The following is a 57671-nucleotide window of genomic DNA, read 5'->3' as shown; positions in this document are numbered from 1 at the left end:
TACCCAGGAACAAGCTTAGCGCGGACGGGGTGTTCCGCTATGAACGGACAGCCTTCCCGCCTCAAGGGAGGGCTGTTTCTCCATGCGGTTCTTGGGAAACCGCCCAAGAGCCTTCCCCTATGAGAGCACATTCACATGCAGCAGGTTCCATAATGAATCGGGCAGCGTTCCGTACGCTGCCATGCGCTGGCGGATATGTGATACAACTAGCCTCCCGTATATGCGGGTTCCAATCCCGTTCCCTCGGCTACACGAAAGGCTTTCCCGTCCGGTGCTCCGCTCTCTTTTTTCAAATCGCCTTCATTTGCGGCCCCCAACCCATGTTTGCCGCCTCGCGGTGTGCGGAAAGCTGTATTTCCGCGTACCCAAACGGATTAGAACTGGCAGGACCTGCTCGCGGGAGCACATGCCTTTTTATTCACAAAATATTTTCACTATAAATATCAATATAATATAAAATGATAATTCCAATCCCCATACAGTCGGCACGGCAGATCAAAAAAAATTTCCAATTCGTAAATGATTTTTGTCGAATGTATACAAAAAGTTACCTCATTTTATTCATATGATTTGATTGATAATCCATATGCCTTATACCCCTTATGGTGAAGCGCCGCTATTGCTTTTATACCTCTCAGAATGAGTACGTTAAAGCTCCTAACCTATGCATATGCCTGCCAAAGCCCATTGACACCCACTCGAAAAACGTGCTCTCTTGTTCTCACAGGAACAAAGTCCTTTGAGGCACAGGCGTCCATAGTCCCCATACAGCCCAACCGTTCAGGCGTCTTCTGAACAAGGGAATGATGTATGCGATACGCTTCCGAAAGACTCTCGCTTTTCCGCACGGTGTTCGTGCAGGTCGCCGCGTTGCTCCTGTTCGCGGCGGGCGGGATGTTGCTCGCGGGAGCGGAAAGGGAACTGAACGTACGCCCCACCCATCATGCGGAAATGGCTCCCGCCGCCGAGTTGCTGGACAACCGGCTGCCCGCTGTGCTCAAAGGCCAGCCGGACGAGCTCCCAGCGCCTGCCGAGAAATCGTTTCAGAAGAAGACCCGCGGTTCTCAGCCGCCCTTTGCCCTGAGCGGACTTTCCCCCATGCTTCAGCCGGAACCTCCTGTCCGGCTCAGTGAAGCCGTCTCGGCCCTCCTCCCCTCTTGGCGCGGCCTCGTCGCCTTTCCCCTGCCTCCCCCCGCGTCCGCCTAGCGGACCGGGAACGGCCTTTCGTCTCCTCTTGGGGGCCGTTCCCTCCACGCGCCTTGTTTTCCCATGTCGATTCCGGTCCGGATGTGCCGTTCCGCCCGACGGGCTTTTCCGCAAAGCCTCCGTCTCTCGGCGCTCGTCCCTTCGCCTCAGGCTGGCCGCCTGGCGGAAGAACGCGGTACGTCCCGGATGCCCCGCATCCACACTGTGACGCTTTACGACAGGAAACAGCCATGAAGATCAAGTCTCTTCTCGGAACGCTCGCGCTCTCCCTCGGTCTGCTCGCCTCCCCCGCCGCTGCGGAAAAGTTCGTCGTCGGCTTCCAGCCCTATGACACCATCTCCTATCAGGCCATCGTCAACGCCGAACTGGGGCTCTGGAAGAAGTATACCCCCGCCGGTACGGAAATCGAATTTCAGCCCGCCCTGCAAGGCACCGTCGTCGCCAACAACATGCTGGCGAACAAGGCGCAGGTCGGCTACATGAGCGTCATGCCCGCCACCATCCTCTGCTCCAAGCCGAAGCAGGCGGAAATCAAGATGGTCGCCACCCTCGGCATGTCCAAGGGCACCCGCTGCTCGCTCGTCGTGGTCCGCAAGGACGCCCCCGAATTCAAGAGCAACGAAGAAGTCGCCCGCTGGCTCGACGGCAAGATCATCGCCGCCCCCAAGGGCAGCGCGTCCGACCAGTACCTCCGCCGTTTCTTTGAAAAGTATAACGTGAAGCCGGGCGAATACCTGAACCAGTCCATCGAAGTCATCGCCACCAACTTCCGCATCGGCAAGATCGACGCCGCCTCCCTGTGGGAGCCCACCCTGTCCCGTATCGCCACTGACGTAGGCGAAGGCACCGCCCGCATCGTGGCCGACGGCAGCGCCTGCGACAACCCCGACCTCGGCATCCTGAACATGCGCGCCGACTTTGTGAAGAACCACCGCGACGTGGCCAAGGGCTACCTGCGCGCCGAACTCGAAGCACAGCGCTACATGCTCGATCCCGCCAACTGGGAAAACGTCATCAATATGGTTTCCAAGTACGCCACCGGCATCCCGAAGAACGTGCTGTGGTACTCCATCTACGGCCTCGTCCCCTCCGACAGTTCCGACCCCGTCCGCGAATGGAAGAACTTCTATTTCGGCGACCGTGAAAACGCCAACATCGTTGAAGTCGCGCCCTTCCTCTTCAAGTCCAAGATCATCAGCATGGAAAAGCTCCCCGACGGCACCGTCGACGACACGCTCGCCCGCGAAGTCTTCAAGGAAGCCGGATACGCTCCCGCCAGCCCCGACGCCGCCCTCGGCGTGATCAAGGGTGCCAAGGCGGCCGACTGCCCCTTCAAGAACTAACCGGTCCCAGCGGTTCCGTTCCCCGCCGGAGCGGAACCGCAACGAAAACCGTTTGCGGCGGGCCCTCCCCTGAGGGCGGCGTCTCAGCCCCTGCGCCTCAAACGGGCTTTTCACAAAGCTGAACCCACCCCAACCCCGAGGGGAACCCCATGAGCCAAGCCATCATGCAACGCCAGACGACCAAAGGCCCAAGCGCCTGGGAAGTGACGCTGGCGAATACGAAACTCTGGCTGAAGAGTCCGACCCCATACCTGAACGCGCTCGGTCTGGTGGCCTTCGTACTCTTCTGGTACCTGACGACGGAATATTTCCAGCTGCCCTATTTTGAAAAGCTCCCCGGCCCCGTGGCCAGCTTCCAGGAATGGGTCTCCAAAGACCCCATCTACGGGATCTCCATCTATACCAGCGACTATTACGCCCACATCGGCATCAGCGTCTGGCGCGTATTCCAGGCCTTCATGCTCGCCACGCTCCTCGGCGTGCCCACCGGCCTGTTCATGGGCTGGAACAAGACGTTCAAGGACTACTCCTTCCCGCTGCTCGAAACCCTGCGCCCCATCCCCATGCTGGCATGGGTCCCGCTGGCGATCCTGATGTGGCCCGGACGTGAGGCGTCCATCGTGTTCCTGACGTTCCTCGGTTCCTACTTCGCCACGGTGCTCAACACCCTGCTCGGCGTGGAGTCCATCGACGAATCCTATTTCCGCGCGGCCCGCTCACTCGGCGCACGGCCCCGCGACGTATTCTTCAAGGTCATCCTGCCGGGCGCCATGCCGTTCATCTTCACCGGCCTTCAGATCAGCATGGGGTACGCGTGGTTCTCGCTGGTCGCGGGCGAAATGCTCGCGGGCGAATACGGCCTCGGCTACCTCATCTGGAACTCGTTTATGCTGGTGCAATACCCCGTGATCATCATCGCCATGATCACGCTCGGCGTCATCGGCTCGTTGAGCAGCTTGCTCATCCGTATGATAGGCAACCGCCTCATGCAGTGGAAGGTCAGGGAGGAAGTACGATGAGCGGCAACGAAACGCCCACGCGCGGGCACATCCAGATCAACAACGTCAGCAAGATATACGATCCCGACGGCGCCAAGGTCCTTGCCGTGGACCGCTGCACCATGGACATCGCCCCCGGCGAGTTCTGCGTGGTCGTCGGCCCTTCGGGATGCGGCAAAACAACCCTCCTCAACGCCATCGCGGGCTTCCACAGCATCAGCAGCGGAGAAATCCTCCTCGACGGCGAAGTGCTCTGCTCCGCCGACAAGCAGGCGCAGCCCGGCTCCGACCGCATCGTGGTCTTCCAGAACGGCGCGCTGTTCCCATGGTTCACCGTGCTTGAGAACGTCACCTTCGGGCCCATCGTCCAGAAGGCCATGCGCAAGGAAGAGGCGGAGGACAAGGCCATGGAGATGCTCGGCCAAATGGGCCTCATGGGCATCGAGAACAACTACCCGAGCGAAATCTCCTCGGGTATGCGCCGCCGCGTGGAAATCGCCCGGGCCATGATGAACAACCCCCGCGTGCTCCTGCTCGACGAGCCGTTCCGGGCCATGGACGCCCTGACCAAGACCGTGGTGCACCAGTTCCTGCTTCAGGTGTACGATAGGAGCAAGACCACCGTCTTCTTCATCACGCACGACCTTGAAGAGGCCATCTTCCTCGGGAGCAAGGTCTACATCATGACCACCCGCCCCGCGACCATCAAAAAGATCCTCGACGTGGACATCCCCCGCCCCCGCGACTTCCGCGTGCTGTCCTCGCCGACCTACACGCGGCTGAAGGAAGAATGCATCTCCGCCGTCCATGAGGAAGCCCTCAAGGCATTCAAGGCCGGCGAACGGGAAATGTAACCGAAGGAGACACCATGTCGTCGATCAAAAAGAGCCTGTGCAGCGCAACCGCGCGGCGCGGCATCATATCCATCATCGTGTTCACCGTCGTTTGGGAAATCTGCACCCGCCTGCACGTGCCTATCATCGGCAACGTCCCCGCGCCCTCGTCCGTCATCGGCTCCATGGGCAAGCAGCTTACCGACGCCTTCTACTGGATCTCGTGGCGCGACAGCATGATGCGCATCGTGGGCGGCTTCGTCCTCGCGCAGGCCATCGGCATCCCGCTGGGCCTGCTCCTCGGGGCCAGCAAGACGGCGCACAGCCTCATCTATCCTGTGTTCGAAATCATGCGCCCGGTTCCGCCGCTGGCGTGGGTTCCGGTCGCGGTCATCTTCTGGCCCACCCCTGAAATGAGCATGGTCTTCGTTACCTTCCTCGGGGCGTTCTTCATCGTCGTGATCAACATCGTGGACGGCGTGCGCAGCATCGACGCCCGCTACCTGCGGGCCGCCCGCTCCCTCGGTTCCTCGCGTTCCGACATGTTCTGGCACATCCTGCTTCCCGGCAGCCTTCCGAGCATCGTCGTCGGCATGACCGTCGGCATGGGCGTGACGTGGGCCGTCGTGGTCGCCGCCGAAATGATCGCCAGCCGCACCGGCCTCGGCTACCTGACGTGGAGCGCCTACGTTGCGGGCGAATTCCCGGTCATCATCATCGGCATGATGAGCATCGGCATAGCCGGATACGTCTGTTCGGCCATCATCCGCTTCGCGGGCGCCCGCATGACCCCGTGGCTGCGTACATTCTAAAGAGAGGCGACCATGAGCGACATCGGTATGGGATACGGCGAAATGCAGATCGCCGACCTCTGCAAAGGCTACGGCATCGGCCCCCTGCATAAGGAAGTCATCAAGGATTGTTCCTTCACGCTGGAAAAAAGCAAGCTCACCGTCCTCATCGGGCCGTCGGGCTGCGGCAAGTCGGCGCTCATCAACATGCTGGCGGGCTATGAGACGCCCGACGCGGGCAGCATCCTCATTGACGGGGAAAAAGTCTCCGGCCCCGGACCCGACCGTCTGGTCGTGTTTCAGGAGACCGCGCTGTTCCCGTGGATGACCGTGTTCGAAAACGTCAGCTACGGCCCCCGCGTGCGCGGCGAGCTGAGCGGCAAGGACCTCGAAAACACAACCATGAAGCTGCTGGAAATGGTCGGCCTCGAGGATTTCCGCAGCAAGTACCCCTCGCAGCTCTCGGGCGGTATGCAGCGCCGCGCCGAACTGGTCCGCGCCATGATCAACCAGCCGAAGGTCATGATGATGGACGAGCCCTTCCGCGGTCTGGACGCCATGACCCGCGCCCTCATGCAGGAATACTACGTGCGCCTTTTTGAGGAGCACCGGGGGACCAACCTGTTCGTCACCTCCGAGCTGGAGGAAGGCATTTTCCTTGCCGACCGTCTGGTCGTGCTGACGAATCAGCCTTGCCAGGTCAAGAAGGTCATGGACGTCAACCTGCCCCGCCCGCGCACCTTCGACATGATGGCCATGCCCGAATACGTGGACATCAAGCGCGAAGTGCTGGAACTGCTGCACGACGAAGCCATGAAGTCCTTCGCCACGGGAGCGGTCAACGCGGCGGATTTTCTCGAAGCCTACTCCCAGCTCGGGCAGGATCAAGCCCAGCCCCGCATGGAAGGGCACAAATAACCCGTAGCGGCGGCCAAACCGGAAAAGGCGGGGAACTCCCGCCTTTTTCATTTCTGGAAGCCAGACACGACAAAACCCGTCCCACATGCTCGGGAACGGGCTGCTCCGTTGTCGGCGCACCCTCTGTAGCGCTATGCGCCTTTCGGCTGAATGGGGTATTTGGTCATAAACCCGGTGACGGTGGCGATGGCGACCAGCGTCCCGTCCGAATCGGTGATGCGGACGTCATAGGTCCCCAGATTCCGGCCTGAGCGGATCTTGCGGGCTTCGCCGCGCAGGGGGCCGATGCGCCCCGGCTCGAGGTAGGAAATGTTCGTCTGGGCGTTGACGCAATAGAGCCCGGCGGCATTGGAAACCGTGGCGAACGTCATGTCCACCAGCGCGAAAATGGCCCCGCCGTGCGCGTGGCCCATGCCGTTGCGGTGGCGCTCGTCCAGCGGCATGATCGCCACGCCATGCTCAGACCCGACTTCGAGGAGCTCGATGCCCATATGCCGGGCGAACGGATCATGATGGTTGAAATGGTAACGGACTTCTTCGTAAGACGGCATCCTGCCCTCCTGATGCGTGTGCGGCGGCCTTCGCGGGACGCCGGAAAGCGTTGTTCGTAGGGCTGCGGAGCGCCTCTCCGGGCGTACGCGCAACCGTCAGCATACGAACATTTTTTCCCTGAAAACGCCAGCCCCCGCGCGGTGCTGCCCAGCCTTCCCCTTTTCCTCCCTCCGTCCCCATATATCCAGCTCGATTTTACCGGATCACACCGCGGCCTTTCTCTTTTTCAGCGGATCAACATCCTCTTCGGGGGCCGCACACGCTCATGCCCTACATGCGGATTGCCCCGTATGTATGAGCACTATTTCAGGGACGTATGACGTCCTTGCCATTTTTTTATCATGTCGCTTGTAGACAACCTTATACGAATCTGATATATCTATGACAACAAAAATATTTTATTATACCGAATGCTTATATATTAATATTCATAATTATCTTAAAATACTATAAAAATATATGTAGTTTCCATAATTATGTATATTTTATATATAATTATGCTCAATTTTTTTATTTATATTTATATAAAAATATCAATTTTGACTCATATATATTATTTATTATTGAAATTACATGGAATATGTCAAAAAACCAACATTTTTTTCGTTCACAAACAACCCGTCGCCCATTATTTGCGGCGATTCCCCTGGGAGGTGATACATCAAGAAAATGATCCAACGGTGAGTCGCAAGCCTCTAACCCCTTACATCAAGGAAGAGAAACTCGATGAAATGCCCAAAGATCCTGTCCCTGCTGCTTATGATCCTGCTCTTGTCGACCGGCTATGCCTCCGCTGCCCCGAGCCAGACATTGAAAATCGCCGCTGGTGATCCTGAAGATTCCGAAATGGGCGTGGTCGGCAATGCCTTTAAGGAATACATCGAAGAAAAGACGAAAGGTGACGTCGAGATCCAGTGCTTCTACAGCGGCTCTCTCGGCGACGAAAGCGAATGCCTCCGCAACGTGCAGAAAGGCACGCTGCCCATGGCGATGGCCGGCATAGCCAACCTCGTGCCTTTCGAGAAAAAACTCGGCCTGCTGACCCTGCCCTACCTGTTCTCCAACATAGACGAAGTGGTAACGGGCACCAACAGCGCTCCTGCGGAATTGTTGAACAGCTATGCCACAAAATCAGGATTCCGTATCCTTACGTGGACCTATACGGACTTCCGCTACATCTCCAATGCCAAGCGCCCCATCACCAAGATGGCCGACATGCAGGGCCTGAAGTTCCGCGTGCCCCAGAGCGCCGTGCTGATCGCCGCTTATAAAGCCTTCGGCGGCAGCCCGACCCCTATCTCCTGGGCCGAAACCTTCACCGCGCTTCAGCAGGGCGTCGTGGACGGCCAGTGCTACGGCTACATCGGCTTCAAGGCCAATAAGTTCAATGAAGCCAACCAGAAATACCTCACCGAAGTCCATTACACCTATCAGCTCCAGCCTCTGGTCATCAGCGAGCGCGTCTTCAAGAAGATGACCCCCGAAATGCAGAAACTGCTGATAGATGCGGGTAAATACGCGCAGGAAAAAGTGCTCAAGTACCAGATCGAGCAAGCTGACGCGGCCAAGAAATACCTCATCGACAACGGCCTCCAAGTCTCGCAGCTGGAAGACGAAGACGTGTGGAAAAAGGCCGCGATGGAAAAGGTCTGGCCTGAAATGGCCGACTTCGTAGGCGGCAAGGAAACCATCAACGCCTACCTGAAGGCCTGCGGCAAGCCCCTCTGGAAGTAACCCCTTCCATCCGGACCTGCCGAGCCCGGAATGCCCCTCCGGGCTCTTTCCCTCTCCGGATGGGGAAACGGGGGCATCCTCCCTATACGGGAAAAGTTTTTCCATTGAGCCCCACACATGAAAACGCCTCCCGCCCCTGGACCAGGGTGGGAGGCGTTTTCACGCTGGTGTAGCGGGAAAGAGGCAGTCCCCATTGCGTTTCTGTTGCCGTTTCACACGGTTCCGGGTAAAAACGCCGGAAAGCCGGGTGAAACGGAATCGCCGCATCCGAAAGCCCTCTGCGGAAACGCCGCAAAAGCCTTCTTCCCATGTCTTCGGAGGATTACTTGAGCGCCTTGAGGAAGCGGTCCGAGACGGCTTCGGGCGTGGCGTGCCGATGCGCCGTGTCGGGATTCATCTTCTCGGAAAAGGCCGCAATCTCGGCCAGCCATGCCTTCAGCGGGCTTTCCCCATCTTCCCCGAACAGGGCAAGCTGCTCCTCCAGCGAAAAGACGGGATGTTCCCGCAGTTCGGCAATGGCGTCGGCCTCGGAAAACTTTTTGCCCATCCACGCCTCCGCGAAGCGGACATAGGCTGGAGCCAATGTTTCCGGGCCCTGCGCCTTGATCTCATCCACAACCCGCAGGTAGACTTTCAAAAACGCACGCACGGCGTCCGGATTCTTTTCCGTGAACGCGCGATCCGCGACAAGGAGCACGGGCTGCGTTGCACCGCAATCCTGCGAATGCGCCGCGACTTTGAACCCGAGCGTTTCGGCCTCGCGGGTGAACGGCGACCAGACGGCGAGGATATCGCCGTACCCGTTCTTGAACGCGCCGAGGGCGGGTGTCGGTTCCAGTTCCTCGATCTTGACGTCCTTCTCCTCAAGCCCGAGCGCGGCGAGCCATTTGTCGAGCAGATAGCGGGCCGACGTTTTTTTGGGGCACAGGATGAGCTTGCCCTTGACGGATTCGGGCGTCCCGAAGACATTCGGGAAATCGGGATTGAATCCCTTTTCCGCAAGGATCGGGCTATCGGGGCGGGTCAGGATCATGTTGGCCGAAGATTCGTCGTTGGCGATGGCAATCACTTCCACCTGATCGCTCATGGTGGCCTGCATGGCGGGAACCGCCCCGCAACCGGCGATGGCCCAATCGTAGGCCCTGACGTTTTCGATGAGGCTCTTGCCGGAATCGAACCGGAGCATGATGATGTCCAATCCGGCTTCCTTGTCCCAGCCTTTTTCCTTTGCGTACCATGTCAAAAACGCCTCGTGCTCGCCAAGCCATGCCGTACGGAGGGTTTCGGACAGGGAGGGCGACGACTGAAACAGGCTGCCGAAAAGCGCGCATACTGCAAACAGTGTCTTGAATCGCATAACAGGTTCCTTTGTGTTGAATGTTGTAAACCGGGCTCAGGCCCGGATGCCACCCGTCCATAAGCAAAAAGCGTTCCTACCCCTCACATCCCGGCGCCGGGGAACGAGGCAGGGCGCACGGGGAAAAGAGATGCTCCCGCAGTACGAATTTCAAATGACCCTCATCGCGCCCTACAAGGGCCTCGATGCCCGGATTTTCAGACAGGTCGCCAAAGATCTGCGCTGCCGCATCAAATTCATGGATCTGGCCTTCGATGAGGCCATCGAAGCGGCGAAACGCCTCTCCCCGGATACCTGCGACGTCGTCCTCAGCCGCGGCGTCACCGTGGACGTCGTCAAACAGAATTCCTCCATACCCGTCGTGCCCATCGACTTCTCCGCATGGGATCTCCTGCAGGCGCTCCAGCCCTATGCGGGGCATGTCCGCAACGTCGCGTTCTTTCGGTACTCCACCCCGCTGCCCGGTCTCTCCAGCGTGGAAAAAGCCCTTGGCATGAGAATCAAGGAACACCTTTACGGCTCCAAAAACGAGATGCACCTCCGGCTCATCCAGCTGGACCCCGCCGACGTGGAGCTCTTCGTCGCACGCGGGACGCTCGTATGCCAATGGGCCACCGCAGCGGGGTTCCCCACGCTTGAGATCATCGACGGCGAAATATCCGCCAAGCGGACGCTCCTTGAGGCGGTCAACGTCGCCCGCGCCCGCCGGTCCGAACGCCAGCGCACCGCGCGCTTCGGAGCCATCCTCGACGCCATCGACGAAGGCATCGTGGTGTACGACGCACAGGGCAAAGTGAACCTCATCACCCCCTCGGCGGAATCCCTCCTCAACTGCGCGAAAAAAGAAGCCCTCGGAGAGCACATCCGGACCGTTATGCCCGGCGTCTTCTCTCCCGGCACGCTGGCGGGCGACAAGGCGGAACATGGGCGCGTCCACGACATCCGGGGCACCACCCTCGTCATCAACCGCGTGCCCATCCTTTTCCAAGGGCAGAACGTGGGGACGGTCTGCTCCATATCCGACGCCCGGCGCATCTACAAAGCGGAGGCAAAGCTCCGCAACAAACTAAAATCAAAAGGTTTTACCACGCGCTACTCGTTTGGGGACATCCGTACCCGCTCCCCGCACGTGCGGCATCTCAAAGAGCTTGGCGTACTCTACGCCTCCACGGACGCCAACCTGCTCATCTGCGGGGAATCCGGCACGGGCAAGGAACTGTTCGCCCAAAGCATCCACGCCGCCAGCCTGCGCAAAGACAAGCCGTTCGTGGCCGTGAACTGTGCCGCCATCCCCGAAGGGCTGCTGGAAAGCGAACTTTTCGGCTATGAGGAAGGCGCGTTTACCGGCGCGAGGCGTCAGGGCAAGGCGGGCATGTTCGAGCTGGCCCACACCGGAACCCTGTTCCTCGACGAAATCGGGGACTTGCCGCTTACCCTTCAGGGGCGGCTGCTGCGCGTGCTTCAGGAACGGGAATTGGTACGCGTGGGCGGGACGCAGGTGATCCCCCTCGACGTACGCGTCCTGTGCGCCACGCATCAGGATCTCCGCCAGCTTGTGGCAGAGGAACGGTTCCGGGCGGACCTCTTTTACCGCCTCAACGTGCTCTCTTTGCGCCTCCCGCCACTCAGGGAAAGGCTTGAGGATATTGTGGATCTCGCCGTTTCCCATCTGAGGGAACATCTCGACGAGCCTCCGGCGGAAAGCCTGCTCGTCTCCCAGCTTGAGCGTCCCCTGCTGCGCCATCCGTGGCCCGGCAACATCCGCGAACTGCTCAGCCTCATGGAACGCATGGCGATCGTAGCCAACCACATGGCCGAAGTGACGGACTGGGAACAATTGCTTTTGTCCCTATGGGAAGATCCGCCTCTGGAGGAGTCCCCCATAACGCCGAGCCTCCCCCAAGAGCCCGAGGATTCGCCGCCTCTTACCCTCAGGAGCCACATGGCGCGGGAAGAGGCCCGGTTCATCCGGCAAGCCGTCGCCCGGTGCGGAGGGGATATGGGCAAGGCCGCCCACCTTCTCGGCATCAGCCGGATGACGTTGTGGCGCAAGCTTCAAGGGCTTGCGGAAACAAATGCGGAACATTCCGAGTAACAATATTGATACAAAAAGTTAACAAACATGGTATAGTGTAACATTTTTGTTACAGCCAATGCCGCCTTTTTCCCTTTCCATATACCAATAAACGGCGATTTCCCTTCAAATGGGCTGGCATATTTTTTGATATAATGTCTCTCAAGAGCCTTTCGGCACAATGCCGTCGGCGCGCTGGAAGGGGCAGTCCCCTGCCCATGTCCCCCACACAATCAGAAGGATGGAGTTGCCATGAAGAAAAGCATCATCGCCTCGTTGCTCATCGCCTGTTCCCTGTTTATCGGCGGCAACACGGATGCCCGGGCGGAATACCCCTACGACAAGCCCATCAACATCATCGTGCCCTTCGGCCCCGGAGGCGGCGTCGACATCGCGGCGCGCATCCTCGCCGACTACTTCCAGCAGAACTACAACATCACCATCAACGTCGTGAACAAGCCCGGCGGCGCACAGGCCATCGGCATCAATGAAATGCTCCGCGCCCGTCCCGACGGCTATACCCTCGCCTTCCCCGGCTTCAGCGCCCTCGCCACCACCCCCAAGCTGACCAACGTGGGGTATACCCTCAAGAACATCAAGCCCGTCGCCCACATCGCCAGCATGGAATGCGTGCTGAGCACCAACAAGAGCTCCGGCATCGACACGTGGGAAAAATTCCTCCAGGCCGCGGAAAAGAACCCCGATGGGACCGTCTACGGGACTACCGGCTCCATCTCCACGCAACGCCTGTACATGACGAAGCTGACCGACCGCTTCCACGGCGATCTCAAGATCCGCCATACCGCCTATACCAGCGGCCATGAAGTGAGCACCGCCCTGCTCGGCAAGCACATCACCGCCGGCTTCCAGGTCCCGGCCAACATTCTGCCTTATGCCAACTCCGGCGACTTCAACGTCATCGCCATCTCCCGCAAGGAACGCCGCGCCGATCTGCCCAATACGCCAACCTTCCGCGAACTGTACGCCGACAAGATGACCCCCGCGGACGAGAAGTGGATCGATCTCGGCGCGTGGCACGGCCTCGTGGTGTCCAGCAAGGTCAAGGACGATCGCATCGCCGCGCTCGAACCCCTCATCGAAAAGGCCATGAAGGACCCCGAAGTCATCGAAAAATTCAACAAAATCGGCCTTGATGCCGGGTATCTCCCCGCCAAGGAATTCGGACAGCTTATCCAGTCGTCCTCGGACCTCGCCGACGAAGTGCTGGCCGGGCGCAAGTCGCTTGACTAACGAATACCGGGGCGGAGCGCGGGTGCGCCCCGCCCTTCCTTTTCACGACGAGGGGTCGCTTCATGAAAAATAAGACGGATTTCTTTATCGGCTTGGCGCTGCTCGCCTTCTGCTGCGTCATGGGATACCAGATACACTTGATCCCGGAACCCGCAGCGCTCGACTTCTTCTCGGCGGGTTCGTTCCCGATGGGCGTCACGATCGCCTTGGCCCTGCTCTCGCTTGTCCTCGTGGCAAGGGCCGTCTTGGGCAGGGATGAAAGCGCGGCCTGCTGGCCTGAAAGGAAGCTCGCCGTCAAAATCGGACTGATGGCCGCGTGGATCCTCATCTATGTCATCGGGTTCATTTTCCTCGGGGAATACGCCTACGACGCCGAGTGGCCCGAAGGCACGGGCTTCGTCATCTCCACGCTGGTTTTCCTCTCTGGGGCGCAGGTGCTGACCGGATACCGCAATCCCTTCTACATCTCTCTTATTTCCGCAGGGATATCAGCCTTCCTGTATGCCGTGTTCGCCATCTTCTTCAAAGTCCCTCTTCCCTAAAAAGGCGGTACTCCATGTTCGATATGTTCATGACAGCCTTCAGTTCGGCCTGTAGTCTGGAAGCCCTCGTCGCCAACTTCATCGGCGTGGCGCTCGGCATCGTCTTCGGCGCGCTGCCCGGCCTCACCGCCGTCATGGGCGTGGCCCTGCTCATTCCCTTGACCTTCGGCTTCCCCGCCGTCATCGCCTTTTCCTCCCTGCTCGGCATGTACTGCGGGGCCATCTACGCGGGCAGCATCACCGCCATCCTCGTCGGCACTCCGGGCACGGCGGCCGCCGCCGCGACCATGCTCGAAGGGCCGCAGTTCACCGCCCGCGGGGAATCGCTCAAGGCGCTCGAAATGACCACCATCGCCTCCTTCATCGGCGGCATCTTCTCCTGCCTTGTGCTGGCCACGGTCGCCCCCCAGCTCGCACACTTCGCCCTCGACTTCAGCGCCCCGGAATATTTCTCCCTCGGCATCTTCGGCCTGACCATTGTGGCGACGCTGTCCGAAGGTGCGCTGCTCAAGGGCTGCATCGCGGCGCTGCTCGGCATGCTCATCTCCATGATCGGCATGGACCCGCTTTCCGGCAATCTGCGCATGACCTTCGACTCGCCCGACCTCATCAACGGCGTATCCCTCGTCCCGGCGCTCGTCGGCCTGTACGCCCTGTCGCAAGTGCTGATCACGGTTGAAGACGTGTTCATGGGCCGCAAGCTCTCCACTGCCGAAATCTCGCGCAAGCGTATGCCCCTTTCCGAAATCTGGACAAACCGGGCCGCCCTGCTCCGCGGCTCGATCATCGGCACGTTCATCGGCATCGTCCCGGCCACGGGCTCGGGCACGGCCTCATTCGCGGCCTACAGCGAAACCAAGCGCCATTCAAAGCATCCCGAACTTTTCGGCAAGGGCTCCATTGAAGGCATCGCGGCCACGGAATCCGCCAACAACGCCGTCACCGGCGGCGCGCTCATCCCCTTGCTGACCCTCGGCGTGCCCGGCGACGTGGTCACGGCGATCATGCTCGGCGCGCTTATGATCCAGGGCATGACTCCCGGTCCGCTGCTGTTCCAGGAACAGGGCACGCTCGTCTACAGCATTTTCATCGCCCTGTTCGTCTCCAACGTCTTCATGCTGCTTCTGGGCTACTACGCGGTGCGCCTGTTCGCCAAGGTCGTGCTCATTCCCGGCGGCATCCTCATGCCCCTCGTCACCACCCTGTGCGTGGTGGGCGGCTACGCCCTGAACAACTCCAACTTCGACCTCGCCGTCATGGCCGGTTTCGGGTTGCTCGGCTACATCATGACCAAGGCGCGCTTCCCGCTCGCCCCCCTGCTCCTCGCCATGATCCTCTCCGGAATCATCGAAACCAACTTCCGCAGGGCGCTCAGCATCTCCAATCAGGATTTCTCCGTATTCTTCACCCGTCCTGTCTGCGCGGCGTTCCTCGCCATCAGCCTCTTCATCCTGTTCAACCTGCTCTGGAAGGAATGGAAGAAGTACCGCGCCGCCAGCGCCGCCTGATCCCGCAACCCTTATGAGGCCAGCCATGCAACAAGCGACTCACATCTACCGGAACGGCACCATCCTGACGATGGATTCCCGCTGCTCCATCGTTTCCTGCCTTGCCGTATCCGGCGAAACCATCCTTGCCGTGGGCTCGGAAGCCGAAATGGCCCCGTTCCAGGGCCCGGAAACCCGCATCGTCGATCTGGGCGGGCGGTTCATGATGCCGGGCTTCTACGACTGCCACAGCCATTTCATGCGCGCGGGCATGTACAACAAATACTATCTCGACGTGAATTCCCATCCCATCGGGGACGTGAGGACGCACGGCGACATCCGCCGCAAGGTACGCGAAGCCCTTTCGGATATGCCCGCCGGGGAATGGCTGCTCTGCGCGGGGTATGACGATACCGCCGTTGCCGAAGAGCGGCATTTCACACTTGCCGAACTGGACGCGATGGCCCCGGATCACCCGCTGTTCCTGCGCCACATCTCCGGGCATCTGGCCCTGTGCAACAGCAAGGCGTTTGAGGCAGCCGGAATCACGGATGAAACCCTGAATCCGTCGGGCGGCGTGTTCCGGCATGACGGCAACGGCCGCCTCACCGGATTGGTGGAGGAACCCGCCGCAATGGAGATGGTTCTGGCAGCCTCCCCGCAGATGACCGAGGAAAAATGGCTCGGCGCGGTGGAACGGGCTACCGACGACTATGTCGCCAAAGGCGTGACGACCGCCCACGACGGCGGCGTCACCACGGCCATGTGGAAAAACTACATGACCGCCCACAAACGGGGGATGCTCAAAAACCGCGTCCAGCTTCTGCCCAAGCACGGCTGGTTCGACTTCTCGCTGGCCCCCACCGTGCAATGCGGCACGCCCCTGACCAAGGACGGCCTGCTCAGCATGGGCGCTGTGAAACTGTTTCAGGACGGGAGCCTCCAAGGGTACACCGGCTATCTGAGCAATCCCTACCATTCGCTGCCGGACGCCATCTCCGACGGGTCATGGCGCGGATACCCCATCTACAATCCCCGTGAACTCGTCAACATCGTTACCCGCTACCACGAAGAGGGCTGGCAGGTCGCCATCCACGGCAACGGCGACGCGGGCATCGAAGACATCCTCAACGCCTTTGAGGAAGCGCAAAAGGCGTACCCCCGGGCCAACGCGCGGCACATCATCATCCATTGCCAGACCGTCCGCGAGGATCAGCTCGACCGCATCGAACGGCTCGGCGTGGTTCCGTCCTTCTTCACCGTACACACCTATTACTGGGGCGACCGCCATCGGGACATCTTCCTCGGGAAAGCCCGCGCATCCCGGATCGATCCGCTGCGGAGCGCCCTGAAACGCGGCATCCCCTTCACTTCCCACAACGACACCTCCGTCACGCCTATGGATCCGCTGCTCTCCGTCTGGTCGGCGGTCAACCGGCTCACCGGCAGCGGCAAGGTGCTCGGCGAGGATCAGACCGTCTCTGTGCTGGATGCCCTGAAAAGCGTCACCATATGGGGCGCCTACCAGTTCCATGAAGAACGCATGAAGGGCAGCCTTGAGCCCGGCAAGCTCGCCGATATGGTCATCCTCGGCGAGAACCCGCTTGAAATCGCGCCCGAACGCATCAGGGACATCCCGATTCTGGCGACCCTGGTGGGCAACCGGCTCGTCTACGGCTCCCTGTAATGTCCCCGTCCCCAACGCACCGGGCAAAGGATGATCCCCCTTCCCCCGCCCGGTGCGATTTGGGGTTCCCCCGGCGGCACACTCGCCCATTCCTCCGGGCGGCCGCCGGGGGAACCAACCTCCATATAAGAACACCCGCTCAGTCAATCCGAGCGGGTGTCCTTATATGGAGGAAGGATAGGGGGAGACGCTCCATTCGGCCGCCGTCCAGCCGCAACCGGGACGCCGCACAGAATCGGCATACCGGAACTTATGCGTGCCGCCCCATTTCGTATGCCTCATTCAGAGCCGGGCTTTCCTTGATGTCGCCTTTTTTCCATGCGCCCGATCCGTAAACGATGCCCTTTTCCTGCGCGCCTTCCAGACAGTACAGGAACCCGCGGAACCCTTCGATGGTCCTCTCCAGCGACCGCTTTTCGCCGTCGGCGGCGGTGGCGATGAAGTAAAACGCCTTGTTGCTGATTTCCGTATACCGGGCGACGCACCGATCAATAAGCGTCTTCATCTGCGCATCCATCGTATAGAAATACACCGGCGTCGCCATGACGATCACGTCAGCGGCGATCATCTTTCCCAGAATCTCGGCCATATCGTCCTTCTGCACGCAGACGCCGTTGTTCTGGTGGCAGGCTTCACAGCCGATGCAATAGCCGATGTTTTTGTCGCGGAGGAAAACCTTTTCGGCCCGATGGCCGGATTCCCGCGCGCCTTCCATGAAGCGATCACACAATATATCGGAATTGCCGCCCTTTCTGGGGCTCCCCGACAGTATCAGTATATTTTTGCTCATGACATTCCTCTCGACGAAAAGGTTATTTTCCCATGCCGATCTTGCGAAGCCACGCGGCCACCTCGCCTTGCGCGGAAGCGGCCCGGCTTCCCCTGACGGCAAGCCCGTCCAGAACAACCGCCTTCGGGCAAAACGTCTTGATGTCCGCAACGCTGCGGCCCAGCGCGCTGCCCTCATGCGTGATGAACGGGGCAATCCGCTTGCCCGCCAAATCGTACTCGGACAGGAACGTCCTCACCGGCCCGGCTACAGTGCCCCACCAGTTGGGCGATCCCACGAAAACGACGTCGTACGCCTCGATGTGCCCGATCCTGTGCTTCAAAGGCGGCTTGTAGCCCGACGCCAGTTCCTGCTTCGCCTGATCCGTGGTCGCACGGTACGCCTCGGGATACGGCGTCACCGGCTGAAGTTCCACAATATCCCCGCCGACCGCCGCATGAATGGCCTCGGCGACGGCGCGCGTGTTGCCGGAACGGGAATAGTAGACGACCAACGCCTTGGCTCCGCCCTCCGTGGCGGCATAGGCCGACGAAACATGCGGCAACAAACGACCTCCGAACCCGGCAAGCAGCCCGGCGACCGTATATTTCAGCAGACTTCTTCTGGACGAATCGATTTCCAGTGCCTTGCTCATAACAATCCTCTCTTGTCCGTTTCGAACTTTCAGCTGTGTATTCCATCCATACGGATCAACAATTCCATGAATCAGATATACTGCCTCCGAACCTCTGTGAGTAGATACGATTCTACCCATTTTTTGCCTGATCCTCTCTTCCCTCCCCTCTGCAAGAGCCTATGGCTGTCTCTTCGGACACGCGGGCGCACATCTGAGGAAAGTACATGAAGATGTACCATTGAAGGACACGGCACGAGATACGGACAATGTCCGGCAACGCTTCCCAGAGACAGGGCGACAGAAAAAGCAAGGAGATCCCAGAGGCGGGGGAGGAGGAAAACGGCTCAGGCCCTGTCGAAAAAGCCGGAAAGCGTTTCCACCCTGACCACACGGGGAGGCGGAAGCTGGGGAACGGCTTCGGCAATGCGGCGGGCCAGCTCGGCACAAAGGCCGGGAGCAAGGGCGGGCTCCGGCAGGACGTGCAATTCCAGCCGTTCCGCATCGACGAGACGCAGACGGAAATCCGGCCCGGGCAGTCCGGCCGAGGCGAACACACCATGAACGGCCCGCTCACCGGCGGCAAGCCCCGCGAGCAGGGAACGCTCCGGCTTCATGCCGTACGGGAGCCGCGTCAGCAGGCAAGGCCGGGCTTTCTGCTCCGGATCTTCCATTCCCGTCAGTGCGGCGCACCGATGGATGTCCGCCTTGGTCAGGCCGGCGGAAGCCAGCGGGGACAGGATGCCGAGTTCCTCGACGGCCCGTATGCCGGGGCGGTACTGCCCCGCATCGGAAGCGTTCGTACCGTCGCACAGGGGAAGGTCGGTTCGAGCTTTCAGCAAGGAAAACAGGTTACGCTTGCACGCATAACAACGGCGGCGATCCCCGGAGGCCACCAAAGCTAAATCCAATGGATCGGCGGGAAGTTCCTCATAGGCGAGCTCCCGGGAGGCCGCCCAATGACGCGCGTAGTCCGTCTCTTCCGGGGGAATGTGCGGTCCGACGATGTGCAGCAGTACGGGCTCGAAGCCGAACCGCTGGGCAGCATGAGCGAGAAAACGGCTGTCCAGCCCACCCGAGTAGGCCAAAGCAAAACGGTTCCCTGCCGCGAGGACGCCGAGGACGCTTTCAAGACGCGGCAGGAGCGCGGTTTCCTCCGGAGACGCGGCGGTCATACTTGAATCCATCACGGCAATACCCTCATACACTTACAAAAAAATGCCGGAAACCCCGTTCACCGATACGGCGGCATCAGCCTTCAAGCTCCGTACCACAGGCGAAGATCGTCCCGTTGGGCGCATTGGCGAAAACACGCGACCCGTAGACCAGAGCCCGTTTTTCCACCAGCATGGCGGGCCACGGCCCGAACGTCGCTCCAAGGCTGCGAAGCAGGGCGATGGCTGTGGGCGTCACGGTTTCGCCTTCCCCGGAGAACGGACGGACGGGAATGCCTTCGAGCAGTTCCAGTACCGCAGGAGCCGGAACGGGTATGACGCCGTGGGCGCAAACGACCTCCCCGTCCGCAATGGGCAGGGGGCTGACCACAAACCGCGCGGGCGAGAGCCGCGTGAACAGGACGCAGGCCATACAAATGTCCAGGATGCTGTCCAGCGCGCCGACCTCATGAAAACGGACGGCCTCCGGCTTCATGCCGTGCACGGCGGCTTCGGCCTTCGCCAGCAACGTGAACGTATCCGAGGCCAAGCGCTTCGGCTCATCGTCCATGCCGCTCCCGGCGATGATCCCAAGAATATCCTCAAGGGTGCGGTGTTCGTGCTGGTGGGGAAGCGACACGTCCGCGAACCAGCCGCCGATACGGTTCACCTGCCGCCGCGTCAGGCGCACGGTCCCGGCGAGCTCGGGCAGCACGGCGGCAAGCAGCCTGTCCGTTTCCGCCTCGCCGAGTTCCGTCATGCGCAGCAGCCCGGCAAGGAACATATCCCCGGACAAGCCGGAATGTGACCGGATGGTCAGGATGCGGCCTCCCCGGGCTTTGCCCCGCCCATCCCCGTGGGCCGTTTCATGCGTATGGCCGTGCTCATGATGGTGTTCATGGCGGTGGGCATGATCCCCGTGTGCGTGCGCTTCGCTCATAATCCGTTTACCACCCTTGCGGCGGCGCAGGCCGCGCCGTACCCGTTGTCGATATTCATGATCCCCACGCCGGGAGCGCAGCTTGAAAGCATACTCGCCAGCGCGGCCCGTCCGCCCTGCGCCGCACCGTACCCAACGGACGTCGGCACGCCGAAGATCGGCTTGGGCGTAAGCCCGCCCATCACGCTGACCAGCGCGGCGTCGAGCCCGGCAACCACGATCACGGCATCGAAGGTATTGATCTCCTCCAGCCGCTCCGCGAGCCGCCACAACCCGGCAACGCCGCAGTCTTCAAACAGTTTGTGCCCGATGCCCAGATACGCCAGCGTCCGCGCCGCCTCCCAGGCTACGAAGCCGTCCGCCGTGCCCGCGGAAATGACGGCGACCCTGCCCTTGCCCTTCGGCGGGAGCGCGTCCCCGAACGCGGTACGCGACAGGGGATGGTAGTCATACCCTGCGCGGATCTCGGCGGGAACCCGGGCGAACACGTCCGGGGCAAGCCGTGTGAACAGGACCGGATGCCCCGAGCCCCTGCCAAAACGGGAGAGCAGCTCCACGAGCGCCTCGAAAGGCTTCCCTTCGCAAAAAACCGCTTCCGGCAGCCCGATCCGGGCCGTCCGGGCGTGATCAAACAGAATGCCGTGCTCCATATCCTTACCCGTCTTTTGGAAAATTCCGAAACACCACGCCGCCGGGGTGAAGGCCGAGGGGAGCCCCGCCCCACCGGTGCGGGCAGCCATGCGCCCGGGCGCATCCGCATCATGGCCGCCCGCGAACGGCGCCTTACACCGTGATCAGTTCATAATCCCGCGAACCCATGCCGATGGATTCGGCATACTCAACCTGATGCCAGCCCCGCGTATTCGGATGCAGCGCCGAGAACTTGTCGTAGCCGCAGGAGTGCGCGCCGTGCTCGCCCAGCGGAATGAGGCTGTGCGCTTCCTTCACCAGATCGAAACAGGCCGTGTCCAGCGCTACGGGGTCCTCCGAAGCGAGGATACCCAGATCCGGGACAATCGCCGGCTCGGACCATCCGGCGCAGTCGCACTGCGGCGTCACGTTGAGCAGGAAGTTCAGGTAGCAAATGCGGCCTTCCTTGCCCTTCACCGCGCCATAGGCGTATTCCGCCATGCGCTCGGCGAAGTCGGAATACTCGTTGGGCGTGTCGACGCCGATGGCCCCCTGTTTACATGCCGTTACGCATTCGTAACAACCGATGCAGCGTTCCTTGTCGATGACGGCATGGCGGCCCTTCTCGGCTTTTTCCAATGAAAGCGCGCTCCTCGGGCACAGCGGTACGCACTGCCCGCAGCCGATGCATTTCGGGTAGATCACGACGTTTCTGCCGTGCTGATCGATTTTCCCGGCCTGCGGGGCGCAGCCCATGGCGAGGTTCTTGATCGCGCCGCCGAAACCGCCCATCGCGTGCCCCTTGAAGTGGGACAGAACGACCATCGCATTGGCGGAAAGGAACGCCTGCGCAATCTTGACCGAAGCGAAATGTTTCAGGTTGACGGCCACTTCCTCGTAGCACTTGCTGGTCACGCCGTCGGCCATGATCACCGGAGCGTCCACGACATAGGGCGTAAAACCGTGGCGATACGCCGTTTCCAGATGATCCACGGCGTTATGGCGGGTGGACTTGTAGAGCGTGCAGGTATCCGTCAGGAACGGGCGGGCCCCCGTCGCCTTCACGCAATCCACGACCTGCCGCACGAACGTCGGGTGCAGGTAGGTATCGTTGCCCGCTTCGCCGAAGTGCAGCTTGATGGCAACGACCTCATCCTCGCCGACCGTGCCGAGCGGCTTCACCTTGTCCGCAAGCCCCACGGCGTCGCAGAGCCGCTTGATCTTGGCGAGCCGGTGATCGGAAGGATTTTTTACAGCAAGTTTTGCCAGATAAACGGGAACAGACATACTTTCTCCTTGTTTGCAAACTGCCCCGCCGAGTACGGCGGGAACTCCGGCACCCGGTGCGCGGCTCACAGCGAAGCCCTCATGCACACCGGGACACTCTCAATACGGAAGGGAAACCACGCCTCCTGAACGGGAAAGCGGGCGAGCCCCCGCTAGTTTTCCGGGATGACCGCGTTGACGCACCCGAGCGCGTTCAGTGTCCGGGGGAATCCGATATACGGCAGGCAACACGTCAGCGCGTCGATCAGGTTTTCTTTCGTGTTCCCCACATTCACGTTGCCCTGCACATGGCTCTTGACCTGGCTCTCGCACCCGCCCAAAGAGCTGATGATGCAAAAGGTCAGGATTTCGCGGGTCCGCAGGTCCAACCCCTTCCGCGTATACACGTCCCCAAAGCAGAATGCCGAGAGCATGTCGCGGAGGAGATGCCGCTGGTTCTGCGGCGTGCTCTTGTGCATGGCGTCTATCGCCGCTCCGAAAATGGACTTCTGCACTTTGACGCCCTGCATGAAGCGGTCGTCTTCCGTTACCGTCTTCTGCGAGGCCACGGGCAGCGGGATGCGTTTTTCCCTGAAGACCTCATTGACCAGCCGGAGCGCTTTTTCGGTCTTGGGGAACCCGATATACGGAGCGCACTGGTACATCGCTTCCTTGATTTCCTCGGGCGTCGCCCCGACCTGCAAGGCCGCGCCCACATGCGGGGCGAAGCCGTCCAACGTCTGGCTAGCCGTCAGGACGACCAGCGTGATCAGCTCCTGCATTTTGGCGTCGAGCGACCCGTGCCACGCGACTTCGCCCCAGATGAGGCGATCCCGCATCTCGGCGAAATCCGGATCGGTCGCCTCTAAAGGAGACCGGGCGTTTCCGAAACGTTCCAACTGTTTCTTTTCGGCCAAGGCGGCTCTGCTCATGTTCTTGCCTCCGTTTGGAACCTGCTGCGTAGGGGAAGAAGCCGCGATTGCCGCGCCGGACAACAGCAAACAAAACAATGCGGCGAAAAGCCCACAAGAAATGTTCCTTTTTTTGTGTGCAGGCATATGCGACCTCCCATCATGTCAATGCGTTGAAAGCGGCCCGGATACCCGAGGCCGGAAGGGAAAACGCTGCGGGCATGGCGTGATTTCCCTATGGGTGCACCATACGCTCCCTAATGGAGAACAGAAGATACGATCCTCTCTTATTCTTGCCTGATTCTCTCGCGGTGCTACCCAAAGAGGTCGGAGTGTGGTATCAAAAAACCGAACCCTGAAAAGGATTTTTCTTTATTCCATGCAAAAACAGAGGATTATGCCATATGATGGAAACGGGGAGTGGAGAGACGGCAAGAACCGCCAGCCTTTTGAAAGAGAAATTGCTCCAGCGGGCGCCCGAGCACGGGAAGTATCCGATGGACATCGAAGGGCTGGTCATCACGCGGCGGCATGAAGCCAACAGGATTGAAACCTGCTTCTCCAAGCCTTCCGTCAGCGTGATCATTCAAGGCTCCAAGCGGACCATGCTGGGCTCCGAGGAGTACTGCTACGGCGAAAACCAGTGCCTCGTGGCCGGGGTGGACATGCCGAGCTCCTTTTACGTCACGGATGCCAGCCCTGAGCGGCCCTTTCTGGCGCTGTGCCTTGATCTGGACAAGTACCTGATCACCCGGCTCGCGGCGGAAGTCCCGCCGCCCTGCGCGACCGGGGCCTGCTCCTACAAGGGGCTCTCCGTCGCGGACGTTGATCCCGATATCCTACATGCGTTCCTGCGCCTCGTCGAGCTTCTCGAGAAACCGGAGCAGATCCCCATACTCGGGCCGCTCATTGTCCGCGAAATCCATTACCGCCTGCTCATCGGCCCCCAAGGGGAATTCCTGCGCCGACTGAACACCCTCGGCACCCAGAGCAATCAGATCGCCCAAGCCATCACGTGGCTGCGGGACAATTACAGGGAACCGTTGCAGGTCGACAAGCTGGCTCAGAAGGTAAACATGGCCACCTCCACGTTCCACCGCCATTTTAAGGAAGTGACGACGCTCAGCCCGTTGCAGTTCCACAAGCGGCTGCGCCTGTACGAGGCCAAGCGCCTCATGCTCACGGAAAGCAAGGATGCCTCCAGCGCGAGTTTGGCCGTCGGCTACGAGAGCCCTACGCAGTTCAACCGGGAGTATAAGCGGCTGTTTGGCGAACCGCCGCACAGGGACGTGATGAGGATGCGCTGAGGACGGCGGCGCTTGCGCACCTCCCCCGCGCCTTTCCCCTGAGTGGTGGGAGTGCGGTGGGATCACTCAAAAAAACGGAAAAAAGCCCCTTCCGAGCATATCGGAAGGGGCTTTTTTCCGGGTACGGCATTCGCCGCCCCACTGTCCCTCACCTAAAGAATGTACCGCGTTGGCTGCGGCATAGGTATTCCTTTCCGGCAATAAGGCGGCTCTTCCGGATCGTTCCGCACGGGGCACATAGAGAGATAATTTCTTTACAATACATATGGATATACACTTTTTAGAGAAAAATCCCTTCCGTTATTGCCTTTATAGACAGATCAGTCTAAAAATCATCCATGCAAAATCACGCGCAAGACGCCAAAGGCCGTGGCCGCCCGCCCAAGCAACGCGGCGACAAACTGCTGACCCGGGAAATGCTGGTCCACGTCGGGACGGAAGTGCTGACGGAAAAAGGCTATTCCGCAGTGGGGGTCGACGAGATATTGCAGCGCACGGGTATTTCGAGGTGTTCTTTCTACTACTATTTCAAGACAAAGGAAGGGTTCGGCGCGGAACTCATAGACCGCTACAGGCTCTCCATCACGCAAAAGCTGGAGCGTTGCCTCTCTGACACGTCCCTGTCCCCTCTGGGCAGCCTCCGGGCCTTCGTCGGCGAAGTGCGGGACGAGATGGCGCGGACCGATTGCCGTTCCGGTTGTCTGGCCGGAAAGCTGGCGCAGGAGGTCAACACGTTGCCGGAAAACTTCCGCGAGCAGCTTTCCGCCGTCTTCGCGGAGTGGCAGGATGTTTTCGCGCACGGCCTCAAACGTGCCCAAGAGACTGGAGAAATATCCCCGGAACTGGACTGCGCCTCTACGGCGGCCTTCTTCTGGTACGGCTGGGAGGGGGCCCTGCAGCGGGCCAATCTGGAATTGAACATCAAACCCGTCGATATCTTCATCGGCAATTTCTTTTCCCGGCTGACGGGATAAGCCTAACGTCTCCATGAATCGGCAAGCGGCCGAACAGCTTCCGGCGTCCGTCAATAACGCCGGGGTCTCCGGTTTTTGCCTCTATCCGGCCCACTCACACAGCCCGGCTTCCCGCCGCCGGCAACGTTTCAAAAAAGGATATGCCTCATGGCTCACGCGGACCCCTCCAGCGAACTGGCAACGAAACCCCTCGGCAGGCTTCTTTTACGTTTCGCCATCCCGAGCATTTTTGCACAGATCGTCAACCTCCTCTACAACATTGTCGACCGCATTTTCGTCGGCAGGATACCGGAGATTGGCCCACTGGCGCTGGCCGGGCTCGGCGTCGCCTTCCCCATCATCCTGATCATCTCGTCCTTCTCCTTCCTCGCGGGCATGGGCGGCGCGCCGCTCGCATCCATCGCCATGGGGCGCGGCGACAATGCAAAAGCCGAGCGCATCCTCGGCAGTGCCTGCGTGTTCCTCCTCGCCATGTCGGTCGTGCTCACGGTGTTGTGCTTCTGGGCCATGCGCCCGATGCTGCTCATGTTCGGGGCAAGCGAACAGACCATCGGGTATGCGGTCGACTATTTTTCGCTCTACCTGCTCGGCACCCCGGCTGTGCAGCTCTCGCTGGGCCTGAACTACTATATTTCCTGCCAGGGCTTTGCCAAGACGAGCATGATGACCGTCCTCATCGGGGCGGCCCTCAACATTATCCTCGATCCGATATTCATCTACGGCCTCGATATGGGCTGCAAAGGCGCGGCGCTCGCCACGATTTGCAGCCAGGCCGTCAGTGCCGTCTGGATCTTCGCCTTCTTCTTTGGCAAACGCACGATTTTGCATTTCCGCAGGCAATACCTGCGGCTGGACCTCAAGGAACTTGTGCCCGTCATCCTGCTCGGCCTTTCCCCGTTCTTCGTCCAAGTGACGGACTGCATCGTCCCCTTGGTCATGAACGCCGGGATGCAGCAATACGGCAACGACTACTACGTCGGCACCATGACCGTCATGTTCAGCATCGAGCAACTGCTGCGCCTGCCAGCGGACGGCCTGTGCCAAGGCGCCGTGCCCATCATGAGCTATAACTACGGCGCGGGCAAACCCGAACGCGTGAAGAAGACCTTTTTCCTCATCCTGGCCTTTTCCTTCGGTTTTACCACCATCGCAAGCTGGCTCATCCTGCTCTTTCCCAAGACCTTCATCATGCCGTTCACCGATTCCCAGCGGCTCATCGAAATCACCATCCCCGCCATACGCATATACTTCGGGGGCATGATGTTCATCGGCGTCCTCTACGCCTGCCAACGCACATTCATGGCGCTGGGGCGCACCAAGCTCTCCCTCCTCGGGGCCATGATGCGCAAGCTCGTCATCCTGCTCCCGCTCTGCTTCATCCTCCCCAGGCTCGGCTACGGGACGGACGGCCTGCTTTATGCGGAATGCATCGCCGACGTCCTGGGCTCCGCCATTGTATTTGCGATTTTCATTTGGAACTTCAAATCGATGCTCAAAACCCCCTAACGGTATAAAAGGCCTTCACAGGCGTTTCGGCGTCCCGCGCGATTTCCTGATCCTTATCCGTATACGGCGTAAGGTCCAAAGCGGCAGAGGCGGAAGGCCGTTTCGAATCATTGGCAGAAGGGGCGGGCATGTTTTTCTCCTCCGCGCTTGACGCCCTCCCTTGAGTTACAGAGCGGACTCCCTTAGAATCATAGGACATACGCTCTTCTTTGGAGATTCACCGTGAAGCCGCTTGCCGCCCTCGCCAAAGGTATCTGCCTGTTCTGCGCCATTTTCGCGGCACAGGCGATGGCCTTTGCTGATGTGGCGGAGCGGACGGCACCTTTGCCCCCCGCCGAAGTTTTGATCATCAATTCTTTTCATTCCGGCCACTTCTGGGAATACAACATCATAAAGCGGATCTCTGAAGAGCTTGAAAATACGGAAACGGGCTTCCGTATACGCCTGCATTGCGAATATCTCGACTATGAACGCCATCCTCCCGGAAGTCTGGATAACGAACTCGTAAGCCTGTTTGCCCGAAAATACGCCGGGGTATCCCTCAAAGCCATCATTGTAACGGATAACGACGCGCTGGACTTCATGCTCGCCCACGGGAACCGCCTTTTCCCTGGCGTCCCCGTCGTCTTTTGCGGCATCGCGGATCCTCCCGCAGAGCTTGCCGAACGCCGGGCGCACTATACCGGCATTCTGGAAAATTTCTCCATCCACCGCATCCTTGAATCCATCCCCCTCGTCCACCCGGAAGCCCGCCATCTGGCCATCATTTGCGGCGACACGACGTCCGCCCGTACGGCATTGCGCCAAGCGGCCCCGGAACTGGCGGCAATGAAGCCGGGCATTGCCGTCCGGACTCTTGCGGCACTGCCCGCACAGGCCATGCAAAAAGCTCTTGAAGAACTGCCCCGGGATACGGTGCTCCTGAACTTCGGCTACTACCGCACAGCCGACGGCCAAAGCTATTCCATGAAGGAAAGCCTGCAACAGCTCCGCAGCTGGACCGACCTGCCCATGTATTCCCCGTGGAGTGGCCAGCTCGGCAAAGGGGTGCTGGCAGGCCAATGCGAATTCAACGAATTCCACGCCGTACATGCCGCGCACATGGTCCTGTCCGTTCTCGGCGGCACGCCACCGGATGCCATCCCGCTGCTGCATGAACCGTCCCCGTATCTCATTTATGATCATGCCGTGCTGACACTGTACGGCATCAGCGAAAGCGACCTTCCGCCGGATTCGGTCATCATCAACCGCCCCCTTTCGTTTTATGAGCAGCACCGGGCCGCTTTGCTGCCTGCGATGACCGTCATGCTGGTCCTTTTCGGCATCATCCTGTTGCTCATGTATCTGCTCCGCGTGAAACAGCGTTCGGAATCCCTGCTCAGACAGGAAAAAGCTGTGCTGGCCCAAGCGAACGCCCTTGAACGCCGCAGCCAGCTCGAGCGGCGTATGGAGGCCATCGGCCGCATGGCGGGAGGGATCACCCATGACGTGAACAATATCCTCGGAGGAATCGCCGCTTGCGCCCAGCTTGCCCTGCCTGAAATTCCACGGGAAAACCCGGCCTACGAGGACGTTTTGCATATCCTTGATGCCACTGTCCGCGGCAAAGATCTCATGAAGCAGATCCGCATGACCGACAGCACCAAAACGCTGGATGCCCGTTCCGAAACGCCGCTTGTGTCGAAATTGATACGGGAATGCGCGGAAACGCTTCAGCCGCAACTCCCTCCCCACATTTCCCTCAACGTGCGCAACGCCTGTCCCGAAGCGCGTATCCGGGCCGTATCCGTTGAGGTGCACCAAGTCCTCCTCAACCTGTGCCTCAACGCCATCCAGGCAATGCCGGATGGAGGCGAGCTCACCGTTTCCGCCGGGCTCTACGCCGTGGAGCGGCACCGTTCCGGAGACGAGCTTGCCGAGGGCAGCTATGTCCGCATAGACATTTCCGATACCGGGAAAGGCATCCCGTCGGGGCTCATGGAATTCATTTTTGATCCCTTCTTTACTACAAAACAGGAAAACGGGGGCAGCGGCCTTGGGCTCGCGCAAGTCCACAGCCTCGTCCAGCGTAACCGGGGAGCGGTGCGCGTGGCCAACCGTCCCTGCGGCGGGGCCCTCTTTTCCGTATTCTTGCCGCATGATTTTCCCTCTCCCGAACGGGATGATGCTGGCAAAGCAACCGGCACCCCCCTCTCCGAAACGGTATCGCCCGTCGATTCCATCCCGCAGCCGGTTGAAAACGGTTTCCCCACGGGCCAACCCCGCACCGCGCCGCCCGGCGGCACAGCCGGGGAAATCCTCGTTGTGGACGATGATCCGGGCATACTCTATCTTCTTGAAAAGCTGCTGAACCAAATGCGGCTTTCCGTCGTCACCGCCGCTGATGCGGAAACGGCGCTGTCCCTGTTCGAGAAGGGGATGCATCCGGCTCTCGTCATTACGGATCAAAAACTGCCGGGTATACAGGGCATCGCCTTTGCCCGCCTTGTGCGGAAACGTTTTCCCCGGATGCCGATCATTCTTTGCAGCAGCTGTTCGGCCATGCATGACGCGCAATCATGCCATATGGGAGCTGACGAGGACATACAGCGGTTCGTGAAGCCATTTGATCCGCAACGGCTGAAAGAGGCCGTGGACCGCGCTCTGCAACCCAAGACAGGAAGATGGATATGGCGCGCATTTTAGTCATAGACGATGATGAAACGTTCTCCTACGTGCTCAAGCGTGCCTGTAGCCGCCAAGGCCATGAGGTGATGCTCTCCGCCTCGGCGTGCGAAGCGAAAGAAGCCAGTGCCGGCATGTTCGACATTGTTTTTTTGGACATCAGCCTGCCGGACGGCAACGGCTTGTCCCTCCTTCCCCTGCTCCTAGGCAACGAAGGGCACCCTGAAGTCATCGTGATCACGGGACACGACAACCGTGACTGGCTGGAACAGGCACTTATGGCAGGGGCATGGGACTTCATCCGCAAGGACGACTCGCTCGACACCGTTTTCGCGGCTCTGGAGCAGGCGCTCCTTTATCATCAGAACCGCTGTGGTCCCCAGCTCTCCTCTTCCGGCCAGCGGACAACGCCTTTGAAGCGAAACAGGCTTGTCGGATCGGGCGCGGCCATCGGCCGTTGCCTGGAATCCGTGATCCAGTGTGCCGACAGCGATGTCTGCGTTTTGCTCAGCGGGGAAACCGGGACAGGCAAGGAGGTTTTCGCGCGAACCATCCACGAAAACAGCGGCCGCCAAAACGGTCCCTTCATCGTCGTGGACTGTGCGGCCCTTCCCGAGAACCTTGCCGAAAGCCTGTTGTTCGGGCATGTACGCGGCGCCTTCACCGGTGCGATTACACGTGAAAACGGCCTGATCCCCGAAGCAGACGGCGGGACGCTGTTCCTTGATGAAGTGGGGGAACTTCCCCTTTCGCTGCAAAAGGTCTTTCTGCGCGTACTTCAGGAAAAGCGCGTCCGCCCCGTGGGCTCCACACAGGAAACCCCCTGCGATTTCCGCCTGATCGCAGCGACCAACAGAAATCTCGAACACATGGTGGAGGAAGAATCCTTCAGGCGGGACCTTTTCTACCGTCTTCAGACCGTTCACATTCCGTTGCCGCCCCTGCGTGAACGCCAAGAGGACATCCTGCCTCTGGCGCACCATTTTTGCGCCCACTTCTCCGAACTCTACGCCCTCCCCGCAAAGCAGCTTGCCACGGGGACGGCTACGGCGTTGCAGTTGTACGGCTGGCCGGGCAACGTGCGGGAACTGTGCGGAGCCATGGAGCGTTCGGTCCTCACCGCGGGGCGGGCTTCCGTCATTTTTCCCCAACACCTGCCCACAGGCATCCGCATCCATGCCGCAACGCAGCGCTTAGCCGCGCTTTCCGTTCCAAAGGAAGAAAAGGGCTCCTCCGTTTCCGAAAGCGGCCTCCCCTCCTATGCCGAGTTCCGCGAACAGGTATGGCAAAAGGAAGAAGGCCGTTATCTGGCCCGGATACTCGATCAGACAGGGGGAAACATTTCGGAGGCGTGCGAGGTGACCGGGCTTTCACGCTCACGGCTCTACGCCTTGCTCAAACGCCACGGCCTCACGCGCTGATGTCCTGAAAAACAGGATTTCGGCGGTTCCGCCGTCTTCTTATCCAGGATTTCCGCATTCGCTCCGGTCAAGAAGAGCCGGTAACATACTGCCATCATAAAGGGGATCTTTGGAATCCTTCTTGCTTTGCGCAAGACAAAAACCGGGCGCCATACCCCGGCAAGGAGGAAATGATGAACAGATCCCAAAAGTTTCTCGGTATCACGCTGATGGCCTCGCTGCTTTGCGGTTTCACCCCCATGCAAAGCGAGGCCAAGGAGTACAAAATCGGAGGGATGTACACTTACGACTATCACGACGGGCGCCATGCGGACTGGGGGGAGTACGAGCTCCACGCCGCCAAGATGGCGATCGAGGACATCAACGCCTCCGGTATGCTCGGCGGAAACACACTCGACATGCCGCCCGAACTTGTCATCGATTACCATTGCTGGCCGGAAGGCGCAGCCGAAAAAGCCCGGTCACTCCTGAAGCAAAATATCATCGCCCTTACCGGCGTGGATTGTAGCGGCCCCGCCGTCCTCATCGCCAAGGAGGCCGAAAAATTCAAGACTCCTGTGGTGTCCGTCGGCGCCAACGCCGCAAGCCTGAGCTCCCCCACCGAATTCCCCTACTACTACCGCAACGTGACTCCGAGCACCAAATATGAAGGCTACCTCCTTGAAGTGGCCAAGCATTATGACATCAAGGAAATCGCCCTGTTCCACACCACTGACGCATGGGGTTCCGGCGCTGCGGCGGTTATCTTGAACGAAGCCGCCAAGCTCGGCATTGAGGTGAAGGCCTCCTACGGCTATTCGCGGAATACGCCTGTCGAGGAAGTCCAAAAGAGGATGGCTGCGGTCAAGGAGTTGGGGATCAAAAGTATTTTTATCACCATGCCCACGCCTGATACGGTCATTGCCTTCCGCACGCTGACCAACCTCGGCATGAACCAGCCCGGCTACAGCCTCTTCGCCGCCGAGATGACCTCAGCCGATGAAAGGCCCGATGCCATCAACGGTGCCTTCGGCTATCTTGCGCCCATGACCAAGCTCGTGCCCAGCAAGGCGCTCGACGAATTCGCCGCCCGGTTTTCAAAAAAAATCGGCAAGAAGGTGGACATGAATTCCAAGGCGTTCTTCTACGGCGTGCTTTCCTATGATCACATGATGGCCCTGGGCCTCGCCATGAAAAACGTCCAAGATCAAAAGCTGGAAATGAATGGCGACACCCTTATGGCAAGCCTGCGCGCCTTGTCATTCGATGGCCTTTCCGGACGCCAGAATCTGGCCCCGGGTACAAACGACCGCGAGATCATGGCCGTGGAAATCATGAATTGCCAAGGCTACAAGGAAGACGGCAAAACAGTCCGCTTCGTTCCCGTGGGATTCGTTGATTCCGTTACCGGCAAGCTCACCATCGAAGAGGACAAAATCCTCTGGCCCGGCAAGACCAGTACTCCGCCCAATCGCTGATCAGACGCAATAGATTCTTGCAGAGCAGCCGCCCGCAATACCGCAGGCGGCTGCTCTGGGAAATATGCTCCTCCCAAACGCTTTCCGCTGCTCTAGAAAGAGCGCTCCCCAAAGAGCCTTCCAGAAGGCACGCCCCTGTATCCCTCTCCCCTGCCGCACTTGAGAACGTTTCCCGTACGAGACCGGAAAAACCGCGACGGGCTGCGAGCCCTTTCAAAGGACATGGGGCAAAGAGTTGTGGGGAGGAGGGAATTTATGGCTCCATTTTCTCAAGAAGAAGAGGATGCTACCTATCCCCGCATCGGGAGCTTCATCATCGCATAAAGCGGAGAGAACGGAGGGCGGCATCGCCCCAGAAAACAGAAAGGGCCCTACAGCTTTCGCTGTAAGGCCTTGTACTTTCTGGCTCCCCGGGACGGACTTGAACCGCCAACCTAGTGATTAACAGTCACCCGCTCTGCCGATTGAGCCACCGGGGAATGAGGCACTCGTTGGTGCGAAAAGAGGTCTATCGAAATGCCCTCCTTCCGTCAAGCGTTTTCTCCGTTTTTTCTGAAAAAACTTTTTGACCCACGGCACGTCCTTGACTGTACAGCACAATTGGACTACGGCTTTGCGGATACAAACTGTGCGATCAGGTCCACAGGGCGCCACGGCCGGAGGGGGGGTCCCGCCGCCGCGGGCGGGAGGGCAACGCGAGAACGGAGAAACGGTCCCGCTGTCTCTAACCCGTTGGAACATTGCACGGCTTTCTTGTAGCATCGGTCACGCGCCGCAACAGGAAGCCTGTCCGCCAAAGCCCCGTTCTCGCCGCCGGATACGACCGCGTTTCTTGCCGTCCGGAAACGCGGAAAATTGTCACCGGTCGCCAATCGCTATTTTAATTGATGGAGAGATTCCCTTGAGCAGCCCGGAAACTACGCACCACAAGCCCGTCAAGCTTGCTACCAAATCAGCCCACGCATCCTATTTCATGCCCATGCTTCAAAGCCTCGCCGATAAAGACGAGCTCAACGAAGTCGTCAAAAACTGCGTGGTCAAATCCTGCGAACTCATGGATGCCGGGGTCCCTCTTCATCTCAATGGATTCGTGAAGACGCATGACGCCGGAGCCATCCGGGCCGAATACGAAGCCTGTTCCGCCACCGAACTCGAAGAACTGAACGAGTCGTTCACCTGTGCCGGACGCATCATCTCCCACCGCTCCTTCGGCAAGGTCGCGTTTTTCCATCTTATGGATCGCAGCGGCCGTATCCAGTGCTATGCGTCCAAAGACCTCATGGGTGAGGAAGCCTACAAACATTTCAAAAAGTTCGACATCGGCGACATCGTGGGCGTGCACGGGAAGCTTTTCCGCACCAAGACCGACGAGCTGACCCTCGCCTGTGATCAGGTCACCCTGCTCACCAAGTCGTTCCGGTCCCTGCCTGAAAAGCACAAGGGCCTCACCAACGTCGAAATCCGTTACCGCCAGCGGTATGTGGACCTCATCACCAATCCGAAGGTCCGCGACATTTTCCGCAAGCGCAGCAAAATCATCCGTACCTTCCGCGCCTTCCTTGAGGAACGCGGCTTTGTGGAAGTGGAAACCCCCATGCTCCACCCCGTGGCGGGCGGCGCGGCGGCGCGTCCGTTCATCACCCACCATAATGCGCTGGACATGGAACTGTACATGCGCATCGCGCCCGAACTGTACCTCAAGCGCCTCCTCGTGGGCGGCTTTGAAAAAGTTTTCGAGCTGAACCGCAACTTCCGCAATGAAGGCATCTCCATCCGTCACAACCCCGAATTCACCATGTGCGAATTCTACTGGGCCTATGCGACGTTTTATGATCTGATGGACCTGACCGAGGAACTGTTCTCCACCATCGCCACGGAAGTCTGCGGCAGCCCGATCATCACCTATCAGGGGACGGAACTCGACCTGACCCCCGGCAAGTGGCAGCGCCTCACCTTCCACGAATCGCTGGAAAAGATCGGCGGTCACTCCCCCGAATTCTACAACGACTTCGACAAGGTACTCGCCTACGTCCGCGAACGCGGGGAAAAGATCCTCAAGACGGACAAGCTCGGCAAGCTGCAGGCCAAGCTCTTTGACCTCGACGTCGAGCCCAAGCTCGTCGCCCCCACGTTCATCTACCACTACCCCACGGAGATCTCTCCGCTGGCGCGCCGCAACAAGGATAACCCGGACATTACGGACCGTTTCGAGCTCTTCATCATGGGCCGCGAATACGGCAACGCGTTCTCGGAACTCAACGATCCCATCGACCAGCGTATGCGTTTTGAACAGCAGGTCCGCGAGAAGGCGGCCGGCGACGACGAAGCCTGCGCGATGGACGAAGATTACCTGCGCGCGCTGGAATACGGTATGCCCCCGGCCGCGGGCGAAGGCATCGGCATCGACCGGCTGGTCATGCTCCTGACCGACTCCCCGTCCATTCGTGAAGTGATCTTCTTCCCGCTGTTGAAGCAGGAATCCTAAACTCTATGCGTTTTGAACTCTTCGTAGCTTTGCGCTACCTCTTTGCTCGGCGCAAGCAGGCCTTTATTTATATCATTTCAGCCATGTCCGTGCTTGGCGTGGCCATAGGCGTCGCCGCGCTGGTCGTGGTTCTCGGCGTCTACAACGGGTTCACGACGGACATCCGGGATAAAATCCTCGGCGCGAACGCGCACATCATCGTTTCCGGTCCGCTGGCGGCGCTCACCGCGCCGCCTTCGGATGCGGACTTCGAAAAAATGCGCGGCGGCGAAGCCCCCGAACTCTCCGGCATGGCGGCTGTGCTCCGGCGCATCAACGCCACTCCCGGCGTCGTCGGCTCCACCCCCTTCCTCTACGCGGAAGGCATGTTGTCCTCCCCGAGAGGCGTCAAAGGCGTCGTCCTGCGGGGTATCGACCCCAAGACCGCGCCGGACGTCCTGACCATGCTGGACAACCTGAGCAGCGGCAGCGTCGCGGACCTGAACGCTTCCGTGGAGGGCGCGCCGCCCGGCGTGCTCATCGGCAAGGAACTGGCACAGCGCCTCGGCCTGGTCGTGGGCAGCCGCGTCAACCTCCTTTCGCCTTCCGGACAAAAGACCACCGCCGGTTTCCAGCCCCGCATCCGTCCCTACAAGGTTGCGGGCATTTTCCAGACCGGCATGTTCGAATACGATTCGTCGCTCGGGTTCATCTCCCTTGCGGCTGCGCGCGATCTGCTGGGCCTGCCTTCCGATCAGATTTCCGGCATCGAGGTCACCGTCAAGGACGTATACAAGGCCGATACCGTGGCCGCCGCCCTCCAAAAGGAGCTCGGCCCGCTGGCTTCCGTCCGGACATGGATGGACATGAACGCGAATCTCTTCGCTGCGTTGAAGCTTGAAAAAATCGGCATGTTCATCCTGCTGGCGATGGTCGTCCTCATCGGCTCCTTCTCCATCGTCACCACGCTGGTCATGCTGGTCATGGAAAAGACGCACGACATCGCCATCCTGATGTCCATGGGCGCGACCAAGGGGATGATCCGCCGGATCTTCATGCTTCAGGGCACGATCATCGGCGTGGTGGGCACCTTGCTCGGTTATGTGCTCGGCATAGGGCTGGCGCTCCTCCTCCAACGATACCAATTCATCAAACTTCCACCGGGGGTTTATACGCTGGATCACCTGCCCATCCTGCTCAATTGGGTTGATATCGTCGTGGTCGGCGTGTCCGCCATGACCTTGTGTTTCCTTGCCACGATCTACCCGGCGCGGCAGGCTTCGAGCCTTGAACCCGCCGAAGCCCTGCGGTTCGAATGATGGAACAGACAGCGTACGCGACCGCGCCCCCGGTGCTCTACGAGCTTTCCGGCGTCGAGAAGTCCTGCGAGGGACCTGCGGAGCGCATCACCATTCTGAAAAATATGGACCTGACCGTCCGCGCTGGCGAATCCCTCGCCATCGTCGGAGCGTCGGGATCGGGCAAATCCACCCTCCTCCACCTGCTCGGCGCGCTGGACACGCCGACCGCGGGCAAGGTATTGTTCGAGGGCAAAAGCCTGCCGGACATGACGCCCGTGGAAAAAGCCCATTTCCGCAACAAAAAGCTTGGGTTCGTCTTCCAGTTCCACCACCTGCTGCCCGAGTTTTCCACCGAGGAAAATGTGGCCATGCAGGCGCTCATCGCCGGGATGAACCGGTCGAAGGCGCTGGGGCTGGCGCGGCAGGCCCTCGAACGCGTCGGGCTTTCCGACAGGAAGGATCACAGGGTAACCACCCTTTCCGGCGGCGAGCGTCAGCGCGCCGCCATTGCGCGGGCCATCCTGCTGGAGCCACGCGTGCTGCTGGCCGACGAGCCGACCGGCAACTTGGACCAGCGGACCGGCGATTCCGTCGCCGAATTGCTTCTGGAACTGAACCGCACACTCGGCATGACCCTCGTCATTGTCACCCATAACCGTGAAATGGCGGGAACCCTCGGGCGCTGCCTCGAATTACGATCTGGAGAACTGTATGAAGAGATGCGTACTCGCGCTGCTGGCGCTGGCGCTGTGTAACCTGTTGTTCCACGGTACGGCTCAGGCGGCGCCCAAACAGGCGGCCTCGGATGCTGTCCGTGTGGCTGTGCTCCCCTTCCAGATCAATGGAGGGGCGGATCTCAACTACCTGAACGACGAGCTGCCCAAGCTGTTTGAGCAGCGGCTGGCCCAAAAGGGATTCAAGGTCATTCCGGCAAAGGATACGTTGCGCCTGCTCAAGAACCAGCAGATCAGCCAGCTCAATCTGGCGACCGCGCGCTCCATCGCCAGGCAGACCGGGGCGAACTACGCCGTGTACGGCAGCTTCAGCAAGACCGGCGACGCGTTCAGCATCGACGCCCGCATGGTGGATGCCGCTGGGCAGCAGGGGGCGCAGCCCTATTTTGCCCAGAAGCAAAACATGATCGAACTGCTTCCCGCCGTCGACGAACTTGTCGACAAGATGGGCGGCGGCGCGGTCAAGGGCGACGCCATCACGGACATCCAGATCCGCGGCGTCAAGGTGCTCGACCCCGACGTGGTGCTGATGCGCCTGTCCACCCGCAAGGGTGATGTGGTTGATCCCTCCACGCTCAATGAAGAAATCAAGCGAATCTGGGATCTCGGCTACTTCAGCGACGTGAACGCCGACATCGAACAGGGCGGACAGGGCCGCGTGCTCGTGTTCACGGTCAAGGAAAAGCCCCGCATCGACGACGTGATCGTCAACGGTTCCGACGAAGTCAAAAAAGAAGACATTCTGGCGGCCATGAGCTCCAAGACGGGCTCCGTCCTCAACGACCGCCTGCTTGCCGAAGACATCCAGAAGGTCACCGAGCTGTACCGCAAGGAAGGCTTCTACCTCGCCGAAGTGAACTACCGCATCGAGCAGAAGGCCAACAGCGCCTCCGCCGTGCTGGTCTTCGACGTGAAGGAAGGCAAGAAGCTCTACATCAAGGAAATCAAGATCGAAGGGCTCCAAGGCATCGACGCCGGCGATCTCAAGAAGGAACTCGCGCTCCAAGAACACGGCATCCTGTCATGGGTTACCGGAACGGGTGTGCTCCGCGAAGAATACCTTGAGCGCGACTCCGCCGCGATCACGGCCTACGCCATGAACCACGGCTACGTGGACATTCAGGTCGCCGCGCCGCAGGTGGACTACTCCGAAGACGGAATCACCGTCACGTTCACCGTCAATGAAGGCAAACGCTACAAACTCGGCGAAATCGGCTTCAAAGGCGATCTCATCGACAGCGACGAGCGCCTGAAAGAAGTGATCAAGCTTGACGACTACAAAGATTCCAACGGGTATTTCTCCCTCACCGTCCTGCAGGACGACATCAAGGCCCTCACCGACTTCTACGGCAATTACGGCTACGCCTTTGCCGAAGTCGATGTGGACACCCCGAAGAACGATGAGGAAGGCATCATCAACGTCTTCTATGTGCCGCACAAGAAGCAGAAGGTGCATATCCGCCGCGTGGTCACGCAGGGCAACACCCGTACCCGCGACAACGTCATCTTCCGTGAATTGCGCCTTGCCGACGGGGACCAGTTCGACGGCTCCAAGCTGCGCCGCTCCAACGAGCGCCTGAACCGCCTCCGCTACTTTACCCAGGCCGACACCACCATCGTTCCCACGGACAAGGACGATGAGGTCGATCTCCGCGTCAACCTGAAGGAAGACCGCACCGGCGCCATCATGGGCGGCGTGGGCTACTCGACCTTCTACCAGTTCGGCGTGAGCGGCAGCATCCAGGAGCGCAACCTGTTCGGCCGCGGCTACTCGCTCGGCCTGCAGGGTTTCGTGTCCGGCAAGTCCTCGTATCTGGACCTGTCTTTCGTCAACCCGCGCATCTACGATACCGATTTCGGTTTCAGCAACAACAGCTACGCCATCTGGGAAGAATGGGATGACTTCAAGAAGAAGACCATCGGTAATACCATCCGCCTCTTCCATCCCATTGGCGAGTACACCTCGGTGTCCGTTGGCTACCGTCTCGACCGCTACACCCTGTTCGACATTCCCGACACGGCCTCCCGCGCCTACAAGGAATACGAGGGCAAGAACCTCTCGAGCGTCGTAAGCACCAGCATCACCTACGACTCCACCGACTCGCGCGAACGTCCCACGTCCGGTGTGGTGGGCCGCGTCTCTATGGAATACGGCGGCGGCGGTATCGGCGGTAACGACAACTTCTTCAAGCCTATCGGTGAATTGCAGTCGTTCCACACCCTGTTTCGCAACCCGAACCACATCTTCCATTGGCGTGGCCGCGTCGGCGGCGTGTTCGAAAACTCCAACAAGCCGGTCCCCGTATTCGACCGCTTCTTCATCGGCGGCATCGACTCCATCCGTGGTTATGACTCGGAAGACCTTGCCCCGCGCGATCCCAAGTACCACGACGAAATCGGCGGCGACCGCATGGGCTTCCTGAACTTCGAATACATCTGGACATTCCATCCGGAAATGGGCATCGCCCTCGTGCCGTTCTTCGACATCGGCTACAACATCGACTCCAGGCAGACTTCCGATCCCTTCAGCGACCTGAAGAAGTCGGTCGGCCTCGAACTGCGCTGGCGTTCGCCCATGGGCGACCTGCGCTTCGCCTACGGCTTCCCGCTGGACAAGAACGTCAAGGGTGACCGCCCCGGCGGACGGTTCGAGTTCTCCATGGGTCAGTTCTTCTAAAAAACAAGGGTGCGGGAAAGAATATCTTTCCCGCACCCCTTCCGCTTTGCCCGCTTCTGTGCGGGCGGACTTCTTTGACGCGGCACGGCCGCCCATCAGGACAGCTTCCCCTTCATGATTCTTACCGGTTCTCAGACTCCGCACAGATCATCCCCCGCCATCGGGCGTCTGTTCAGACCCCTTTTGGTCGCCTTTGCCCTCGCCCTGTTCGTGACCGCGTTTTCCGACGCGCACGCGGCTCCCTCCTTTGAACAGCAGTACGAGAAGGCCAAGCAGGATATGGAGTTCCTCAAGAGCGACTCCAAACGCGGCGGCTGGCGTGAGCCGTGGGAAAAACTCGCCCAGTCGTTTTTCGACCTCCACGAAAAATATCCCCGCTGGCGGAACCGCCCTGCGGCGCTCTTCCGTTCGGCGTTGGCGATGGAGGAGCTTGCCAAGCGTTCCATGCTGCGGCAGGACGCTCAGGCCGCTGTCGATCGGTATGGGGTGTTCCTCAAAAGCTACGCCAGCCATGTGCTGGCCGACGACGCGCTGTTTGGCATTGCGCGTATCAAGGCGGAACGGTTCAACGATTTTTCCGGAGCTCAGGAAGCGCTCAACACCATCCAAAATCAATATCCCCGGGGTGATGTCGCACCGGAAGCCAAGCTCTACGCCCAGCGCCTCAAGGCGGCGCTGGAAGCGGCCAAGAGCAGCACGCCGGGCAAAAAGACGGCGGCGCTTCTGACCGACATGAAATGGGAAAACCAGAAGAATCTGGCCGTCATCACGCTGGAGTTCGATCGCCCCATCATCTGGTCCATCGACACGCAAAGCGGCAGCAAAAAAAACGACATCCCCAACAGGATGGTTGTGGATCTCATGGGCGTCAATCCGGCTTCGACGATCCGCCCCGGCATCAAAGTGCAGGGCAGTTCCCTCCGCCGTATGCGCCTTGACTTGTCCGCTCCCGATAAAACCCGGCTTTTGCTCGATTTCAGGCAGGTCAAACGCTTCATGGTCAAAACGGAATCCTCGCCGTTCCGTATCGTCATCACGACCTCGGCCACGGACGCCGCCATGCCTCGCGGCATCTCGTTCGGCCAAGGGCTGCAATCGAGCGATCCGCTTTTCCGGTTCGCCACCCGATCCATCATGATCGATCCCGGCCACGGCGGCAAAGATCCCGGAACCGTGCACAACGGCGTCATCGAACGTGAAGTGACGCTGGACATCGCCAAACGTGTGGGCAGCATCCTCGCGGGCAAAGGCATCCAGGTGCACTACACCCGAACGGACAATACATGGGTTTCGTTGTCCACCCGTTCCTATATGGCGAATCAGGCCCGCGCCGATGTGCTGCTGTCCATCCACGTCAACGCCAGCCCCAATGAAAACGCCTGCGGCCTGGAAACGTATTTCCCGGATACAGCCTCAAGCAGTGCGGATGCGGGCAAGCTTGCCGGGCTGGAAAACGCCAACGGAGGCCATAAGGGAGATACGGGATCCCCTGCCGCTTCGTCGTCGGTTCGCAGTCAGGAATCCCGCCGCCTCGCCGACACGGTCCAAAAATGTACCCTCTCCGTCATGAAGGAAAAGACCTTCACCGTCCGGGACGGAGGGGTCAAATCCGGCCCCTTCAAGGTCTTGCTCGGCGCGAATATTCCGGGTATCTTGGTTGAAGTCGGTTATTGCTCAAACGCACAGGAAGCCGCCAACCTTGCGATCCCCACGTATCGGCAGGCGTTGGCGGAAGGGATCGCTTCCGGCATCCTTGCCCATTTGGGCAGCCTCGACGGGAACAAGCGCTGATCCCGTTCCCCTACGCGTTCTTCCCCGTCTGGCAATTTTCTTCCCAGCCCTGTTCCCCTCTGCCTCTTTCACGTGCGCTTCGGGAAAAGAGAAAACGCTGCTCCGTTCTCCTTGAGTAACAAACCTGCAAGGGGAGCTGTCCAGAGGACAGTTATCTACTCACAGCGCTCTCCTCGCAAAGTATATTTTGCGGTAAAACAAACCCGCCGAAAGAAAAAAACTCAGCCTTCTCCGCACCGGGAATATCCCTGAAGGATCCTAACTTTCTTTATCTTCCGGAATAACTGGATATAAAAATCTTTTCAGAAATCCGGGCTCTCTATCCGCTTTCATGCCCATAACGGAACATGTCTTGACGACTCACGCGTTGAAGGCTATCCATTTCGATCTGCGGGCCGGGTTCCCGCTAGTGTCTGTACATCCAAGGAGAAGAATATGTTCAGAGTATTGTCCCTCGCTCTTGTGGCTTGTTTGTTGATGGCGGGTTCCGCTTTCGCCGACATGAAAATCGGTGTGTTCAACTCTCAGGCCGTTGCTATGGACAGCGACGCAGCCAAGGCCGCCCAGCAGAAGCTGCAGTCGCAGTTCGGCGCCGAGAAGACGCAGCTTGAAAAGCAGGCCAAGGATCTGCAGTCCAAGGGTGAAGCCCTTCAGGCTCAGGTCGCTAAAATGTCCGCCAAGGAACGTGAAGACAAGCAGATGGAATTCCTCCGCCTGCGCCGCGCCTTTGAAGAAAAGTCCCGCAACTTTGCCCGCAAGGTGGAAAACACCGAAAACCAGATCCGCCAGAGCATGGCTCAGCAGATCTACGACGCCGCCACCACGATCGCCAAGCAGCAGAAGCTTGATCTTATCCTCGACGCCGCTGCCGGCAGCGTGATGTATGCCACGCCCAGCCTCGACATCACCAAGCCCGTCCTTGCTGAAGTCAACCGTTTGTGGAAGGCCGGCGGCAGCAAGTTCCCGGAACCCAATACCGGTAAGAAGTAAATGGTTGCCCGTAAACTCTCCGAAATCGCGGCCCAGCTTGGCTTGATCCTGCAAGGCGACGATGCCGAAGTCATCGGCGTCAACACCTTGGAGGGGGCCGGGCCCGATGAAGTGAGCTTTCTGGCAAACCCCAAATACGCTGACCAGCTCGCGGCAACGCGGGCTGGCGCCGTCATAGTCCGTCCCGAACACGCCGGGGATGTCAGACGCGCCCTGATCAGCGAAAATCCCTACCAGGACTTCGGCCGCGTTCTGGAGCTGTTCGCCGCACCGCAGGGCAGCTTTTCCGGAATCAGCCCGTTGGCCTTCATTCATCCCGATGCCGAACTCGGCGACGGGGTGACCGTTTACCCCTTCGTTTACATCGGTCCCCATGCCACGGTGGGAAGCGGCGTCAAGCTCTTCCCCGGCGTCTACGTGGGCGAGAACGTCCGCATAGGCAAGGGCACCACCGTCTATCCTAATGCCGTGCTCATGGCCGGAACGCACGTCGGCGAAGGCTGCATCCTGCATCCGGGTTCCGTGCTCGGCGCGGACGGCTTCGGCTTCGCACGGACCCCTGCGGGCATCCAGAAAATCCCGCAAGTCGGCAAAGTCACCATCGGCAACGCCGTCGAGGTGGGGGCCAACGCCGCCATTGACCGGGCCGTGCTCGATGCCACCCGCATAGGTGACGGCACAAAAATCGACAATCTCGCTCAGATCGGGCATAATGTGCAGATAGGCCGTAACGGCTTCGTCGTCTCACAAGTGGGCATTTCCGGTTCCACCACGGTCGGGGACAACTGCACGTTCGCCGGACAGGTCGGTATCGCCGGGCACCTGCACATCGGCGACAACGTCACCATTGGCCCCCAGTCGGGGGTCGCCAAAGATATCCCCAGCGACGTCGTCGTGGGCGGCACGCCCACCGTGGATCAGCGTACCTACATGCGCACGCTGGCCCTTATGCCCCGCTTCCCCGAACTCTTCAAGCGCCTGTCCAAGCTTGAAAAGGAACTGGAAGAACTCAAGGGCGGCAAGCCGGACGCCTAGCTCTTTGCAATTCAGACTCAAGGAATACACAGCATGGACCAGCCTACCTCGTTTGACATCCGCAAGATTCTGGAGTTTCTCCCCCACCGTTATCCATTCCTGCTCGTGGACAGGGTCAACGAGATCGTGGACGGGGAATACATCAAGGCGCATAAGTGCGTCAGCTTCAATGAACCGTTCTTTCAGGGGCATTTCCCCGGCGTCCCGGTGATGCCCGGCGTGCTGATCATTGAAGCTCTGGCGCAGGCTGGCGGCCTGCTGGTGCTGCATGGTTTCGATCCGAGCGAGACCGCCGGGAAGCTATTCCTCTTCTCCGGGCTCGAAAAGGTCCGCTTCCGGCGTCCGGTCTTCCCCGGCGACCGTCTGGATCTGGAATGCCGCCTCATCCGCCACAAGCTGAAACTGTGGAAGATGGAAGGTCGGGCTTACGTTGACGGCGTGCTCGCCGCCGAAGCGGAAATCACCGCTGCCGTGACCGATCGTGGAGACATGTAATATGGGTTGCAGTATGGCTTCTCAACAAGTCCACCCCACTGCTATCGTGCACGCCAATGCGCAGATCGGCAAGGATGTGGAAATAGGCCCCTATGCGATCATCGAAGAGCATGTCGTCATCGGGGATCGCTGCCGCATCGACGCCCACGCCGTCATCAAAGATTACACGAGGATGGGCGTGGGCAACCATATCCATTCCCACGCGCTGGTCGGCGGCGAACCGCAGGATCTCAAGTTCCAGGGCGAAGTGACGTGGCTGGAGCTCGGCGACGATAACCGTATCCGTGAATTCGCCACGCTCCACCGGGGCACGGAAGGCGGAGGCGGCATTACCCGTATCGGCAGCCGCAACCTGTGCATGGCCTACACGCACATCGCCCATGACTGCCAGCTCGGCAATGACATCGTCATGTCCAACGGAGCCACTCTCGGCGGGCATGTACGCGTGGACGACTTTGCGATCATCGGCGGCCTTTCCGCAGTGCACCAGTTCGGCCATGTCGGTACCCACGCTTTCGTGGGCGGCATGACGGGCGTTGCGCAGGATCTTCCCCCGTGGATGCTGGCAGCGGGCAGCCGTGCGCTTGTGCATGGCCCCAATCTTGTGGGACTGCGCCGCGCCGGGGCTTCCCGCGAGACGATCTCCGCTTTTAAACAGGCCTTCCGCCTCATTTGGCGCAGTGAGATGCCCCGCTCCGAAGCCTTGGATCTGCTTGCGAACGACTACGCGAATCTGCCTCAACTGATGGAGTTTGTGGATTTTGTCCGCAGCAGCGAACGCGGGCTCTGCCCCGCCGAAAAAAATGTTGAAAAAAAACTTGACGACGACGCTGTATAAAGCTAAAAGCTTCTTCGTCGACAGCGACAAGCGCGACACATAGAGATGCCTTTGTAGCTCAGTTGGTAGAGCGCATCCTTGGTAAGGATGAGGTCTCCAGTTCAATTCTGGACAAAGGCTCCATAAGAAATCAAGCCCTTTCGGTGAACAACCGGAAGGGCTTTTTCGTCATGGCCGTTCAGCTCCACTCCTGTCCTGCTTTTTCCATATGGAGAGTGAAGTGCCCACTGAAATCGTAATCTCCGCCAGGGAGCGCCGGTCCACGCCTGGTACAATGTACAGTCCTTCTCCTCATGGCAAGACCGCCCGCCGTACAGCCGCCCCCGACCGTCATGACCTCTTCACTTTCCACCGGTTCCATTGCTCCCGGTCTTCATGGATGGGGGCTTTTAGTTACGGTTGTGCAACTTCCCGTCGGGATTTCCCCATCACGAAATTTTTCTCCTGCCGCATCAATGGAAAGGACTTCAAGCGTCGAACCGTTCACCCGGAACCTGACATTGCGTCCGGCAAAGGCAACTCCGTAAATCCGTTCGGGATCATCCTGATAGGATGGTCGCGGATCAAGGGCCAGAACCTCACGCAGCGTCTTCCATTTGCCTGCGGGAAGTCCTTGCAGGGCTTCCCGCGCGGCACTCACCTCAAGCCGGGGTTCCGGCTTCGTTCCCGCAAAACCGCCTGTCGCCTGAGGGATACAGTCGGCGTAGGGAAGGTAGGGTTTTATATCCAAAATCGGCGTTCCGTGCAGCAGGTCGGCCCCAGAAACCCGTAACAACGGGCCTTCCGGGGACTGAAGCACAATATTTTCCAGCTTCACCGCCGACAGCCCCAGCGGATTTGGACGGAACGGCGAGCGCGAGGCAAAAACGCCCACCCGCGCATTGCCGCCTAAACGCGGAGGCCGGACCGTGGGCGACCAGCCTTTGCCTGCGGATGCGGAAAACGCCCAGATCAGCCAGATATGGGAAAAACCTTCCAACCCCCGCAACGCCTCCGCACTCCGATAGTCCGGTTCAAAAATAATCTCAGACAGAGCCGTCTCCACGACGCCGCTTTGCCGGGGAATACCAAATTTTTCCTGAAAGTCATTACGGATAGATGCGATTACGTTCATAGGAGTACCACCTTTTCGAGCATCACCGGGCATCGCCTGACGGCCCACCGGAACAGTTGAAACGGCATTGAAGGGAGAACCGCCCGCCTTTGGCTGACGGCGAGGCACCAAGATTACGCCTGGCGTTCTGAATATGGGTAACGTTGTCCGGAAAAAGGGCGTTGGCTCCCAAAACACATACGTCTGCTCGGGTAGTCCTCGAAATATCATGGGGCAGCGGGCCCCTCTTCGCCTCCCACCGGTTCCACGTCCACGAACCAATCAACACGATGACCCAAGCCAACACAGCCGCCCACTGTCTCCCTCTCCGCTCAAGAGCGGTTTCATGTTCCGCCCATAAGGCCCATAGCCAGTCAGACGCCCACCATATTAGGCCGGAAGCCGACGCGCAAGACTCCTCACCATAGAAAGCCCTCCTTTCGTGTAGGGTATCCGCCGGACCATGCCGGCAACAGGGAAAACTGCTTCAGCGCAGCGATAGGAGGCGAGCGCAGATTCCCCCTTCGTCCTCCCCACAAGGCATAAATCCGTTTCCCCAATCCCCTTACACGCTGCGGCATAGAACACTCCGAGGGGAAACAATTCACCCCTTCCCCATACCGCCGTACCAGTCTGCCCCGGTTTCAGCATGAGGGAAAAGAGGAAGAACGCCATAGGCGCGTACCTCTTGTTTCAAATCTTGCCGTTTCCTCTGATGCAAAGATGCCTCACCACACCTTTCCCCTCTTGGAAGCCGTTTCACATTGGGCAATGACAACCCTCTCAGCACCTATGTACTGCTTTTATTGATTTTACAATCTAAAACCTTGTCTTTGGAGAGGGCTCACCACCCACCCAGATGGAAAACTACCTTTTTCTGTGCGATGGCATGGTTCTGAAAGTCCTGCGCCCCATACTTGGCAATAGGTTCCCTCTACCATATTTACCCTTTTCCGTTCATTCCTAACGGAATTATCCCCCTGTGCAGCCCCGTTAAGGCACAACAGCCTTTCATCACTCGTAAATCATACGCACTTATTCTTATGGACTCTACACAATATCAGCATATACCCGCGTATCTACACTGGCATCGCAAAATACTCACTCGGCTCAAACAATTCATAGTTGCCAACTCATTTCTTGATATGCCTATATGGCGAGAAAGGCGTTCTCGTGAGGTGTATCATGTCCATTCGTTCTCTTCTCTTATGCTGTATCCTTTTATTTCCATGTATCGCTTCGGCATCTCCGCTTTCCATCCAACCTTCTGTGAGCACACTTGGGGTTGGAGTTGACATCAGCTATCGACAAAATAGTTTCATAGCCTACAGGTTAAGTGCTTTTACTCAACCATTCGATACAAAAATAAAACTCAAAGGCATTCAGTATAAGACTGAAGACTCCAGCCACAGCGTGGGTTTACTGTTGGACATCTTCCCCTTTGAAAATGCTTTCCGGATATCCGCTGGCGCTTATTATTTCAAGCTGGATACCGCACTTTCCACGTCGGTAGATGCAATCAATCCCATTTATGAAGAGCTGATCAATCAGACGAGTGGAAAGGCGACATGGGAAAGGCTCGCACCTTATATTGGCCTTGGTTGGGAAAGTACTCAACAATCCGAATCGTCTTTAGGATGGCACGCCTCGCTTGGGGCCTTATATATGGGGAAAGCTCGTGTCTCTTTCCAGCTTCCGGATGTCCCCATCCCCAAGCGTTACGTTGGGAGAATACAAGCAGAGGAAGACAATATTAAAAGCAAAGTACATAAATACACTTGGTACCCTGTTTTATCACTTGGATTCACATATCGTTTTTAATATAGTGAAATTATAAGAGCATCCTCCAATTATCCCCCTATACTGGCCGTACAATACACCTTGCCGATCGTTCCGTTTTATTGAGGAATAAAGATGATCATCAAGTGGCTCTTGCGCGTAACGGGCCTAAGACGCTGGCTCGATCGGCTGGATCGGGAGTGGAAGGGAATCCTTTAACCAGAAAAGGAGTCTTTCAGCGCCTCTTTCCAGCCTCAATACACTCTCCAACATGTTGAGTATATGACAGTTTCCTCATGAGCGAATTCTCGGTTGTTGCCTTTTTCATGATTTTCGAGCTGAGAATACAGTATCCCTCTTGACAGGCATTGTATTCGGGTTTAATTGTGAATAAAAGAACAATTTGTTTGATTACTCAATCTAATCTGTTTTCCATAAAGGAGATCGCCATGTGGGATACTCGATTCGATGAGCGTGATGTTAAGGAAATCCGCACAAAGACAACGACCTATCTTGGAGTCGGAGCCATCGCCAAGATTGATGACATCGCCGCCGATTTGAAGGCCAGAGGCATCGACTCCATCCTTTGCGTGACCGGCGGGCATTCCTACAAGCTTACCGGCGCATGGGATTACGTCACCGCAGCCTGCGCCAAGCACGGCATACGCATCTCCCTGTACGACAAGGTGACTCCCAACCCCACAACCGACTCCATAGACGAGGCGGCGGCCCTCGGCAGATCCGCCGATGCCAAGGCCGTACTCTGCATTGGCGGCGGCAGCCCCATCGATGCGGGCAAAAGCGCGGCTATTATCCTTGCCAATCCAGGCAAGACGGCGGAAGAGCTGTATACCTTCGCGTTCACGCCGACAAAGGCTGTCCCCATTGTTGTCGTCAACCTGACCCACGGCACGGGCAGCGAAGTCAACCGCTTCGCCGTGGCCAGCATTACGAAGCACAACCACAAGCCAGCCATCGCCTATGACTGCCTCTATCCCTTGTTCTCCATCGACGATCCGGGCTTGATGATCAAACTCTCGCCTAAGCAAACCCGCTATGTGTCCATCGACTCTGTGAACCACGTCATCGAAGCGGCCACAGCAGTTACAGCCAACCCGCTGTCCATCCTGCTGGCTGGAGAGACTATCCGCCTTGTGGCGGAATACCTGCCCAAGGCGCTCGCCAACCCCGAAGACCTCAAGGCCCGTTACTGCCTGTCTTACGCTTCCATGATCGCAGGGACCGCATTCGACAACGGATTGCTCCACTTCACACACGCACTGGAACATCCCCTCAGCGGCATCAAGCCAGAACTCGCGCACGGCCTCGGCCTTTCCATGATCCTGCCCGCCATCATCGAAGAGTGCTATCCCGCCTGTTCCGCCACGCTAGGCACGATTTTACGACCGCTGACGCCTGACCTCAAAGGAACCCCGGACGAGGCTCACAAGGCCGCCAGAGGCGTTGAAACATGGCTCGCCGACATGGGCGTACCGCAGAAGCTGGAGGACGAGGGGTTCACCGAGAACGACATCCCCCGCCTGTGCGAACTGACCCGGACCACGCCGTCCCTCGGGCTGCTTCTCTCCGTCGCCCCTGTCCCGGCAACTCCTGAGCGTATTGAAAAAATTTACAGGAGATCGTTGAAGAAGATGGATGCGTAAGCAACCGGAGAAAAAACGGAGAAGAGCCTTACAGGATTACGACTCTTCTACAAATCTCTTGCAACTCTATCGGCTGATACGAAAATGACCTGAGCGGGTTAACCTCAATCCAGTCTTACCCAAGAGGAAAAGATTTCTCCGATGTAAGAGAACCCGGTCTGTACATATCGGCCCTCCCCTCCTCCCGGCATAAAAAACCGCCCCGAATCAACGATTCAGGGCGGTTTTTATACTCGTAATATTGGCCCGGTTACTCAGGCAAGCCTGGTTGGGACCACGAGCCATTGTGAATACGGGAGACGTGGGAAGGAAAGAAATCCTGAAAAGGTGTTCCCTCCTCCCCGCGTTCTATTCCTTCCTTATTCATCATCCTGCGGTTTCAGGTGATCGGGGACGATCATCATGTCGATGATGATGGGCTTGAGGAAGCTCCACTTGATGTCGTGCACATGGTACACTTCCATCATGTCGCGGATGGCGTCCCAGCAGTTGTGGCAGGGCGAAATGACCATCTTGGCACCGGTTTCGCGGATCTGCTGCAACTTCATGTACAGGCCCTTGTCACGCTGCGGGCGGAACTTGCCGATGCCGTTGAAGCCGCCGCCGCCACCGCAGCAGAAGTTGTCTTCGCGGTTGCACTTCATTTCGCGGAAGTCTTCCGCGATCTGGCTCATGATGTAGCGGGTGTGCTCGGCGAGGCCGTGGTTACGGATGTAGTTGCACGAGTCCTGCAGGGTCACGGGCATCTTGAGGCGCTTGGCGGGATCGATCTTGATCTTGCCCTTGCGCAGCGCATCGGCCAGCCATTCCACATAGTGCAGGAACGGGACCGGCGGCTTGCCGTCTTCGCGTCCGGCCCAATAGGGGCCTTCCACGACCGTGGCGCGGTGCGCGTGCCCGCATTCCGTGCCTACGACCATCTTGGGGCGCAGACGATCAACCGCGCCGTAGATACGCTTCACGTTGTTGGCGCACGCTTCCCAGTCACCGGCAAACAGGGACAGGGACGTGTTTTCCCAACCCACGGAAGGAACGGTCCACTTTTCCCCGGCCACATGGAAGAGGATGGCGGCCTGCGCCACGTCTTCAGGATAGTGCTTGGGTTCGCGGGCGTTCAGGATGTACATGACATCGCAGTCTTCCTTGTCGATCGGGATCTCGAGGCCCGGCCACTCTTCCGCGTTTTCCTCGGCCATCCATTCGCAGGTGTCCACCCAGTCTTCGGTGGTCACGTCCATCTGGGCGCCGTATACGCGGTGCATACCCGCACCAATCTTGAGTTCCCACGGCACGAAGCCCTGAGAATACAGCACGCCGCGCAGATAGCTGAACATGACGCCCATGTCGATGCCGTGCGGGCAGTACGTACCGCAACGGTTGCAGCAGGTACATTTCGCCCATGCCACTTCCATCGTATCGATCATGAACTTCGTGTCGACCTGCCCCTTGCGGCGAAGCATTTCGCCGAGCGTGGACTGGATCTTGTAGGACGGAACCTGCTTGGGATCGCGGTTGTTCGCCGTATACAGGAAGCAGCTGTTCGCGCACAGGCCGCAGTGGGCGCAAATCTCGAGCCACGTGCGGGTGCGGGACTTGCAGGTCTTCTGCAGGGTTTCCCACAGAGCGACCGTGTCCACTTCCAGCATTTCCATTTCTTTATAATACTGCTGCCCACCCTTGTCGCCGAGGAGCGCTTTCAGATCTTCCTCGGTGTTGATGGGCCGTCTGTTGCAAAACTTGCCTTCAGGCATGTTGTCCTCCAATATGCTGACAATCCCGGGGGATTACCAGGGGAAAGCGGGGCCGCGCGACGCGCCGCCACGCTTGATGGCGTAGTCCATGCCAAGCTGACCGCGCGACATGAAGTACAGCACGATGTGGGAAAGCTTGGTGAACGGCGCCAGAATGAGCACCAGCTCGGCCGCGAAGATATGCCACAGGAGCCAGCTTTCATAACCGGGGGCCTGCATACGGGCGAGGAATCCGGCGACGAGCACAAACAGCACCAGCAACAGGATACCCCAGTCGCCCAGCGTCGTCAGGAAGCGGACTTCCGGCAACGCGACGCGGCGCAGGATCATCATAAACGCACCGACGATGGCGAGCACCGTAAAGGCGTCGGAGAACCACATGGGCAGCGAAGGCAGGCTGAAGCCGAAGCGTTCCTGCATGATGACCATGTGACCGGCAAGGAACAGAGGCACAATCACCACGCCGATATGGAACAGGAAGAAGGCGATGGTGAAATACGGCTGCCTGCGCCAGCTGTGCGTCCCAAAAGGAACCAGCCACTGAAGGACGGAAGAAATCGCGCCCTTCATACCGATTTTACGGCCGGGGCCGTAGGCGACACGTTCAAGCCGCCAATCCAACCCCCGGATATACAGGACCACACGGCGGGCAAGGCCAATCACGAAGATGAGAAAGGCAGCCCACAACATGGGACCAGTGAGGAATTCGTACATACAACAGCTCCTTGCGGATTACTCGGGTCTGCCGGTTCGCTCGTCGCGACCAAAAAGGAAGCGCCAGTATCCGAGGAACCCCACGAGCGCGACGCCCATGAGGACATACGTCCAGCCCTTGGTGAAAATCATAAACGAGTAGAGCGTGGGGAAATCTTCCATGTTTCGCTCCCGGCGCCCTAGTGGGCGTCCTTGAAATCAGGGTGTTCGTACAGGACCGGCATCTTCGAGCACACGAAGCGGTACGCCGTCACGATCAGGGTTACGATAAAGATGGACAGGAACACTTCCGAGATGCTCGGGAAGTAGCGATCCGCGCTGTCCAGCTGCCAGTTGAAGGCCACGAGGCACACGTTGAAGCGGTTGACGACGATGCCGAGCACGCCGAACACCGACGCCACACGAATGAGCGTGATGTTCTTTTCGCGCACGCCGAGGGCGTACAGGAAGGCGGGCAGGAGCACGAAGCCGACCATTTCGACGGCGAACCACGCACCGTAACCGGAAGCGAGATAGTGCCAGTCGTTGTCCATGGTGGTGTCCAGCACCTTGATGATGAAGTAGCCGATCAGCACGAAGGAAGCCGCGCGGCCGAAGCCGAACACAACGCCGTCGGCTTCACGCAGGTGGGTTTCATCCATCTTGTTGTGCAGTGCCTTGTGGGACAGCGTGCCTTCGAAGATGACCATCGAAAGACCGGCCACCATCGAGGAGATGAAGAAGAACACCGGCATGAACGGCGAGTACCACAGGGGGTGCATCTTGCTCGGGGCGATGAGGAACAGCGCGCCCAGCGAGGACTGGTGCATCGTGGACAGCACCACGCCGAGGATGGTCAGCGGGATGGTGAAGCACAGCACGGCCTTGCGGATGGTATGCATTCGGGGACGCAGGCGGACGAGCCAACAGGGGGCGTCCTTCATGCCGAGGAGCCATTCGAGGCCCACGGGGGACCATTCGATGAACAGCACGGTCAGGTAGATGCCCACGCACAGGCCCACTTCGAACAGCAGGGACGTGGTGCCCTGCGATACAAGCAGAGGATACGGCAGACGCCACGGCTGGCCCACGTCGTACAACAGGGCGACGACCACGAAGGCGTAGCCGAGGAAGGCGGTCAGGATGGCGGGGCGCACGGCCGAATGATACCGCTTCATGCCGAAGAGATAGCAGGCCGAAGAGGTCACATAGCCGCCCGCCGCCAGTGCGACGCCGCACAGCAGGTCAAAGGCGATCCAGATGCCCCAGGGGTTGTTGTCGTCCAGGTTGGTCACCGCGCCGAGGCCGAATCCGAAGCGCCCGATGGTGATCAACAGCCCGATGGCAAGGATCACAGCCGTGATCAGGTTGCCGGGCGTGCGGGGGATGGACAGCAGCGTCTTGCCAACGCAACCCTGCATACAAGGCTTGGCGGCCATGACGTCAGCCACGGCATCAAGACGATTCGAGAGGTTCTTCCAGAGTTTCATTGCTTACGCCTCCCCGCCGTTGGTGTCGTGCTTGCCCTTCTTGCCCTTTTCAGGCTTGGAAGGCTTGGCGGCAGCCTTGGCAGCGGCTTCTTCGGCGGCCTTCGCGGCAGCCTCTTCCGCAGCCTTCGCCACGGCTTCGGCCTTTTCGGCCTCAAGCTGCGCCCGGAGAGCCTCTTCGGCTTCGGCCACGGCCTTCTTCACTTCATCAGCGACGGCGCGATCCTTTTCCTTGGCGGCTTCCTTCGCGGCCTTATCGAGGCTGGCCTGCAGCTTCTTCGCGGCTTCTTCCTCGGTACGGGCGACGGCGGCGTTTACGGCATCGTTCTGCTCTTCCTTGGCGATCTGTTCTTTACGCTTGGTGATCGCGTACGCGCCGCCAAGCAGGACAGGCCAGATGCCCACAACCATGGGCACGGCTCCGAGCGCTCCAGCCGTATATTCGCCGGCGGCCTTGGTGCCGAGATCCTCGTTGAGGCCCACTTCCTTGAACTCAGCGCCGGAAATGGTCATCCACGCGGTGCCGCCCATTTCGTGCTCGCCGTACACATGGTTCTGGTAGCGTTCGGGATGAGCGGTGATGCGATCCCACGCGATCTTGACCAGATCCTTGCGCTTGCCGAACACCAGCGCTCCGGTGGGGCAGGCTTCCACGCAGCCGGGAAGCTTGCCTTCCTGCAGGCGGGGGTGGCACAGCGTGCACTTCTGGACCAGCGGATTGAGGGCGCGGTCGTAGGTGTAGCCGGGGATATTGAACGGGCACGCGACCATGCAGTAACGGCAGCCCACGCAGAGGGTGGGATCGTAGGTCACGGAACCGTCGGGGTTCTTGGTAAACGCCTTCACGAAGCACGCACTGGCGCAGGCGGGTTCCTCGCAGTGCATGCACTGGCTCTTGCGGAACACGTCCTTGTCGAGGCTCGCGGGACGGTACTTGTTCACCACGGTCCACTCTTTGGCGGACGTGCGGCGCTTTTCGTTAAGCACGTTGAGATCGGTGAAGGGCTTCTCCGGTTTGGGGAGATCGTTGACCTTGTTGCAGGCCTGTTCGCACCTGCGGCAACCGATGCACAGCGTGGTGTCGTGAAGCACACCCTTGCTGTCGGGGTAGCCGTGGAAGGTTCCGCCCGCGGCGGACGCGGATTTCGCGCCGCCCAGAGCCGAACCGATACCCAGCCCACCCATCAGAGTCAGAAATGATCTACGGTTCATATCTTCTCCTCCGCCTATTTCACGCGCGGGGTATGGCAACCCGCGCAATCGGTGGCGGCAGGCTTCTCGATCTTCATCCGATCGTGGCAGGCCATGCACTGTTGATGATACGCAGCCTTGAGCGAAGGCTTGTTGACGCTCGTAGCCATCTTGTCAGCCTCAATCCCGTGGCAGCTGGCGCACTTCGGCGGAGTCTTCAGATCCGCGATGGGGCTGTTGTGGTGGCACGCGGCGCACATGGCCGTCGGCGACGTATGGAACGCGGAGGCAAGCCCGCTGTCGGCGGCACCCTTCACAAGGGCTTCGTAGATCTTGCGGTGCGGGAACACGCTCGGTTCAAAATCGTTGGACAGAGCACCGATGGTCACGGTCTCAGGCACTTCGACGGCCGGGAAAGGCTTCGCCGGAGCGGGCTGGGCGGCCAGATCCTTGGCTGCGATGTCGGCAAGCTGTTCCTTCGTGAGATCGAAGGCGGAACCGTCGGCGATCTGGGCGGAGGTAATGCCCTTCACGTCCTTGTGGCAGGTGGCACAGGAATCGGCGGGCATGACCGGAACCGCCCCGTGGCAACCGGCACATTCCTTCTTCTGCATCACGGTCTGCTGATGGCAGCCCACGCAGCTGCTGTCCGAGGTCTTCGCGTGCATGGCGTCGGCCAGCTTCACGAAGTTGCCGTCCTTGTTGCCGTCGACGGTGTGGCAGACGGTACAGGACTCGATACGGACATGGTGGCAGGTGCGGCAGCTGTCCACGGAAGCCTCATGCGCCTTGTGGTTGAACACCACGGGCTTCATGCCGGCTTCGGGAGCGCCCACGGGGCGCTTGGCGTTGTTGACGGGCAACAACACGGTGGCGTCGGGCTGACCACGCATCAGGCGGGGAACCGGATTCACCTGCTTGAACTTGGACTGGGCCTCTTCGGTATGGCAACCGGCGCAGGTGGTGGGGCCGGTCACAATCGCGGCCTCAATGGAGGCGGCTTCGGCGGCGGCCTCGGCCTGCACTTCCTTGGCGGAAAGCTTCTTCGTGCTCTTGGGCTCGGCGGCCTTCTTGGCTTCCACCTGAGCGGTCAGATACGCACGAGAGGACTGGGCCACGTTTTCATGGCACCACACGCACTTGGTGTGCACGGCGGTCTGGAGAGAAGGCGTGGAACCAACGGCCTTTTCGCCGTGGCAGGCGGCGCAGGCGTCTTCCTGTCCCTTCTTCCATACGAGCTTGTTCAGCTTTTCGTCATACACATGGTGGCAAACGCCGCAGTTTTCTTCGGAGTTGGCCGGGTTGACGATAGCTTTGGAGCTGACGTGCAGATAGTGGAGCGATTTGCTGCCCATCTTGACGGGCTTCTGTTCAGCCTTGAACGGAAGCTTCGTGTCGTGACAGGCGCGGCATTCGCCGTCGAGCGGACCCGTCTTCTGGTTGTTGGAAGCCATGTTCTCATGGCAACCGATGCAACCATTATGATAGATGTTTTCCAGCTTCTTGGCGTCGGTGCCGTCTTCCTTGCGCTGGAATTTGACGGTGTGCCCGTTCGCGGTGGGCGTATGACAGACAGAACAGTCTTGGCCCGTGGCAGCGAGAGCCTTGGTGTGTTCGTCATGCAAAAACACGGCGGGAGGCATTTCCAGCTTCTTGAGCTGGCCTATGGCATCGATGCGGATCACGTCGGGGCGGGTTTGGGCGGCCAGCGACGGTGAAGCAAACAACGCAATCCCACCCAAACCGATCACGGCAATCGCCGCCAGCGCAATCCCACGCAGCAGTTTTCGACCGTTTTCCATGGTGGCAGTCCTTTGCAAATAGAAAAAGAAACATTTCCCCTGACAACAAAACCAGTCTGATTGCAGTATGATGCCATATGCTCTCAGACAGGTGCCTAGCTTCTCAAGCTGGTATCGTGAAAAAAAGTCTCCGTCAAGGGGGGAATGCCTGATCCGACGCCCCTTAGCGGGCGCCAACACCCCCACTTTCGTGAAAAAACAAACGAATGTTTCCTCTCTTTACCTGCTTGAATGCTCAATGAACGCCCTAGGCATCTAAAAACAATATAACATATTATTAAAAAAGGATTTCTTCGCTCAAAACATATTCCACAAACAAACCGCACGGCTCAAAACCTTGCCGCCTGTATACAGGTTCCCCCTCGCTCGAAGCCTGCAGCACCGCCAAAGAGGCTCCCGCAGCCTGTCCGGCCCGCAAAAGCGCCGCCGTCATGGCTCCGCCGAAGCCTCTTCTGCGAAAGGCTTCACGAGTGCTGATCATATGCAATCCCGCCGTATTACCTTTTTCACTCAAGAAGAGTTCCCCGCTGACCACAGGGACCTCCCCGGCAAAGCCCACAAACAGACGCATGGGCGCAACAGCTTGAAACAACACCTGTTCGGCGGCTTTGTACAACCTTTTCACATCCTCATCCGGCGGGTTCCAGTTGGCGGCGAGGACATCCGCGTAGGCGGACAGTTCGGCGGACGTCCCGACCTGTACGATCCGCAAGCCTTCCGGCGGACGTCCTTCCGGCGTCCAGCGGTTTAGAGGCAAAGCCATGCCCGTTTCAAGCTCGCCTATCCCGTAGCCGTTCCGCCCGAACGCCGTACGCTGGCGGTTCAGCGCGCCTTCGTCCTCGGCGCTGGCCCACACCGTAAACGGGCGCTCCGTCGCCGGGGGAAGGGCCATTCCCGGCAGCTCCAGCAGATCCCGGGGGCGTTTGCCCGCGAACCAGTCCTTAGAGGCCTGCAACAGGCCGTCCTCCGCTCCCCGCTCAACCCGGCAAGGCCGCCCGTCTCCGCCGCATTCCCAGAGCACCTTGTTGAAGGTATCCGAGCCCAGTCCCGAATCAACAAGAAGCGCGCCGCCCAGATCCCGGATCAACATGCCGGGCATCCTGCGCTGCAAAAAGGGCACATGCCCGAACAGGTTTTCCCGGGCCGCCTGATAGTGTGACGTTGTCATAAGCAATTCCTTTTGTTTGAGAGTAAGGAAGGAGGAATTTGGGAGGGGGAAGGGGCCTTTTGAAAAAGGGCTCCCTTCCCCCTTGTCCCCCTAAAACTTTTGTGTGCGGGCGGAAGCCTGTACCTCTATGAAGCATAGGGCCGCACTAAGGCTCGCCAACCATCAAAACAATATCCCAGACGCATGACTGCGGTAGCTTTATAGCATTCAATAATTGTTCAAATAAAAAGGGGAAAGCCGTTGCGCGGCCTCCCCACCAGTCGAAAATCTTGGGAAGGTGAGAGGAGGGGGTCCGGGGGAGGGGAGAGGAAA

General features: G+C 59.3%; 47 protein-coding genes and 2 tRNA genes (1 of these 49 running past the window's edge). 31 read left to right on the top strand and 18 right to left on the bottom strand.

Annotated elements, in window-relative coordinates:
* The 7 genes from T370_RS0102320 to T370_RS0102290 all read left to right on the top strand — a co-directional run.
* Positions 1-19 carry the end of an ATP-binding protein gene (locus T370_RS0102320; protein ID WP_029434598.1) on the top strand. 1874 nt of this gene lie to the left of the window's left edge, so only the last 19 of its 1893 coding nucleotides appear in the window; its start codon lies beyond the left edge, outside the window; the stop codon is at positions 17-19.
* A 791-nt stretch (positions 20-810) separates the two neighbouring features.
* Entirely contained in the window at positions 811-1206 is a 396-nt protein-coding gene (locus tag T370_RS0102315; RefSeq protein ID WP_029434597.1) for a hypothetical protein, read from the top strand.
* A gap of 230 nt (positions 1207-1436) precedes the next feature.
* Positions 1437-2549 carry an ABC transporter substrate-binding protein gene (locus T370_RS0102310; RefSeq protein WP_029434596.1) on the top strand — a complete coding sequence of 371 codons (1113 nt, stop codon included), beginning with the start codon at positions 1437-1439 and terminating at the stop codon, positions 2547-2549.
* Between the two features lie 149 nt (positions 2550-2698).
* Positions 2699-3568 carry an ABC transporter permease gene (locus tag T370_RS0102305; RefSeq protein ID WP_005028998.1) on the top strand — a complete coding sequence of 290 codons (870 nt, stop codon included), beginning with the start codon at positions 2699-2701 and terminating at the stop codon, positions 3566-3568.
* A complete protein-coding gene (locus tag T370_RS0102300; protein WP_029434595.1) occupies positions 3565-4401 on the top strand; it encodes an ABC transporter ATP-binding protein in 837 nt (278 codons plus the stop codon). The genes T370_RS0102305 and T370_RS0102300 overlap by 4 nt, the downstream gene beginning before the upstream one ends.
* Before the next feature lie 14 nt (positions 4402-4415).
* Entirely contained in the window at positions 4416-5192 is a 777-nt protein-coding gene (locus T370_RS0102295) for an ABC transporter permease (RefSeq protein WP_029434594.1), read from the top strand.
* Between the two features lie 12 nt (positions 5193-5204).
* The gene (locus T370_RS0102290; RefSeq protein WP_029434593.1) at positions 5205-6089 is read left to right on the top strand and encodes an ABC transporter ATP-binding protein; all 885 of its coding nucleotides are present in this window, start codon (positions 5205-5207) and stop codon (positions 6087-6089) included.
* Between the two features lie 131 nt (positions 6090-6220).
* Here the strand turns inward: T370_RS0102290 and T370_RS0102285 are convergent, their stop codons facing one another.
* Positions 6221-6640: a PaaI family thioesterase gene (locus T370_RS0102285; RefSeq protein ID WP_029434592.1), complete on the bottom strand. Its 420-nt coding sequence runs from the start codon at positions 6638-6640 to the stop codon at positions 6221-6223.
* 727 nt (positions 6641-7367) lie between these two features.
* On the opposite strand from T370_RS0102285, the gene T370_RS0102280 reads away from it, so the two are divergent.
* On the top strand, positions 7368-8375 hold the full coding sequence (locus tag T370_RS0102280) for a TRAP transporter substrate-binding protein (protein WP_005028987.1): 1008 nt from the start codon (positions 7368-7370) through the stop codon (positions 8373-8375).
* Positions 8376-8697: 322 nt separating this feature from the next.
* Here T370_RS0102280 and T370_RS0102275 read toward each other — a convergent pair whose 3' ends face one another.
* Complete coding sequence (locus T370_RS0102275) at positions 8698-9732, bottom strand: ABC transporter substrate-binding protein (protein ID WP_005028983.1); 1035 nt, start codon at positions 9730-9732, stop codon at positions 8698-8700.
* Between the two features lie 130 nt (positions 9733-9862).
* Here T370_RS0102275 and T370_RS0102270 point away from each other — a divergent pair, with 130 nt between their 5' ends.
* From T370_RS0102270 to T370_RS0102250, 5 genes are all read left to right on the top strand, one after another.
* Positions 9863-11827 (top strand): sigma-54-dependent Fis family transcriptional regulator, encoded by a 1965-nt coding sequence (locus T370_RS0102270; protein ID WP_029434591.1) that lies wholly within the window; start codon positions 9863-9865, stop codon positions 11825-11827.
* Between the two features lie 231 nt (positions 11828-12058).
* Positions 12059-13057, top strand: a complete 999-nt coding sequence (locus tag T370_RS0102265) for a tripartite tricarboxylate transporter substrate binding protein (RefSeq protein ID WP_005028980.1) — start codon at positions 12059-12061, stop codon at positions 13055-13057.
* 62 nt (positions 13058-13119) lie between these two features.
* Positions 13120-13599, top strand: a complete 480-nt coding sequence (locus T370_RS0102260; protein WP_029434590.1) for a tripartite tricarboxylate transporter TctB family protein — start codon at positions 13120-13122, stop codon at positions 13597-13599.
* 14 nt (positions 13600-13613) lie between these two features.
* Positions 13614-15107 carry a tripartite tricarboxylate transporter permease gene (locus T370_RS0102255; RefSeq protein WP_029434589.1) on the top strand — a complete coding sequence of 498 codons (1494 nt, stop codon included), beginning with the start codon at positions 13614-13616 and terminating at the stop codon, positions 15105-15107.
* 25 nt (positions 15108-15132) lie between these two features.
* A complete protein-coding gene (locus T370_RS0102250; RefSeq protein ID WP_029434588.1) occupies positions 15133-16773 on the top strand; it encodes an amidohydrolase in 1641 nt (546 codons plus the stop codon).
* A gap of 250 nt (positions 16774-17023) precedes the next feature.
* On the opposite strand, the gene T370_RS0102245 is transcribed toward T370_RS0102250, so the two are convergent.
* The 7 genes from T370_RS0102245 to T370_RS0102215 all read right to left on the bottom strand — a co-directional run bounded on the left by T370_RS0102245 (position 17024) and on the right by T370_RS0102215 (position 23098).
* The gene (locus tag T370_RS0102245; protein ID WP_029434587.1) at positions 17024-17563 is read right to left on the bottom strand and encodes a flavodoxin family protein; all 540 of its coding nucleotides are present in this window, start codon (positions 17561-17563) and stop codon (positions 17024-17026) included.
* 22 nt (positions 17564-17585) lie between these two features.
* Entirely contained in the window at positions 17586-18197 is a 612-nt protein-coding gene (locus tag T370_RS0102240; RefSeq protein WP_029434586.1) for a flavodoxin, read from the bottom strand.
* A 326-nt stretch (positions 18198-18523) separates the two neighbouring features.
* Entirely contained in the window at positions 18524-19351 is an 828-nt protein-coding gene (locus T370_RS0102235) for an adenine nucleotide alpha-hydrolase family protein (protein ID WP_248604188.1), read from the bottom strand.
* A 76-nt stretch (positions 19352-19427) separates the two neighbouring features.
* Positions 19428-20270 carry a nickel pincer cofactor biosynthesis protein LarC gene (gene larC / locus T370_RS0102230; protein ID WP_029434584.1) on the bottom strand — a complete coding sequence of 281 codons (843 nt, stop codon included), beginning with the start codon at positions 20268-20270 and terminating at the stop codon, positions 19428-19430.
* The gene (gene larB, locus T370_RS0102225; protein ID WP_211250450.1) at positions 20267-21010 is read right to left on the bottom strand and encodes a nickel pincer cofactor biosynthesis protein LarB; all 744 of its coding nucleotides are present in this window, start codon (positions 21008-21010) and stop codon (positions 20267-20269) included. Before larB ends, larC begins: the two co-directional genes overlap by 4 nt.
* Positions 21011-21053: 43 nt before the next feature.
* A complete protein-coding gene (locus tag T370_RS0102220; RefSeq protein ID WP_005028962.1) occupies positions 21054-22187 on the bottom strand; it encodes a DUF362 domain-containing protein in 1134 nt (377 codons plus the stop codon).
* A gap of 152 nt (positions 22188-22339) precedes the next feature.
* On the bottom strand, positions 22340-23098 hold the full coding sequence (locus T370_RS0102215; protein WP_005028960.1) for a carboxymuconolactone decarboxylase family protein: 759 nt from the start codon (positions 23096-23098) through the stop codon (positions 22340-22342).
* Positions 23099-23481: 383 nt separating this feature from the next.
* Here T370_RS0102215 and T370_RS0102210 point away from each other — a divergent pair, with 383 nt between their 5' ends.
* From T370_RS0102210 to T370_RS0102180, 6 genes are all read left to right on the top strand, one after another.
* Positions 23482-24384: an AraC family transcriptional regulator gene (locus tag T370_RS0102210; protein ID WP_005028954.1), complete on the top strand. Its 903-nt coding sequence runs from the start codon at positions 23482-23484 to the stop codon at positions 24382-24384.
* A 338-nt stretch (positions 24385-24722) separates the two neighbouring features.
* Complete coding sequence (locus tag T370_RS0102205) at positions 24723-25358, top strand: TetR/AcrR family transcriptional regulator (RefSeq protein ID WP_029434582.1); 636 nt, start codon at positions 24723-24725, stop codon at positions 25356-25358.
* A 147-nt stretch (positions 25359-25505) separates the two neighbouring features.
* The gene (locus T370_RS0102200) at positions 25506-26864 is read left to right on the top strand and encodes an MATE family efflux transporter (RefSeq protein WP_005028948.1); all 1359 of its coding nucleotides are present in this window, start codon (positions 25506-25508) and stop codon (positions 26862-26864) included.
* 222 nt (positions 26865-27086) lie between these two features.
* Positions 27087-29549 (top strand): ATP-binding protein, encoded by a 2463-nt coding sequence (locus T370_RS0102190; RefSeq protein ID WP_029434581.1) that lies wholly within the window; start codon positions 27087-27089, stop codon positions 29547-29549.
* Entirely contained in the window at positions 29534-30949 is a 1416-nt protein-coding gene (locus T370_RS0102185) for a sigma-54-dependent transcriptional regulator (RefSeq protein WP_029434580.1), read from the top strand. Before T370_RS0102190 ends, T370_RS0102185 begins: the two co-directional genes overlap by 16 nt.
* 173 nt (positions 30950-31122) lie before the next feature.
* Positions 31123-32406 carry an ABC transporter substrate-binding protein gene (locus T370_RS0102180; RefSeq protein WP_029434579.1) on the top strand — a complete coding sequence of 428 codons (1284 nt, stop codon included), beginning with the start codon at positions 31123-31125 and terminating at the stop codon, positions 32404-32406.
* Between the two features lie 403 nt (positions 32407-32809).
* Here the strand turns inward: T370_RS0102180 and T370_RS0102175 are convergent.
* A tRNA-Asn gene (locus T370_RS0102175) sits at positions 32810-32885 on the bottom strand.
* Positions 32886-33385: 500 nt separating this feature from the next.
* Between T370_RS0102175 and lysS the strand changes: the two genes are divergently transcribed.
* From lysS to T370_RS0102125, 10 genes are all read left to right on the top strand, one after another.
* Positions 33386-34891 carry a lysine--tRNA ligase gene (gene lysS, locus T370_RS0102170; RefSeq protein WP_227328635.1) on the top strand — a complete coding sequence of 502 codons (1506 nt, stop codon included), beginning with the start codon at positions 33386-33388 and terminating at the stop codon, positions 34889-34891.
* 5 nt (positions 34892-34896) lie between these two features.
* Positions 34897-36189 (top strand): lipoprotein-releasing ABC transporter permease subunit, encoded by a 1293-nt coding sequence (locus T370_RS0102165; RefSeq protein WP_005028880.1) that lies wholly within the window; start codon positions 34897-34899, stop codon positions 36187-36189.
* On the top strand, positions 36186-36926 hold the full coding sequence (locus T370_RS0102160; protein WP_005028879.1) for an ABC transporter ATP-binding protein: 741 nt from the start codon (positions 36186-36188) through the stop codon (positions 36924-36926). The genes T370_RS0102165 and T370_RS0102160 overlap by 4 nt, the downstream gene beginning before the upstream one ends.
* Positions 36883-39582, top strand: coding sequence for an outer membrane protein assembly factor BamA (gene bamA, locus T370_RS0102155; RefSeq protein ID WP_029434578.1), 2700 nt, complete (start codon positions 36883-36885; stop codon positions 39580-39582). Before T370_RS0102160 ends, bamA begins: the two co-directional genes overlap by 44 nt.
* Positions 39583-39696: 114 nt before the next feature.
* Positions 39697-41373, top strand: coding sequence for an N-acetylmuramoyl-L-alanine amidase (locus T370_RS0102150; protein WP_005028877.1), 1677 nt, complete (start codon positions 39697-39699; stop codon positions 41371-41373).
* 435 nt (positions 41374-41808) lie between these two features.
* Complete coding sequence (locus T370_RS0102145; RefSeq protein ID WP_029434577.1) at positions 41809-42363, top strand: OmpH/Skp family outer membrane protein; 555 nt, start codon at positions 41809-41811, stop codon at positions 42361-42363.
* Complete coding sequence (gene lpxD / locus T370_RS0102140) at positions 42364-43398, top strand: UDP-3-O-(3-hydroxymyristoyl)glucosamine N-acyltransferase (protein ID WP_005028875.1); 1035 nt, start codon at positions 42364-42366, stop codon at positions 43396-43398.
* 33 nt (positions 43399-43431) lie between these two features.
* Complete coding sequence (fabZ, locus tag T370_RS0102135; protein WP_009379767.1) at positions 43432-43893, top strand: 3-hydroxyacyl-ACP dehydratase FabZ; 462 nt, start codon at positions 43432-43434, stop codon at positions 43891-43893.
* Between the two features lies 1 nt (position 43894).
* On the top strand, positions 43895-44731 hold the full coding sequence (gene lpxA, locus T370_RS0102130; protein ID WP_029434576.1) for an acyl-ACP--UDP-N-acetylglucosamine O-acyltransferase: 837 nt from the start codon (positions 43895-43897) through the stop codon (positions 44729-44731).
* A 47-nt stretch (positions 44732-44778) separates the two neighbouring features.
* Positions 44779-44854 (top strand) — tRNA-Thr (locus tag T370_RS0102125).
* A 250-nt stretch (positions 44855-45104) separates the two neighbouring features.
* On the opposite strand, the gene tsaA is transcribed toward T370_RS0102125, so the two are convergent.
* Positions 45105-45953 (bottom strand): tRNA (N6-threonylcarbamoyladenosine(37)-N6)-methyltransferase TrmO, encoded by an 849-nt coding sequence (gene tsaA, locus T370_RS0102120; protein WP_248604191.1) that lies wholly within the window; start codon positions 45951-45953, stop codon positions 45105-45107.
* 1056 nt (positions 45954-47009) lie between these two features.
* Between tsaA and T370_RS24760 the strand changes: the two genes are divergently transcribed.
* Both T370_RS24760 and T370_RS0102105 read left to right on the top strand, forming a co-directional pair.
* Positions 47010-47645: a hypothetical protein gene (locus T370_RS24760; protein WP_156034315.1), complete on the top strand. Its 636-nt coding sequence runs from the start codon at positions 47010-47012 to the stop codon at positions 47643-47645.
* Between the two features lie 407 nt (positions 47646-48052).
* On the top strand, positions 48053-49267 hold the full coding sequence (locus tag T370_RS0102105; protein WP_029434573.1) for an iron-containing alcohol dehydrogenase: 1215 nt from the start codon (positions 48053-48055) through the stop codon (positions 49265-49267).
* A gap of 359 nt (positions 49268-49626) precedes the next feature.
* Here T370_RS0102105 and hmcF read toward each other — a convergent pair whose 3' ends face one another.
* The 7 genes from hmcF to T370_RS0102070 all read right to left on the bottom strand — a co-directional run bounded on the left by hmcF (position 49627) and on the right by T370_RS0102070 (position 57359).
* Positions 49627-51018: a sulfate respiration complex iron-sulfur protein HmcF gene (hmcF, locus tag T370_RS0102100; protein ID WP_005028866.1), complete on the bottom strand. Its 1392-nt coding sequence runs from the start codon at positions 51016-51018 to the stop codon at positions 49627-49629.
* 33 nt (positions 51019-51051) lie between these two features.
* Positions 51052-51732, bottom strand: a complete 681-nt coding sequence (gene hmcE / locus T370_RS0102095; protein ID WP_005028865.1) for a sulfate respiration complex protein HmcE — start codon at positions 51730-51732, stop codon at positions 51052-51054.
* 18 nt (positions 51733-51750) lie between these two features.
* Positions 51751-51894, bottom strand: coding sequence for a sulfate respiration complex protein HmcD (gene hmcD, locus T370_RS0102090; RefSeq protein WP_005028864.1), 144 nt, complete (start codon positions 51892-51894; stop codon positions 51751-51753).
* A 17-nt stretch (positions 51895-51911) separates the two neighbouring features.
* Positions 51912-53132, bottom strand: coding sequence for a sulfate respiration complex protein HmcC (hmcC, locus tag T370_RS0102085; protein WP_029434572.1), 1221 nt, complete (start codon positions 53130-53132; stop codon positions 51912-51914).
* Positions 53133-53204: 72 nt separating this feature from the next.
* Positions 53205-54410, bottom strand: a complete 1206-nt coding sequence (hmcB, locus tag T370_RS0102080; RefSeq protein ID WP_029434571.1) for a sulfate respiration complex iron-sulfur protein HmcB — start codon at positions 54408-54410, stop codon at positions 53205-53207.
* A 14-nt stretch (positions 54411-54424) separates the two neighbouring features.
* Complete coding sequence (gene hmcA, locus T370_RS0102075; protein WP_009379779.1) at positions 54425-56191, bottom strand: sulfate respiration complex hexadecaheme cytochrome HmcA; 1767 nt, start codon at positions 56189-56191, stop codon at positions 54425-54427.
* A 277-nt stretch (positions 56192-56468) separates the two neighbouring features.
* Entirely contained in the window at positions 56469-57359 is an 891-nt protein-coding gene (locus T370_RS0102070; protein ID WP_005028850.1) for a GNAT family N-acetyltransferase, read from the bottom strand.
* Positions 57360-57671 lie beyond the last annotated feature (312 nt).

Origin of the sequence: Bilophila wadsworthia ATCC 49260 (assembly GCF_000701705.1) — a bacterium.
Taxonomy (GTDB): Bacteria; Desulfobacterota; Desulfovibrionia; order Desulfovibrionales; family Desulfovibrionaceae; genus Bilophila; species Bilophila wadsworthia.
This window is presented reverse-complemented; position numbering and strand designations above follow the sequence as displayed.

Excerpts from the sequence above, each read along its gene's own strand:
- T370_RS0102270 (WP_029434591.1), top strand. The coding sequence starts at position 9,863 with ATGCTCCCGCAGTACGAATTTCAAATGACCCTCATCGCGCCCTACAAG.
- T370_RS0102185 (WP_029434580.1), top strand. The coding sequence starts at position 29,534 with ATGGCGCGCATTTTAGTCATAGACGATGATGAAACGTTCTCCTACGTG.
- T370_RS0102215 (WP_005028960.1), bottom strand. The coding sequence starts at position 23,098 with ATGAGCAGAGCCGCCTTGGCCGAAAAGAAACAGTTGGAACGTTTCGGA.
- T370_RS0102275 (WP_005028983.1), bottom strand. The coding sequence starts at position 9,732 with ATGCGATTCAAGACACTGTTTGCAGTATGCGCGCTTTTCGGCAGCCTG.
- lpxD (WP_005028875.1), top strand. The coding sequence starts at position 42,364 with ATGGTTGCCCGTAAACTCTCCGAAATCGCGGCCCAGCTTGGCTTGATC.
- T370_RS0102260 (WP_029434590.1), top strand. The coding sequence starts at position 13,120 with ATGAAAAATAAGACGGATTTCTTTATCGGCTTGGCGCTGCTCGCCTTC.
- T370_RS0102240 (WP_029434586.1), bottom strand. The coding sequence starts at position 18,197 with ATGAGCAAGGCACTGGAAATCGATTCGTCCAGAAGAAGTCTGCTGAAA.
- T370_RS0102200 (WP_005028948.1), top strand. The coding sequence starts at position 25,506 with ATGGCTCACGCGGACCCCTCCAGCGAACTGGCAACGAAACCCCTCGGC.
- hmcB (WP_029434571.1), bottom strand. The coding sequence starts at position 54,410 with ATGAACCGTAGATCATTTCTGACTCTGATGGGTGGGCTGGGTATCGGT.
- T370_RS0102105 (WP_029434573.1), top strand. The coding sequence starts at position 48,053 with ATGTGGGATACTCGATTCGATGAGCGTGATGTTAAGGAAATCCGCACA.
- T370_RS0102210 (WP_005028954.1), top strand. The coding sequence starts at position 23,482 with ATGATGGAAACGGGGAGTGGAGAGACGGCAAGAACCGCCAGCCTTTTG.
- fabZ (WP_009379767.1), top strand. The coding sequence starts at position 43,432 with ATGGACCAGCCTACCTCGTTTGACATCCGCAAGATTCTGGAGTTTCTC.
- T370_RS0102220 (WP_005028962.1), bottom strand. The coding sequence starts at position 22,187 with ATGTCTGTTCCCGTTTATCTGGCAAAACTTGCTGTAAAAAATCCTTCC.
- T370_RS0102290 (WP_029434593.1), top strand. The coding sequence starts at position 5,205 with ATGAGCGACATCGGTATGGGATACGGCGAAATGCAGATCGCCGACCTC.
- T370_RS0102145 (WP_029434577.1), top strand. The coding sequence starts at position 41,809 with ATGTTCAGAGTATTGTCCCTCGCTCTTGTGGCTTGTTTGTTGATGGCG.
- T370_RS0102310 (WP_029434596.1), top strand. The coding sequence starts at position 1,437 with ATGAAGATCAAGTCTCTTCTCGGAACGCTCGCGCTCTCCCTCGGTCTG.
- T370_RS0102300 (WP_029434595.1), top strand. The coding sequence starts at position 3,565 with ATGAGCGGCAACGAAACGCCCACGCGCGGGCACATCCAGATCAACAAC.
- T370_RS0102180 (WP_029434579.1), top strand. The coding sequence starts at position 31,123 with ATGAACAGATCCCAAAAGTTTCTCGGTATCACGCTGATGGCCTCGCTG.
- T370_RS0102160 (WP_005028879.1), top strand. The coding sequence starts at position 36,186 with ATGATGGAACAGACAGCGTACGCGACCGCGCCCCCGGTGCTCTACGAG.
- T370_RS0102295 (WP_029434594.1), top strand. The coding sequence starts at position 4,416 with ATGTCGTCGATCAAAAAGAGCCTGTGCAGCGCAACCGCGCGGCGCGGC.
- larC (WP_029434584.1), bottom strand. The coding sequence starts at position 20,270 with ATGAGCGAAGCGCACGCACACGGGGATCATGCCCACCGCCATGAACAC.
- T370_RS0102265 (WP_005028980.1), top strand. The coding sequence starts at position 12,059 with ATGAAGAAAAGCATCATCGCCTCGTTGCTCATCGCCTGTTCCCTGTTT.
- lpxA (WP_029434576.1), top strand. The coding sequence starts at position 43,895 with ATGGGTTGCAGTATGGCTTCTCAACAAGTCCACCCCACTGCTATCGTG.
- T370_RS0102315 (WP_029434597.1), top strand. The coding sequence starts at position 811 with ATGCGATACGCTTCCGAAAGACTCTCGCTTTTCCGCACGGTGTTCGTG.
- lysS (WP_227328635.1), top strand. The coding sequence starts at position 33,386 with ATGCTTCAAAGCCTCGCCGATAAAGACGAGCTCAACGAAGTCGTCAAA.
- T370_RS0102165 (WP_005028880.1), top strand. The coding sequence starts at position 34,897 with ATGCGTTTTGAACTCTTCGTAGCTTTGCGCTACCTCTTTGCTCGGCGC.
- T370_RS0102150 (WP_005028877.1), top strand. The coding sequence starts at position 39,697 with ATGATTCTTACCGGTTCTCAGACTCCGCACAGATCATCCCCCGCCATC.
- T370_RS0102285 (WP_029434592.1), bottom strand. The coding sequence starts at position 6,640 with ATGCCGTCTTACGAAGAAGTCCGTTACCATTTCAACCATCATGATCCG.
- bamA (WP_029434578.1), top strand. The coding sequence starts at position 36,883 with ATGAAGAGATGCGTACTCGCGCTGCTGGCGCTGGCGCTGTGTAACCTG.
- larB (WP_211250450.1), bottom strand. The coding sequence starts at position 21,010 with ATGGCTGCCCGCACCGGTGGGGCGGGGCTCCCCTCGGCCTTCACCCCG.
- hmcC (WP_029434572.1), bottom strand. The coding sequence starts at position 53,132 with ATGCAGGGTTGCGTTGGCAAGACGCTGCTGTCCATCCCCCGCACGCCC.
- hmcD (WP_005028864.1), bottom strand. The coding sequence starts at position 51,894 with ATGGAAGATTTCCCCACGCTCTACTCGTTTATGATTTTCACCAAGGGC.
- hmcF (WP_005028866.1), bottom strand. The coding sequence starts at position 51,018 with ATGCCTGAAGGCAAGTTTTGCAACAGACGGCCCATCAACACCGAGGAA.
- T370_RS24760 (WP_156034315.1), top strand. The coding sequence starts at position 47,010 with ATGTCCATTCGTTCTCTTCTCTTATGCTGTATCCTTTTATTTCCATGT.
- T370_RS0102070 (WP_005028850.1), bottom strand. The coding sequence starts at position 57,359 with ATGACAACGTCACACTATCAGGCGGCCCGGGAAAACCTGTTCGGGCAT.
- T370_RS0102245 (WP_029434587.1), bottom strand. The coding sequence starts at position 17,563 with ATGAGCAAAAATATACTGATACTGTCGGGGAGCCCCAGAAAGGGCGGC.
- T370_RS0102280 (WP_005028987.1), top strand. The coding sequence starts at position 7,368 with ATGAAATGCCCAAAGATCCTGTCCCTGCTGCTTATGATCCTGCTCTTG.
- T370_RS0102235 (WP_248604188.1), bottom strand. The coding sequence starts at position 19,351 with ATGACCGCCGCGTCTCCGGAGGAAACCGCGCTCCTGCCGCGTCTTGAA.
- T370_RS0102250 (WP_029434588.1), top strand. The coding sequence starts at position 15,133 with ATGCAACAAGCGACTCACATCTACCGGAACGGCACCATCCTGACGATG.
- T370_RS0102305 (WP_005028998.1), top strand. The coding sequence starts at position 2,699 with ATGAGCCAAGCCATCATGCAACGCCAGACGACCAAAGGCCCAAGCGCC.
- T370_RS0102255 (WP_029434589.1), top strand. The coding sequence starts at position 13,614 with ATGTTCGATATGTTCATGACAGCCTTCAGTTCGGCCTGTAGTCTGGAA.
- T370_RS0102205 (WP_029434582.1), top strand. The coding sequence starts at position 24,723 with ATGCAAAATCACGCGCAAGACGCCAAAGGCCGTGGCCGCCCGCCCAAG.
- hmcE (WP_005028865.1), bottom strand. The coding sequence starts at position 51,732 with ATGTACGAATTCCTCACTGGTCCCATGTTGTGGGCTGCCTTTCTCATC.
- hmcA (WP_009379779.1), bottom strand. The coding sequence starts at position 56,191 with ATGGAAAACGGTCGAAAACTGCTGCGTGGGATTGCGCTGGCGGCGATT.